This window comes from Candidatus Zixiibacteriota bacterium (assembly GCA_026397505.1).
In the GTDB taxonomy this organism is placed as follows: domain Bacteria; phylum Zixibacteria; class MSB-5A5; order GN15; family PGXB01; genus JAPLUR01.
This window is the reverse complement of sequence record JAPLUR010000050.1, coordinates 1-49,200: the sequence shown is the minus strand read 5'-3', so window position 1 is coordinate 49,200 and position 49,200 is coordinate 1. Positions and strand designations below refer to the sequence as shown.

Here is a 49,200-nt window from a genome sequence, read left to right as displayed (position 1 = left end):
CAGCAACAGCAGCCGGACCAGAAGCAGAATCAACAGAAACCGCAGCAGATGGACAAGAACGAAATGTCCAAAGAGGATGCCGAACGGATATTGAATGCTCTTAAGGATGACGAGAAGGATTTGCAGAAAGATGTCCGCCGGATGGAGGGCCCGGCCGTCTATGAGGGGAACGACTGGTGATGATGCTGAAGAAGATGTTGATATTATCCTTTCTATTGCTGCCGATGGCGGCCGCCGCGCAGGATGATATAACCATTCAGATTTCTCTTGATCGCGATACGATAAATATCGGGGAACAGGCCTCGTTGACCGTGACCGTTTCCGGTTCGCAAAGGAATCTGCCTGCGCCGGAATTGCCCAACCTTTCCATGTTCAATGTCTATTCGCAGGGAACCTCGACTAATATTTCCATTGTCAACGGCCGCATGGAGACATCTTACTCATATCGCTATCTTCTACAGCCCAAGCGGCAGGGGACTTTCCCCATTCGTCCGGTCTCGCTTGTCTTCAATCAGAAACGGTACACCTCCAACGAATTGGCCGTTACGATTATTGAGTCGGGTGTCAGTACGCCGCCGACATTAAAGCAGGAGGCAACCTCCCAGGAAGGGGAGGGACGGGATCTTTTTTTGACCGCCGAGGTGAACAAAAAGACGGCTTATGTCAATGAACAGATTACACTCACCCTAAAATTTTTTTATGGCGTGCAACTTTACTCCCAGCCGGAGTACAATGCCCCGCAAACAACCGATTTCTGGACCGATGTTCTGGATGCCCAGAAATCCTATTATCAAATTGTCAACGGCCGTCGTTACCAGGTTATTGAAATATCATCGGCTCTTTTCCCCACCCGCTCCGGAGAGTTGACGATCGGCCCGGCCATGGTGTCCGCGATGGTCGTGGTCAAAAAGGCGCCCCGGCGAAATGACCCGTTCTCAATGTTCGACGATTTCATTTCTCAGGGGGAATCACGCAGTGTCCGTTCACGCCCGCTGAAAATAAATGTCCTGCCGCTACCCGAGAATAACAAACCGTCAGATTTTACCGGCACGGTCGGCGATTTTACAATAACCGCTACACCCGATAAAACGGACGTGGATATGAATCAGCCGGTAACGGTAACCTACAAGATAAGCGGCACCGGAAATATAAAGACAATTGCGGAGCCGAATATCGGCGACCTTCAGGAATTCCGCACTTATCGGGCTTCTTCCGATGAAAAAATATCCAAGGCGGGCGGGCTGGTCGGCGGAACAAAAGCTTTTGAGGAGGTATATATTCCCAAGAGGGCCGGTAAGCTGACCATCCCTCCGGTCAAACTTGACTTTTTCAATCCTGCGACAAAGAAATATCAATCAATCGCTGCGGGTTCGATTGAACTCATTGTCAATCCGGCCGCCACCGGCGACTATACCGATGCTCCGCTTCGCGCCGTCGCAGGCCGAGTCGTTGAATCTTCGGCTAAAGACATCCGTTACATCAAGACGGATCCGGCCGTGCTGAGCCAGCGGCGTACGGTCATACTTTTTGCGCCGCTCTATATGATATTGAACGCCATCCCGGTTCTGCTTCTGGCCGCCGTCTGGATTGACAGCCTGCGCAAGGCAAAACTGAACTCTGATGTTAAATATGCCCGCTCCCGGGCGGCCAAAAAAGTGGCCCGGAAACATCTCTCGGCCGCGCGAAAGATGGTCGATGCCGGGATGACGGCTCCCTTCTATGCCGAGCTGAGGCGCGCCGTTTTTACCTATGTGGCCAACAAATTGAATGTCTCGCCGCACGGACTGACCGGTGACCGCCTGCTGGAAATCCTGGGTGAATCGGGCGTCGATGAAGAGTTGACCGCAAAAGCCAGAGAGCTTCTGAATCAGGCCGATTTTGCCCAATATTCATCGGCCGAAGTCTTCCCCGAGCAGATTGCGCAATCCCTGCAAGCCGCCGAAGATCTGCTGATTAAACTGGAGGAGGTGCGGTTTGGCTGATAAATTGTCTCCGATAATTCTGATACTGATGTTGGTACTTTTGGTCGCACCAAAAGTCAACAGTCTCAATACTGATTCTCTTTTTTCTGCGGCGAACCGGGCTTATGACAATAAGGATTTTGCCGCCGCCCTGGATGGATATCAGAAACTGGAGAAAGGCGATTGTGTTTCGGCGCCGCTTTATTACAATATCGGCAACTGCTATTTTCGGCAGGGCAAACTCGGGTATGCTATCCTCTATTATCTGCGAGCCAAACGGCTGAGCCCGCGTGATGACGACATTAACAGTAATCTGACCTACGCCCGCCAGTTCATGCCGACCAGTCTGGAAGGGGTCAGAATCAACCCTGTCACCTCTTTCTTCGATAGACTGGTGGACCCTTTTACACTTGACGGAATGGCCTGGTTTGCCTCATTCGCATTTATCGCCTTCATGCTCTTTTTGAGCGCCCTTCTATACCGGCAATGGCATGGATTCTTAATTAGAACTGCGGGTTACATTCTTCTGGCTCTGGTAATAATATCCTCGGGGCTAACCACTTATAAATACCGTACCGATTATATGATTCCCAAGGGGGTGATTGTGGCCGATGAAGCCCAGGTTTTCAGCGGCCCGGGGGAGGACAATCATCTGGAGTTTGTAGGCGCCTATGGCCTGACATTTAAAATTGAAAAATCGTTTGGTGATTATTACCGGGTTACTTTTGAGAATCAGCGACAGGGGTGGGTCAAGAAATCCAGCGTGGAAGTAATCTGAGGTTCCTGAACATGGTCAGTTTTTGATTGACAGCCCGACTCAATTATCTGTTATTATCCTGTCAGGCGGCCTCTGCCGCTTTAATTTTTGAGGTAAAAGTGGCGTCTATTTTCAAGAAAAAGCACTTCTGGGGTTCCCTTATCGCCATCATCCTGCTGGCCTACTGCCTCAAAGATATTCATCCTGATAGCGTCAGGCTTCTCTCTGAGCGGGTCAATTTTTATTATTTGATACCGGCTCTCCTGATGGAATTCGCCATTAATATATTCAAGGCATGGCGCTGGCGGACTATTGTCGAAAAAACCAGAAAAATCAGCCTCTCACGAATAATCCCGCTTTTTTCGGCCGGACAGGTCATCAATATTATCATGCCGGCGCTGACCGGGCAGGTGGGGCGGCTGCTTCTTTTTGCCAGGAAGGAGGGGATGTCCAAGTCTTATGTTTTTTCAACCATTGTCATCGAAGTTCTGTTTGATTCCATTAGCTTGCTGATTTTCATCTTTCTTCTTTCCCTGGCCTCTTTTGTTCTGCCGCCGCAATATCGTTCCATCGGCTACATAATCGCCATCGCAACTTTGGCCCTGATTGCCCTTTTATATCTAATACTGCATTTCCAGAAACCGATCGGCTATCTGGGTAAAAAAGTGATGCGCGGCCGCTGGCCCGGTTTGTATATAACGCTTAAGAAATTCGCCTATTCTTTCACGCGCGGCATTGAGATGCTCCGTTCCAGTCAATATTTCCTGCGCACCCTGCTTCTTTCCCTGTCCTCATGGGCCTCGCATGCCCTGGTCATTTATTTCCTGTTCAAGTCTTTCGGTTTCGAACTGCCGATCATTTCGGCTATCGTCGTTATGGTGATCAACACCGTCGCCCTAATGGTTCCCATCACGCCCGGGAATGCCGGGACTTTTGAATTGGCGGTGGTCGCCTCACTTCTGGCGTTCAAAATTGTCAAATCGGATGCCGTTCTTTTCGCCTTGGCTCTTCATATCCTGGATTTGATTCCAATTTTTGTCATGGGACTTCTCTTCCTTCGCAGCGAAAAGATGACTCTCAGGGAGATCGAGGCGGAGGGTGAGAAAGAGGAACTCCTGGGGCAGGTGGAAATGTCCGATATGCCGGCTGGGGAAGAAAAATAGAATTATGCCGTTCCTTTTCATGAATACTCCGTCATAATCATTGAACTATCTGTTAATCAAGGAAATGAGCCGCGCCGAACGAGGCTGTCCCGCGAATTTGAAATATCTGTCGGTCTTAAGAAAATCTTGAATCCCTGTTACAAAAGAGGAAACAAATTCTTGACTTCGACGTTAGATTAAATAATTTAGATACCTACCGGTAGGTATTTTGTTATGAGGAAAGAGATTTGAAACAGAGTCCCAAACTCCCCGCCGAAAAAAGACGGGCTCAGCTCATCAGAGCGGCCGGGAATGTCTTTGCTCACAAGGGGTACGCCGGCGCCACCACCGAGGATATTTCCCGGCTGGCGGGCGTGACCAAAGGGGCGCTTTATTTCCATTTCAAGAGCAAAGAGGATATTTTTCTGGAGGTTCTTAAAGAAAAGACGGATAGCTACTTGAAGAAAATCGTCCATTGTCTGGAGACGGAGACCAATATCGAAAAAATGATGGAATATATCATTCGAGTGAATTTTGAAATGACCGAGAAACAGCGATATTTCGCTATTGAGTTCTGGCAGCAGGCGATCAAAGTCCCGAAGGTGACCGATTATGTCGGCCGCATGCATCGTGAGATCATTGGACGCCTAGCCCGTTTTGTAGAAAAAAACAGCCGGTTAGAGCATGAGGACGCGCTGAATATGGTCTGGCTTTTACACGCCCTGGGAGATGGCGTCCTGATTCAAAAATATTGTTACTGTGGAAAAGTCAGTCCAAAAATTATGATCAATCAAATGGTAGAAATGAGTAAACTCTATCTTAGAGAAAAAAGACTTTAGCTTTCGGTAATATTATGACCAAAAAGATTCTGACTACAATCTCGCTGTTTATTGTTTGCTTCGCGATATCCGGGGCCGAGACCGTCTTGACGGTGGATAAGGTTCGAGAGATGGCGCTCGAATCAAACCGCCGGTATCTTTCGGCCAAACAGGAGATCGACCGCTCTGAAGGAAATTACATTTCCGCCCGCTCGGGGGCGATGCCGGAGATTTCGCTCTCAGGGCGATATACGCGCAATCTGACCACGCGGGACCTTTTCTTTGCCGGCGAAAAGATACCGATCAGCTTGAACAATGATTTCAGTCTTTCGCTGAGTCTGGCCCAACCGTTATATGTGGGAGGAAAGGTCGGTGCGGCGCTTCAGATTGCCAAATTTTATAGAGGGTACACTTCCGAAAAATTGGAGGAAGTAAAAGCAAACATTATTTTCGGGGCGGAATCGATGTTCTATTCGGCCGTTCTGGCCGAATCGAGCCGCGACGTCCTTCAGAAAGCCTTTGAGCAACTCAGCTATAATTTGGACGTGGTCGAGAAATACTATAAACAGGGAATGATCTCCGAATATGAGTTGCTTCGCGCCCGGGTGGAAAAATCAAATCTTGAGCCGCAGTTGATTGCTTCCCAATCCGAGGTGAACCTGTCGCAGAAACGGCTTAAATCGTTCCTCGGTCTGCCGCTGGAAGAGGAAATCCGTTTGACTGCCGACATGGGGGATACTTCCCTCACCAGCCTGCCGTCGCTGGACAGTCTGCTGACACAGGCGCTTCACAACCGCCCCGAGGTCAAACAGGCTGATTATCAGAAGCGGGCATACGACAAAGCGGTCAGAATCGCCAAAGGAAACTGGTTATATCCGACCATAGGTGTCGGTGTCAATTACGACCTTTCCGCTTCGTCTGATGATTTTCGTCTTAGTCGGCGGAATACCTCACAAAGTTGGAGCGCTTCATTGATGTTCAGTATCCCGCTCTTCGACGGCGGCCGTACCATCGGTGAGGTGCGCAAGGCCAGGGTAGACTACTATCAGGCGATGCTGACCGAACAGCAGACCTTTGATGATGTCCGGCTTGAGGTGGAGCAGGCTTATGATAACCTGATGACGGCCAAGAAAGCATTGGAGATGCAAAAAGAGACTATCGCTCAGGCGGAGGAGGGGATGCGAATTTCCAATCTGCGCTACCAGTCAGGTATTGGAACACAACTGGAGGTCTTATCCGCGCAAACCGCTCTTACCAATGCCCGCACCAACCTGGCCGGAGCCACTTATAATTTCCGTCTGGCAAAATCGGCACTGAAAAAAGCTGTCAGCTATGAGATAAATTAGAGAGGAATCCCATGAACTTCAATACCATGAAAAATATGACAATCTTGACCGGGCTGGCGCTGTCACTCGTGCTGGCCGCTTGTTCGGGCAATCAGAAAAGCGATTCGGCTTCAACAGAGCAGATCATCTCAGTCAAGGGCGAGCTGGTGACGGCGGTTTCCCGGCAACTCACCAAAACTTTCACCGGCAGTCTTGAAGGTGTAAAGCAGGCCGTCATCCGTGCCAAGATCGCAGAGGCGGTCGAGAAGATACATGCCCGCGAGGGAGAATATGTGAGAACGAATGATCCGGTTGTCAGTCTGGATCGCTCCGGCCCAACCTCGAGCTATATGCAGGCCTACTCGGTTTATCAGAATGCCGAGAAAAATTTCAACAAGATGAAATACTTGTATGATCAAGGTGCGGTGTCGGAGAGTCAGTTTGACGGCGCCCGTACCGAATATGAAGTGTCCAGGGCTAACTATGAAGCTGCGCTGCAGATGGTGGACCTCAAATCTCCCATCTCCGGAACGGTGACCTCGGTGGATGTCTCGGTTGGGGAATATGTCTCTCCTGGTATGCAGGTGGCCACGGTGGCCAGCATCGAACGGATGCGGATGAAGTTGGGCATTAGCAACGCCGATATCGGATTCTTTCGTGAAGGTCAGGATGTGAAAGTAACGGTGGAAGGGGATTCCACGCTCGTTGGCGAGGGCAAGGTTGTCAATGTTGCCCGTTCGGCCGACCCGGTCACTCGCGCCTTCCAGGCGGAAATAGAAATTGCCAATGAAAGACACCTCTTTAAACCGGGGATGTTTGCCAAAGCCGAACTTGTGACTGCAAAGTATGATAATATTGTGGCCGCACCTGGCCCGGCCATTCTGGGCCTCGAAGGCAAGAACTTCGTCTTTGTCTACAGTAATGGCAAAGCTGTTTATCGTGAAATATTGATGGGGGTAGAATTTGATGGTTATACCGAGATAAAATCGGGCCTCAATGTCGGCGATACCCTCATTACTATCGGGCAGAACTATGTCCGTGACGGCGACAAAGTGAAGCTGGCCCGGTTTGTCGGGGCTGACGGGAAGGAGGTCGAGCTTTGAAATTAGCCGAAGTTGCCATACGACGACCGGTCTTCACCGTCATGATGATCGTCGCCCTGGTTGTCCTGGGATACGCTTCATTCAATTTGATGAGTGTTGACCTGATGCCGAATATCAGTTTTCCGTTTGTAATTGTCTCCACGGTATATCCCGGCGCGGGAGCCGAGGCTGTCGAGACCGAGCTTACCAAGAAGATCGAAGACGCCATTAATCCCATCTCCGGTGTCAAGCATATCACTTCCTACTCGCAGGAGAGTTATTCCTTTGTTTTCGCCGAGTTTGTTCTTGAAAAGGACCCGCAGGTGGCGGCGCAGGAAGTGAGAGAAAAGGTTTCGGCCATACGGGGCGATCTCCCCAAGGAAATTGAGGCGCCAGTCATCGCCCGCTATGATCCCGAAAGTCAGCCGATCATGTCTCTGTCCGTGGCGGGAACACTCCCCCCCCGCGAAATCACGACAATCACAAAAGACGAAATTCAGAAAAGACTTGAATCGATTCCCGGGGTCGGCTCCGTTACTCTCGTGGGTGGATTTGAAAGAGAAATTGATGTCCTGATCGATATCAAGAAGATGGAATCCTATGAGATTTCCGTGGATCAAGTGAAGACGGCTCTTGCCGCAGCCAATTTGGAAATACCCGGCGGGCGTGTCAACGAAGATAATACCGAGTATCTCATTCGTACCATGGGTAAACTGACCCGGGTTTCTCAATTTAATAATATTGTCATCGATAACCCCGATGGCCAGCCGGTCTATCTAAAAGATATTGCCACGATAATTGATGGTGTGCAAGAGCAGCGATCACTGGCCCGGCTGAACGGCCAAACGGCTATTACACTCGATGTCTCCAAACAATCCGGAGCCAATACCGTAGATGTGGCCCGCAATGTCAAAGCAGCGGTCAGCCTCCTGCAAAGGGAATTGCCGCCGGGAATAAATCTGAATATCGTGGTTGACGATTCCAAATATATCGAGGATTCCATTGATGACGTGATGGTCAATATCCTTTATGGCGGCCTGCTGGCGGTGCTGGTCATCTTCCTGTTCCTGGCCGATATCCGTTCTACCATTATTTCCGCCGTCGCCATTCCGGCCTCAATTGTGGCCACTTTCACCTTGATGAACGCGCTCGGCTTCACGCTGAATATTCTCTCTCTTATGGGACTCTCCCTGGCGGTCGGGCTTCTTATCGATGATGCTATTGTTGTTATTGAGAATATTTTCCGGCATCTGGATGAAGGCGAAAAACCTTTTAAGGCGGCTTATAATGCTACCAAAGAAATCGGTCTGGCGGTTATGGCCACCACCTTCTCTATTATGGTCGTCTTCATACCGGTCGCTTTCATGCAGGGCATTGTCGGTCGATTTTTCTATCAGTTTGGCATGACCGTGGCCTTTGCCGTTGCCGTCTCGTTGTTCGTGGCTTTTACGCTGACACCGATGCTTTCCTCCCGTTTCCTCAGGAAGGAAGGAGCCGAAGTTCGGGGTCCAAAATTCATACTCTTCCGTCTCATCTGGAAAATCTATCGGTTAGTGTTAAGAATCATCGCTCCCTGGAATAGATTTTTTAATTATGTCAACGTGCTATATCGGGCAACCCTGCAATGGGCTTTAAAGCACCGTCTGGCCATCGTTGTCATTGCTATTCTGTCCTTTGTTTTTGCACTCTACCTGGGCAAATTCGTTGGCAGCGAATTTATGCCCCAGACCGACGAAGGCAGAGTTATGATTTCGGTCGAAACACCGCCGGGTACCGATCTGAAAGTGACCGCTGATAGAATCGCTCAGGCGGAGGCGTTGATCTCGAAATTTCAGGGAATCGATCTGATATTCACCACCCTCGGTTCCGGTCAGAATCAGGTTAGTGAAGGGCAGATATATATTAAACTGGTAGATAAAAATGAAAGGCCGCTTTCGGCGCGGCAAATGGTGGACAGCCTCCGCAAGGTTGTGACAGCCGCCATTCCCGGAGTGAAATTCGCCTTCGCTACCGAGGCCGATGAAGGTGGTTCTTCCCGTCAGGTGGAACTCTCCATTCGTGGCAACGATCTCAATATTCTCGCCGACCTCAGTAATAAAGTGGAAAATATCTTTCGCAAAACACCCGGTATCGTTGATATTAATAACAACCTGGAAAAGAGCAAACCGGAATTGAAGATTACGGTCGATCGTGATGCCGCCAATGACCTGGGCGTGAATATTTATCTGGTCGCCTCTACCATTCGAAGTCTCGTCGACGGCGAGGTGGTCACCCGCTATAAAGAAGGGGATAAAGAATACGATGTTAGAGTGCGGCTGAAAGAGTCCGATCGCGCCGGCAGCGCGGACATCGATAGAATCCTGATTGCCAGCAATAAGGATGTGGAGGGACGACGTTCCTTCATGGTCCCCCTGTCACATTTCGCCCGGGTCGAAAAAAGCGCTTCGGTCGGCAAATATAATCGATATGATCGGCTGCGTGAGATAAAAGTCGGAGGCAATGTGCTCGAAGGATATTTCCCCGGGACCATGCTTGATAATATCGTGACGGAGACTAAGAAAATAGACCTCCCTCCCGGATACTATATTGGAAAAACCGGTATGGGCGAAATCCAGGAGGAATCGTTCGGATATATTTTCTTTTCATTAATGCTGGCCGTAATTTTCGTTTACCTGTTGCTGGCGTCGCAGTTTGAGTCATTCTTTGATCCCTTTTCCATTATGTTCTCTCTGCCCATGTCCCTGGTCGGAGCCATCGTGGCACTTCTGATTTTCGGAAATTCAATTTCCATCATGTCGCTTATCGGCATTATCATGCTGATGGGTTTGGTGACCAAGAATGCCATTCTGCTCGTTGACTTCATCAAGCAGAATCGCTATCGCGGAATCTCCAGGACTGAGGCCATTTTGATTGCCGGCCCGATTCGTCTCAGGCCGATTTTAATGACGACTTTTGCCATGGTCTTTGGTATGTTTCCTCTGATATTCGCTTTTGGTCCTGGTGCCGAGTTGCGGGCACCTATGGCCCGAGCCGTGGTAGGCGGATTGATCAGTTCGACGTTGCTTACCCTTGTGGTCGTGCCGGTCGTATATACAATTATTGATGACATCGTCGTTTGGTTCACCGGGCGCGAAACCGTCCAGGTTAGAAAGGAAGATTTCACTGATGAAGGAACGGTCGATCAGGCCGGTTAAAGAATTTCGTTATACCGATCTCTTTATCGATTTCCTCGATAAAAAGCCGGCCATAAAGAAATATTTCTTTCGGGATACCGCGAACGAGACGGCTATCCGGATCGATAATCCCCGCGTTGACCGCGGTCTCATGTGTGATATTCTCAAAAGACAGAATATTGCTTTCAAGGCCAAACCGGAAACTTTCTGCACCATCGAGAAACTTCGGCATGAAGATGCTCTCTGTATTTTCGCGGGCCAGCAGGCCGGCCTCTTCGGCGGGCCGCTCCTTACTCTCTATAAAGCGATCGGCATAGTAAATCAGGCGAAACTGCTCGAGCAGGAACTGCATCGACCGGTCGTCCCGATTTTCTGGATTGCCGCCGATGATCATGATTTTGAAGAAATCGACATTGTTTTCTATCTCGATAAACAGGGTGAACTGACTAAGCTCAATTATGGTGTCGCGCCGGAAACGCGTATCCCTTCAGCCGAAATTCTTCTGGACAACGAAGAAGCCTACCATGCGCTCGCTGACAGCGCCCGTGCCGCCTATGGCAGCACCGGGTTCAGCGAGAATCTGCTCGGCCGCCTCTTTGATGCTTATTCGCTCAATTCTAACATGGTCGAGGCGTTTGGCAAATTTCTGCTCGATACCCTTCCCGATATGGGACTAATTGTTTTTTCTCCCGCCGATAAAGAAGTAAAAACGATCTCCAAAGGATTTTTCAAGCGGCTGGCTGAGGGTTTCTTCAATCTGAAAGAGCTTCTTGAAGAGACCGAGCGAAATCTCGCGGCTGATGGATATCATATTCAGGCCGAGAAAAGAGAATCGGCCGTGCATCTCTTTTTTCACGCCCCGGAGCGAATCGCGATTCATTTTAAGGATGACAGCTTTGTGGTCGGCGAAAAAACTCTGGGCATCAGCGGATTGCTCGATTTGATTGAGAAGAATCCGGAAAAGTTCTCGCCCGATGTCCTCACCCGTCCGCTCTGGCAGTCTTATCTTTTCCCGGTGGTGGCGCAGGCCGGCGGGCCATCTGAAATCGCTTACTTTGCACAAATAGGAAAACTCTTCGAACCGTTCAATCTGGTGCAGCCATACTATTATTTTCGCCCCGCGCTGACTATCGTAGAAAAGCGGCACGAGGATTTTCTTGAGAAATTCGACCTGAAGCTTGTTGACCTCACCGGCGACGTGGAGGAATTAATCAACCGCGTGACCGCACGTTCATTCCCGAAAGAGATGGAGGCGCAAATCGCCTCTTTTCGGGCGCGGTTCGAGGATGCCTATAATGAATTATTCAGCTCGGTGCGGCAATTTGATGAAACGCTGGAACCGCTGGGGAAACAGACCTACGGCAAGATCGATTTCGCGATTAATGCCTTTGAGAAAAAAATATATGACCATCACAAAAGGAAGATGGAATCGACCCGAAACCAGATTTATAGACTGTCAACCGCACTCTTCCCAAATCGAAATCTCCAGGAGCGCTCCTTGAATATAAATTATTATATTTCCAAGTATGGTTTCGGCATTGTTGATTTCATTGTCGGGAGCATTGAGACCGGAAACGACGAACATCAGATGATCTATATCTCGGAATTCGAGGCTTGATATGAATATCGGTATAACCTGTTATCCGGTGGCTGGCGGTTCCGGCATTGTGGCCACCGAGCTGGGGCAGCAGCTGGCCATGCGGGGACACCAGGTTCATTTTATCAGTTACGCTCTGCCGTTTCGTCTGGACAAGTACCAGCAGAATCTTTTTTTCCACGGCGTCGAGACGACCGCTTATCCGCTCTTTAAACATCCGCCGTACACCCTGTCGCTGGCAGCCAAAATGGCCGAGGTGGTCTGTCAGTTCAATCTGGAAATATTGCATGTGCACTACGCCGTTCCACATGCCACTTCCGCCTTTCTGGCCAAGCAACTCATCACCTGCAAAATTCCCAAAATCATAACCACTTTGCACGGCACCGATATAACTCTGGTGGGCGCCGATCCGTCCTACTACGATATCACCCGCTTCTCCATCAAGGCTTCCGATGGTATCACCGCCGTCTCCTCTTATCTGGCCGATGAGACCGAGCAGGTTTTCAAAATCGGGAAAGAGATAAAAGTCATCCATAATTTTTTCGATGTTGGCCGTTTCAACCCGGAGAGCCAGGAGTGCAAACGACGCTCTTTCGCCAACGAAGGGGAATTTGTTATCTCCCATATCTCCAATTTCCGCCCGGTCAAAAGGATTATTGATGTCATTGATATTTTTGATAAAATTTCCCGGCAGCTTCCGGCTAAATTGCTTCTTATCGGCGAGGGGCCCGATGCCATCCTGGCGCGAAGGCAGGTAAACAAGAAAAATCTCAATGACAAGGTGGTCTTTCTTGGCAATCAAGATAGAGTAGAGGCAATCCTGCCGCTGTCGGACCTGTTCCTTCTCCCTTCGGAAGAGGAATCTTTCGGTCTGGCCGCGCTCGAGGCGCTCGCCTGCGGCGTGCCGGTGATCGGCACTTCCGGGACAGGGCTGGTTGAGGTAGTCGATGAGGGTGTCAATGGCTACTTGTTCCCGGTCGGAGACACCACCGCCATGGCCAACGCCGCCGTAGAATTGCTCTCCAATGGAAATATGTTGACTCAATTCAAGCTCGATGCCCGCAAGCTGGCGCTCGAACGATTCAGTTCGGACAAAATTGTTCCACAGTACGAAGCTTATTACCAACAGGTGCTCGATGGCTGAAATTAAACTTGATCTGCTGGCAATAGCCGCGCATCGCGACGATATCGAAATTACCTGCGGCGGCACGATGATCAAGCTGGCCGATAAGGGGAAGAGAGTCGGCATCCTTGACCTGACCGAAGGGGAGATGGGCACCAAAGGAACCGCCGCCGACAGGGGCAGGGAAGCCGAAGAGGCCGCGCAAATAATGGGGCTGACATACCGTCACAATCTGCGCCTTCCCGATGCCGGAGTGGAGGTGAACCGCGAGAATAAATTGAAAGTGGCGCAGGTAATCAGAACCCTTCGCCCCGAACTGGTGATATTGCCGTACTGGGTACAGCGCCACCCCGACCATCTGGCCGCCTCGCTTCTGGGATACGATGCCTGCTTTCTGGCGGGATTGCGGAAACTCCCGCTTGAGGGTGAGCCGCACCGCCCGCGCAAAATCATTTATACATCCTCTTTCCGCGATGGGCAACATTCGTTCTTTGTCGATATCACCGGGCAGATGGAGCGGAAACTCAAGGCGGTGGCGGCGTATAAGTCACAATTTGATGGTACTCCTTCCTCGCGGGAAATCTACCGACCGGGGGTCGATATTTTTGAGTATATGACTGTCACGGCACAGCATTATGGTCATATGGTGGGGGTGAAATACGCCGAGGCGTTTGCTATCAAAGAGCAGATCCTCATCGATGACCCCGCCGAAATGCCCGTCCGCTCAATTTAACCGCAATTCCCCCATCTGACATTTCGTTGTTCCGCCGGGGTCTCAGTATTGTAGTATTATAGGTCGCGGTTCCGAGACTCCGCGCCAACGGAGGCGAGAAACCCGACAATTTTATCTTTTCCGCCAGCCCCGCAACTCGAAACCCCTGCGGTTTCGACACTTACAACAATGATATTCCATCCCCATTTCAAAATCCACATCGAATCGATGGTGATTTTGGCGCTCCCCCCTTATATAGAAGGAGTGATTATTTATATGTCTATTAGCCAAAAACAACTCTTGGCCAACCAGGCCAACGCCCAAAAATCAACCGGCCCCAAAACGCCGCTGGGCAAATTCCGCTCCAGCCGCAACGGTCTGAAACATGGCCTCTATTCCAAATTTGACCTCGTCCGGGCCATCCAATTATTACCGGAGAAACATCAACATAAAGTCCTATTATCACTTATTCGCAGCCTCAAGCGCGACATTTCGGGCAAAACCTCCCAGCGGTCGCCCCATTTCACCCCCTTAAAATGAGAACGAACCCAAAATGACGACCCTTCCCAAATCCATCCATTTCATTTACTGTCAATCTGTTACGAGGGGGAAATTGCGTCCGTCGGAAGGGCAAAAAATTCAAAAAGCAAACCCACCAATTGACAATCTATTGGTATATATGGGTTTAAATGAAATAATGATGGCTTCGCTTTTTTCGCTTATTTGCAATCGCTTATTATTCAACAACTTATATTGCCCTTGGCCGCGCCACCCCTGGATGCTGGCTTCCGCCAGCATGACTTCCAAAAGAACTCATTCCATTGAATCTACTCACCCATCAATTAAACCCAATCATTGTCATGCTGGACTTGATTCAGCATCCAGATTAATATTCTTCGTGCCGTGCGGGTCATCAGACCCGCCGGAACACTTCCATGTGAGCAGTCGGTCCTCACACCGACCGCGCGGCGGGTTTGAGAACCCGCCCGCCCACATTACTTTTGGCACAGCCTCTCTACATCTGCCCCGGTGCCCCGTCCGCCGCCGCACTCCACTGGCCGACAAAACTCTCTGGATTCTGGCTTTCGCCAGAATGACAGTGTTAGGAACATTTTTCGGCAAACATCCGCTTCCGCCTTGACTGCCCAGTTATTGTCATGCTGGACTTGATCCAGCATCCAGATTAATACTCTCCGTGCCGTGCGGGTCCCAAGACCCGCCGGAACACCTGAATGTGAGCCAGGTGCCGCCGAATGCCCCATAGCTTGCGGAGGGTTGGCCGGCGGGAGAGAACAAGTAATATTGATTTGAGGGGAGAGATTTATTATAATGGTTTGGAAGCGGATAGGGTCTGGTGGCCCTTGCGGTCTTCAAAACCGTGGGGAGGCGGTTATGCCGTCTCCGGTGGGTTCGATTCCTACCCCTTCCGTTTTTATTTGGGAGAGTGCGGGCCAACCGTGACCGGCGAGGCGCAAGTGTCGAAACCCCCGCTCATTCCGCTTTTCGCGGAATTCGGGGGGAATTTCGACCTTCAGGTAATTGGGCAAGTGGCAGCGGGTCAAAATTGTTGTTGCAAATTAAAGGGGAATTGCTATATAAAAGGGGACAGGGTTTGAGATTTCTTTGAGATTAATATAGTTCTTGGGAGATAGATATTTATGTCCAATGAAGATGAGCTTTTGAAACTGGCCAAAGAGAAGTTTAGCGATTTCTCGCCGGCTGATGAAACGTTCTTTACGGCGGTTGCCAACGGCGAACCGGCAGATTACAGTTCAGAGAAGGAAGAAGATAATGACCCCGCCGGCGGCGACAAATGGGGTGAAGAAAGGGTGCTAAAGGCGGACCGGATTAATTGGCTTTGCGCCGACAGGAAGGCCAAAGAGATGGTGAGCCATAAAGGGATAAGGGTAAATGGGGCACGTATTGAGGGGGAAGTTGATCTTGAAGAAAGTAGGGTGGATTTTAGCTTTCTTTTCTGGAAGTCGCTTTTTGCGGATGATATGAACTTGAGATGTGGGGAAATCCGTGGACTATATTTAGACGGCACGCAGGTTAAATCAATAAATGGTAATGGCCTACGAGTGAAGAGTAATGTTTTTCTGAGAAATGGATTCAAGGCCAATGGACAGATAGGTTTCGTAGGCGCGGAAATCGGCGGAATTCTTGATTGCAGTATGGGCGGATTCACTAATGTGGGCGGGCTTGCATTGACTGCAGATGGAATTATAGTAAAGGGCGACGTCCTTTTACGGGAGGGATTTAAGGCCGAAGGTGGGATTCGCATGTTGGGGGCGGATATAGGCGGTGACTTTGATTGCCGCAAGGGTGCGTTCACAAATGTGCACGGACATGCCTTGAGCGCTGATGGAATCAAGGTAAAGGGTGGGGTCTTTTTAGCGGAGGGTTTTAAGGCGCAGGGAGAGGTTCGCATGCCGATGGCAAATATAGGCAGTGTTCTAAGCTGTATTGAGGGTGAATTTATCAACGAGGGTGGTAAAGCATTAAATGCGGGTGGAATCAAAATCAAGGGTGCCGTCTTTTTTAGAGAGGGTTTTAGGGCAAAGGGTGAAGTTCGCTTTCAGGGGGCAGTTATAGGCGGCGACTTAGACTGCATTGCGGGTGAATTCACGAACGCGGGGCGTAAAGCCTTGAATGTTCAGAATGCGAAAATAGGCGGCAATGTTTTGATGCGTGAAGCCTTCAATCCACAGGGCACTGTTTCTCTTGTATTTGCTCATATTAGCGGCAGCCTTGAATATTTGGATGTGGAATCGCCCGACAAAGCCACGCTTGATTTGCGTTCGGCTAAAGTTGGAACTCTTTATGATAACGAAAACTCATGGCCGGCAAAAGGGAATCTATTAATGGATGGATTCGAGTATGATATTATAGCGGATAAAGCCGAAAAAGATGCCGAAATGCGCCTCAAATGGCTTAGATTACAGCCGGAAGATCAATTTCGCCCACAACCATACGAGCAGTTGGCCAAGGTTCTTGAAAAGATGGGCCATGAAAATGATGCTCGCAAAATACGTATCGCTAAAAATAATGATCGTCTGCGGATTGAGAAAAACAAAATACCGTGGTACGAAAGATATTGGCTAAGGCTTTTGGGGAAATCAATTTCCTATGGATATCGTCCGCTCAAGGCAATTCCCTGGATGACTGGCTTCATTATGCTTGGACTTATTCTGTTCGGTGCCGGTTACGAAGCTGGCGTTTTCAGCCCTTTGTCACCGACCGCCTATATAGCGGACAAGGTCACCGGCGATCAGGTAATTTCGCCTGATTATCCTACATTCAATGTTCTGGCGTACTCATTTAATGAGTTTGTGCCTCTGATCAATCTTCGGCAAGGGAGTTATTGGATGCCCAATGCCAATAAGTGCGGCGAAATTCATTTGTTTGGTAAACTCAAAATACCCATTAGCGGTTCGTTGTTGCGGTATTATCTCTGGGTTCATATTGTCGCTGGATGGGTGCTGACTTCACTGCTTGTGGCTGGACTTTCAGGATTGGTGAGAAAGTAAATGAAAGAAAGTACAAAGAATCGCTGTCCGTGGGGGGAGGGGGATCCGCTGTCGCTTGAGTATCACGACACCGAATGGGGGGTGCCGGTGCATGATGATCGTCTCCTGTTCGAATTCCTTATTCTTGAGGGGGCGCAGGCGGGGCTTTCCTGGCGTACCATTCTCCATCGCCGCGAAAACTATCGCAAAGCATTCGATAATTTCGATCCGAAAAGAGTTGCCCGATATACACCGGCCAGAGTGGAAAAGCTTCTGAAGGACAGCGGCATAATCCGCAATCGGCTGAAAATCAATGCGGCCATTACCAACGCGAAAGCATTTCTGACAGTGCAGAAGGAGTTTGGCAGTTTCGATAAGTTTATCTGGGGTTTTGTCGGCGGCAAGCCGAAAGACAATCGCCTGAAAACATTTAAGGGGCTTCCCGCCGAAACAGAGGAATCGCGGACCATGAGCAAAGAGCTTAAGAAGCGCGGTTTCCGGTTTGTCGGCCCGACCATATGTTATGCTTTCATGCAGGCAGTCGGCCTGGTGAACGATCATCTGGTAAGCTGTTTCCGATACAAAGAGGTGAAATTGTGAGCAAATGGGGCAGGCAGGATAAGGGCGTTCGGTAAGGCGGTCTTGGGCTGCATTATGGGGAGTGCTGAAGAAGTGTATATGCTGGCAATATGCCTCTATCATGACTAATGATGACGCCCGACCTGTCATTCTGGCGAAAGCCAGAATCCAGAAAGTAGTAACTGATTTGCACTTATGTTTCCGCTTTCTGGATCCTGAATCAAGTTCAGGATGACAATTCTTGTATACTCTTGCCTATTGGTATGCTTCTTCTCCCTTTTGCGCCTCTTTCGACACGCCCTATGCTGCGCCCCAATGAAGCCGATATCTTTAAGCCGTTGAAAGTGAATGATCGGTCAGATAGACCGGGCGGCGGTTCTGAGGAACCGCCGATCAGAAACCTGTGGGATAATCTCCAAATAAAAAAACCCCCTGCTTTTGGCAGAGGGCTTTCCCTGAGGAATGAAAGAACGTAAACCAATCAGTGCGACATCCTCAAAAGATGTTCGCCTTATCCGTTGTGGCCAACGGGAATCAAAACTTTTCAACTGATACAACACCTTATTTGTCTGGATTGTTCCGGCAGGACGAGTTTTCTTTTTCAAAATCATCCCCGCCGCCGGTCTCTCGGCAGTTTCCTTGACTTAAAATCCGACTTATGTTATTTTGCGCAATCAAATTAGATGGAGATTTATGAAGATCAATTTTCTTGACCTAAAAGCCCAGTATGATTCGATAAAGACCGAAATAGATGAAGCGATCGGGCAGGTGATCAATTCCTCCAGCTTTGTGCTCGGCCCGGCCGTGGCGCGGTTTGAGGAGGATTTTGCCCGTTTCTGCCGGTGTGGACAGACGGTAGCGGTCAATTCCGGGACTTCGGCGCTCTTTCTTACCATGAAGGGGCTTGATATCGGCCCGGGGGATGAGGTGATCACCGCCGCCAATACATTCATGGCCACAGCCGCGGCGATTATTTATACCGGCGCGACGCCGGTGTTGGTTGACGTCGATCCGGTTACCAGCAATATTGACCTTTCGAAGATTGAGGAAGCTATTACCTCGAAAACAAGGGTTATAATTCCGGTTCATCTTTATGGCTGTATGGTCGATATGGAAAAGCTTAATGTTATTGCCGGGAAACATAATCTGATTGTTATCGAGGATGCCTGCCAGGCGCATGGCGCCGGATTCAAGGGGAAGCCGGCCGGTTCATTCGGGCTGGCCGGATGTTTCTCATTTTATCCGGGGAAAAACCTCGGCGCTTACGGCGAGGGGGGAGCGGTGGTGACCTCGGATATCAAGCTGGCGGCAACCATCCGCAAGCTTCGCGACCACGGCTCCGACCGGAAATATCATCATGACCTGATTGGCTACAACGCCCGGATGGATGGAATTCAGGGGGCAGTCCTGGGGGTCAAACTCAAACACCTTGAAGAATGGAACAAGCAGCGAAACCGGGTGGCGGCCCGATATCGCCGGAACCTAAGAGACCTGCCGGTGGTTCTGCCGGGCGAGTTTCCGGATTGCTATCCGGTCTATCATCTCTTTGTGATCGAAGTTGACGACCGGGATGGACTTCAGAACTTTCTCTCCGAATCGGGCATCCCGACGCTCATACATTATCCGATTCCTATTCATCGTCAGAAAGGTTATCTTGAGGCCGGTTATGCCGCAGGCCATTATCCGATCACCGAGAGATTATCGGGGAGGATTTTATCGCTGCCGATATATCCTGAATTGGCCGACGAGCAGGTCGGTTTTATTTCATCCAAAATAAGGGAATTCCTTGGAAAATAAAGAAACCTATAAACTGCCGATTAAATTTGAGGCGATCGCCTTCATTATTCTGGCGGCGATGTCGCTCTTCCTGCGTCTAAATCAACTTTCGGCCGACCCGCCGGTCGACCTTTCAATCAGCCAGGATGTTTATACCGACCCGGCCCAGTATACATCATATGCCCGAAATATGATTCTTTACGGGAATTTCAATCCGCTTCATGATTTTCGTCTTGTCTTCTTTCTAAAATCGGCCACGACGCTTTTATCTCTGCTGGTTTTCAAGCTGGGGGGAGTAGGGTATCTTCAGGCGAAAATCGTGGGGCTGCTTTTTTCATTCCCAACGCTCATCCTGCTCTATTTTATCGTGCGTAAGGTGGCCGGAAATGTATCGGCGCTCTTTTATCTTATTTTGATATCGATCGATTTTAATCAAATCTTTTACGGCCGTCTTTCTTTTCTGGAAAACAGCATGAACTTCTTCGCCACTCTTGCCGCGGCGCTGCTGATTTTTGGCCGGAAGATATGGGTGGCAATTCTGGCGGGGATATTTTTGGCGGCGGGAATCTTTTTTGGGAAATTGATAGGGCTGGTCTATCTGTTTCCCTTCGGCTGTTACGCGATTTATGAATATTATCACGATTATCGGCCGCAATGGAGGGAATTCCTGAATCGCTATATTCTTTTTGCAGTAGGTTTTCTGGCGGTTGCGGTTTTCTGGTATCTTTTCAGTTATCGGCCGATGTCCCAATCGGTAACCGGATATGTCGAGGAGCAAGCTTTCAGTCTTTATGGGATTCCGGGAGCGTTGAAATCATTTCCCGATTTTATTTATAAATATGTCTCCCTGGGGGTGGTTAGCCGCTTTTTCGAGCGGATGGCCGTTCCGGCGCTTCTGGCCTGGGGATTTATACTGATATTTCTCTACCGGGCCGGGCGAAGCGATAATTGGAAACAGAGACTCTTTGGCATCAATCCCGGCATGCTTTTCATGATGACTCTGGTTCTGGCCGGTTATGGCGCCTTGATGATCTGGAATTATCGGCCGCTTCGCTATCAGACGCTTCTCATCTATCCGGTGTACGGACTGGCGGGAATTTTTCTGGCCAATCTGATTGGTGCGGCAAAATTAGAAGGGAAGACAAGAGGGTATTTCTGGTTTCCGGCAGTTTTTTTGGTTTTTTGTCTTATTCCTCTGTACCAGTTGACCGGGAGCTTCTTTCATTTTTCGGAATTGACCTTTATCATGGAAGATGAGTGGTCGATTCTGCTGATTCTTGGGGCGGTCTTGACCGTCGCCGTCATGCTGCTCAGGAAGTATTTCGCCACCTCGCTTTTCCTGCCTCCGCAACGATTTAAGAACGGGGTAGTGCTGATCGCTGTTATGGCCGCCATTGTGCCCAATGCCGTCAAATATGTAAAATGGTCGTCACTGGCGACTTTCACAACCGTAGCCAACTCGAAGGATCTGGCGCAGATTCTTTCTCCGGAGGCGGTGGTATCGGGTCCCTATGCTGCTGATCTGACTCAGGAGAATATTCTCTTCAATCTCATCCACATGTTCGGTGTCGCCAACGTCGATACCACCTTTTTCCGGCGCTATCCGATCACGCATCTTCTGGTCGATAAGGCAAATGAAGGATATGCCCGGGAGAACTACCCGGAGATATTCAAGAAAGCAGTCATGGTCGCGCACTATTATGTGGGGAGCAAGAATGTCAATGTCTATCGGGTGGCGGGACTCACCGGCAATATCACGGCCGATCAGTATCAGCTTTCGGATTTTGAGGCGGCCATGAGTTATTATCTTCAGGCGAAATCGGACTCCGGCCATATTCATATGAAGCGATTCCAATCCAGATTCCCGGATAATATTGCCGCGAACTTTTTCACCGGGGCGCTTTCTTATGAAATGAAGCTTTATGATGAAGCGGAACGTTTTTACAAACGCGCGATATCTTTTTGCCCGACCGATTTCCACTTGCGTTATAAGCTGGGGGATTTTTATATTAAGATGTATAAAATTACCAATAATGCGGATTATAAGGAGAAGGGAAGAATCGAACTGGAGATGGCCAGGAAACTAAATCCGGTTTCTATGCGCCTGTCGAATCAGATCGACGCCCTTCTGCGAGGGGAGGAAGTCTTAGAAGTTGAGTAATAATACCGTCTCCGTGGTTGTCCCCGCCTTCAATGAGGAAGGGAACATAGCCGAGTTTTGTCGGCTTTTTGACGAAATGACGGCGCAATCAAAGCATCAGTATGAATTGATTTTTATCGATGATGGTTCCGTGGATGGTACTTTTGACGAAATTTTGAAGGCCGCTCAAAAGTATGACTTCATAAAATATGGGCGGCATCCGCGGAATCGCGGTCTGACGGAAGCGCTGGAGACCGGATTTAATATCGCTACCGGAGGGATATATATCTTTTATCCGGCCGACCTGCAGTATCTTCCCGAGGATATTCCGACGCTGGTGGCGCCGATATTCAAAGGGGCGGATGTGGTCACCGGATGGAAACAGGGAAAATATAAAAAGAGAACGGTATCAAAAATATACAACTATTTATCGCGGAAAATATTCGGATTGAAAGTGCATGATCTCAATTCGATCAAGGCTTTCCGGTCCGAGGTGGTGAAGGATATTTTCCTTCGCCGTGACTGGCATCGCTATCTGGTCGTACTGGCGGCCGACAAGGGTCATCGGATCGAGGAAGTCAAAATTCCACTCTATGACAGGCGCTGGGGGAAATCGAAGTTCTCATTCTGGAGAATACCGATCGGTGTCCTGGATATGCTGGCCGTGAAGGCCCAAATTTCTTTTCTCAAGAAACCGCTTCTCTTTTTCGGATTGTTCGGTTCCATTTTCTTCTTTCTGGGCGTATTGATCGGATTAATCGCCATTTATTTTCGGTTTATCCTCAACGAGGGATTTCGTCCGCTATTGTACCTGGTGATACTCATGGTCGGGACCGGCATGGGGCTTTTCATTTTGGGATTTTTAGCCGAGGGATTGGCGGCCCTGAAGGAAGAACTGGGAGCGGTGAGAAGAAAATTGAACGATATCGAGAATGATATAAAGAAATAGCGCCGCCTAGACAGTTGCATGCAATACCAGTTAAAGCGGCTGTTTCAGAAATCGGAGAATTGAGTTGACCAGGAAAAAGGATACCGGAGGCAAACAGATTAGAAAGCCGGAACGGGGCAGTTGGGATCCTGAAACTTATAAGTACTACTTCCCGATTCTGGCTCTGGTGTTGTTTGCGGCCGTGGTTTTACTGTTCGGGGAATTCATCTTTTCGGATCAGATGCTTCACGGCTCGGATACGATCAACGCCGGCATTTTTTTTCGGCATTTCTATGTCGACTATGTCAATACTCACGGCGGGGTGCCGGTATGGAATCCGTATATTTTCGGAGGTCTGCCGTTCATCGATGCTTTCCACGGTGATATTTTCTATCCGTTTTCGATTCTGAAATTCTTCGGCAATTTTTATCGGATGCTGGGGATAAATCTGGTTTTGCATATCTTTCTGGCCGGAATTTTTATGTACTTTACGGCCCGGCAATTCCGGCTTTCACGGGTGGCTTCGACACTATCGGCCGTAGCTTATATGTTCTCGGGCCATCTGGTGTCACTGGTGGCGCCGGGTCATGACGGCAAAATCTTTGTGACGACGCTGTTTCCCCTGACCATTCTATTTCTGGACCGGGCATTCGAACGAAAACCGGTTCTGAATTTTTCTCTTCTGGGTCTGGTGATCGGGATTATCATTCTCAGCCCGCACCCCCAGCTGTCTTATTATGCGCTGTGGGCGATTGCATTTTACGGCGTTTTCAAACTCGTCAATCTTTACCGGCAGTGCCGTTCGGTTACGGCCCTTGTGAAGCCTTCCGGATTATTCGTCGGGGCGATAATAATCGGGCTTCTTATTTCGGCGGTGCAGTTCTATCCCGGATATATCTACACCACCAAGTATTCGCCGCGGGCCGACACGAAGCGGGGCTATGATTGGGCCACTTCATGGTCGATGCATGAGGAAGAGGCCTTTTCGCTGGTCGTGCCGGAATTTGCGGGAAACAACAGCGGGGAGCAGAATTTCTACTGGGGCAAGAATGCTTTCAAGGATAATTCTGAATATGCCGGAGTAATTCCGCTTTTTTTGGCCTTTATCGCCCTGTTTTTCTATCGGCGCAAGGAGGCGATATTTTTCGGCGGGCTGGCGCTCTTTGCTCTCATCTATGCGTTGGGCGGAACGACGCCGATTTTTCGGATATTCTTTTATTTGATTCCCAATGTAAAGTCTCTCCGGGCGCCCAGCACGATAATGTTTATTTTCCTTTTTTCAGTTTCGCTTCTTGCGGGGATGGCGGTACAATATCTTATTGAGCGGGGAAGACAGCTTTCCGCCGTCACCAAAAAAAGACTTACCATATACCTGGCGGCAATTCCGGCCGCTTTTCTGGTTTTCGCCCTGCTGTTTGCCGTGGCCGGGGAATCAATTCTCTCTTTGTACTCATCAATTTTCTATAGCGGGATCCAGACGCCGATACCCGGTCAGGGAGGAATGACGAAATGGCGGCTGGCGTTGATGAACCTTCCCGGTCTTCAGCATGGTATCTGGATTGTGTTTCTCTTTTCAGCGGCCGCCGCCGGCGCTGTCTTGATCTATCTTTACCGCCGAGCGGGAATCATGATGCTGATGGCATTGCCGCTTCTGACCATGGTTGACGGTATCCGATACGACGGCCGCTTTATCAGTACCTATGATTATCGTCAACAGGTAACGCCCGACGAGATGACCAAGTATCTGAAATCGTTGCCTGGAAAATTCCGGGTGTTCAATCTGAACGCCATGCGGCAAGATGATCTGCCGTTTCACGGCATAGAAGTGGTGACGGGCTATCACGGCAACCAGCTTCGCTGGTATGACGAGCTTCTGGGGGGACCGGGTATGACCAATCTGGCCAATCCGAACTTCATAAACATGGTCGGCGCGAAATTTATTCTAGCGCAGGCCGCGACCCAGATACCGCCGAATTATTTCGGTCCAAAACCGCTGACGAAAGAGAAAGATTTCGGCAATCTTGCACTTTATCGGAATGATAATGCTCTTCCCCGCGCATTCCTGGTCAATAGATATGAGGTCATTCCCGATCGTAAAGATATATTTCCGCGAATTCTCTCGGGCCAGAGTGATATGCGGCGGATGGTTTTCCTTGAGGAGAATCCCCCGCTTGCAATAAATTCGGGTGATTCGCTTCTCGCCTCTGCGGAAATGGCGGCTTACAGCGGAGATTCGATAGTGATAAGGGTCAATCCTGCGGCCAATTGTCTGCTGGTACTTGTCGACAATTATTACCCTGCCTGGGAGGTATGGGTTGATGGCGTCAAAACCACGGTACTCCGCGCCGATGGTACTTTCCGGGCGGTGCCGATCAAGGCCGGAGTGAGTCAGGTTATATTTAAGTACAACCGGTCGTTCAACAATCGCGCCCGGATGATTACCATAATAGGCCTCCTGATCGTTGCCGTGGTACTGGGGGGGAATCTGTATAACAATATGAAAGCGAAAAGAAAGACCACCATACCGGTATGAATGACAACAAGCGGACACTCATAATATTTCCGACTTTTAACGAGAAGGAGAATATCGAGGAAATCACTCGGGCCGTGCTCGCGAAAGACGGGAGTATCAATGTTCTCGTGGTTGATGACAGCTCACCGGACGGCACCGGCGAAATCGCCGACCGTATGGCGCGCGAGAATCCCCGGGTGAATGTTCTTCACCGGCGGAAAAAGGAAGGTCTGGGGCGGGCCTATATTGCCGGGTTCAAATGGGGGATAGAGAGGAAATATGACTATATATTCGAGATGGATGCCGATTTCTCGCACGACCCGCAGTATGTGCCCAATTTTCTGAAGGACATCAAAGAGTACGACCTGGTTTTGGGTTCACGTTATATTTCCGGAGTCAATGTTATCAACTGGCCGATGAGCCGATTGCTTCTGTCTTATTTCGCCAATTTTTACACCCGGATTATAACGGGCCTGCCGGTAAGAGATGGGACCGGCGGATTTAAATGTTTCCGCCGCGAAGTCCTGGAAAACATCAACCTCGATGCCATCAAATCCAACGGGTATATTTTTCAGATTGAAGTGTCGATGAGGGTCTGGAAAAAGGGGTTCCGCATCCACGAGATACCGATTGTTTTCTGCGATCGTCAGAAGGGAGCCTCCAAGATGTCCAAGAAAATCGTCCGCGAGGCGATCTGGAGAGTGTGGTATCTACGGCTGATGTCGATTCTGGGCAGATTGAAATAAGTGCCAGCCGTTAATTCCCATATCCTTCTTTCGGCGATTGTAGTGACGTGCAACTCCGCCGAGAATATTACGGCTTCCCTCACCGCCCTGGTGCCGGAAGTTGAGAGCGTCGGGGGCGAGGTTATTATTTATGATAATGGATCTCATGACACGACGGTCAATGGCATCAAGGGGGCCTTTCCCAAAGTGAGGATAATTGAGTCCGCCCGCAATCTCGGTTTCGGAGCGGCGGTCAACGAAGCGGCGGCGGCGGCGCAGGGGAAATATCTTCTTTTTGCCAATCCGGATATGATAATTGACAGGGGCAGTATAAAAATCTTGCTGGCGGCGCTTCGGAATTCTCCTTCAGCCGGTGCGGTGGTGGCACGTATGCGGCATCCCGATGATCACTTTCAACCGACCTGCCGTCAATTGCCCACGCCGCGAAACATTTTTTTTTCGCGCGGTTCCATCCTGACCGCCGGAGAAGAGACGGCGAGCATGAACAGGCATTACACCCTGGGTGATTTTGATAAGATATCACCGGTTCCCGCCGCCTCGGCCACCTGTATGTTGTTGGAAAGGGAGTTTTTCCTTCACCTGGGGGGATTCGACAGACGATTTTTCCTTTTTATGGAAGATACCGATTTGTGCCTCCGTATCGGGCAGTCGGGCAGGAAAGTGTACTTTGTTCCGCGGGCCGGTGCGGTTCACGACTGGGGGAAGGGAGCCGGCATTTCTTCATGGCGACGCAACTGTTACCAGCATATATCGGTTTGGAAATATTTCCTGAAACAATATCCCAATGGCTTTTCCCTCTTGCTGCTCCCCCTGCTGTTGCTGGTTAATTTCCTACTAAAGTCAATCGGCGGTTTTCGGAGGTCACGGAAAGCATGGTGAGGCAGTTAAAATGAATCCGGCAACGTACTTTTTTGTTTTTCTTTTTTCAACGCTGCTTTCACTGATCCTGGTCAGGGCGGCGATAATAGTATGTCAGAGGTACTCTTTGTATGATTACCCCGGACGGCATAAGAGGCATAAAGAGCCGACTCCGAATCTTGGAGGGACGGCGATATTCATAGTCATCTGGATTGTCATGGCCGGGCTTCTTCTTGTGGAAGTGACCGCCTTTTCCGATATAAAAGGATCGCTGGTGCATATATTCATCGGATCATTCATTGTGCTGCTAACAGGGATTATTGATGATCTGAAAGCTCTGCCGGCCTGGCCCAAACTGGTCGTCCAGGCCCTGGCCGGTGTGATTCTTTATCTGGGTGGGCTTTCCATCAATCTTCTTTCCGTTCCCGGCATCGGCACGATACAGATGGGCTGGCTCAATATCATTATCACCGTGATATGGGTGGTGAGCTTATCCAACGCCATCAATCTTATCGACGGGTTAGACGGGTTGGCGGCAGGCGTCTCGGCAATCGCCGCGGCGACCATGGCCATAATCGGCGTTCTGTTTCAGATCGACTCCGTGGTTCTGATTTCATTGATTCTGCTCGGGGCCTTAATTTCATTCTGGTTCTATAACCGTCATCCGGCCCGGATTTTTCTGGGGGATTGCGGCTCGCTTCTTATCGGATTTTTCTTTGCGGTGATTTCTCTGGTGGTGCCGATCAAGTCTTTTACTGCGGCCGCCTTATTCCTGCCATTACTGGTTCTGGGTGTGCCCCTGACCGAAACCCTGACTTCATTTTTGCGGCGGTTGGCGGCGGGGAAGAATGTGATGAAAGCCGATCGTCGGCATATTTTTCATTACCTCGGGCATGCCGGTTTGTCACAAAAACAGATCGTGGCACTCTTCTACCTGTCGGGGGTCGTCTTCAGTGCTATCTCGTTGACCATGTTCTTCTTCGAACGGACACTGGTTCTGGGGTTTTTGCTCCTTTTTATGGTTGTAATTTTTATATTATATCTTATCTTTATGTCCAAGATTATGAAGGGATAGTCGGGCGCGGGCCCGACGCGTGAGCCTATGCAGGATAAGCAGATCCTCGATTTTGAGAAGCCGATAGCGGAGCTGGAAAAGAAGATATCCGACATGAAGGATTTCGCCTCGGGTAATAATCTCAAACTCGATGGTGAAATCAATTCGCTGCAGGAGAAAATGGAGAAACTCCGGAGCGAAATTTACGCCAAGCTGACCCGCTGGCAGAAAGTACAGCTGGCCCGGCACCCGCGTCGCCCTTACACTCTGGATTATATTGAACTGATGACGACCGATTTCATTGAGATACATGGCGATCGTTATTTCGCCGACGACAAGGCGATGGTCGGCGGATTCGCGCGCATCGATGGCAAACCGGTTATGATTGTCGGGCAGCAGAAGGGGCGCGACACCAAGCAGAAGCTTTTTCGTAATTTCGGCATGGCCAATCCGGAGGGATATCGCAAAGCCCTGAGGTTGTTCAGGCTGGCCGAGAAATTCAATAAACCGATTGTCATTCTAATAGATACTCCCGGTGCCTTTCCCGGCATCGGGGCCGAAGAGCGCGGGCAGGCCGAGGCGATTGCCCGGAATCTGAGAGAAATGTCGATTTTGAAAGTGCCTATTGTTATTGTCATTATCGGCGAGGGAGCATCGGGCGGGGCGCTGGGTATCGGGATCGGCGACAAGATTTATATGCTGGAGTACTCCTGGTACTCGGTGATTTCGCCGGAGGGGTGTGCGGCCATTCTCTGGAGAGACGCCTCCAAAGCGCCCGAGGCGGCCGAAGCGCTCAAATTGGCATCCAATGATCTTCTGGATCTGGGAATAATCGATAAAATTATCCCTGAACCGCCGGGCGGGGCGCATAACAATTTTCAGGCCATGGCGGTTATTCTGAAGGATGAAATCCTGCGGGCTCTGGCAGAACTCGAGGCTCTCCCCATGGATGTCCTGCTTCAAAAAAGGCTGGGGAAATTCCGTCAGATGGGAGTCTATCGGGAGAAGGAGGCATAAGATGCGTTTGTCCGAAGAGGCGCTCAGGATTATAGCCTGTCCCAAATGCAAAGGGACGGTTGTCTATATAAAAGAAATGGAAAAACTCAAATGCGATTCCTGCCGCCTGATGTTCCGGGTGGAGGATGAAATCCCCATATTGCTCCTGGATGAAGCGGAAAATTATTAGGTTGAGGTATTCATATGAAGTTGTCGAAATTTTGCTCGGAAGATTTGATCAATTTTAATCTCAAAGCCCCTGATAAAGATGGGGTGTTAAAAGAACTGGTGGAACATGCGGCCAAATCCAATCTGGTGAAGGATGCGGGCGAACTTCTGCGGGACGTTCGGGAGCGCGAGAACCTGGTGACCACCGGCGTTGGATATGGGGTGGCATTCCCGCATGCCAAAACCAAAGCCACCAAGGGGATCGTGATTGCTTTCGGCCGTTCCGAAAGAGGCATTGAATTTGACGCCATGGATCACAAACCGGCCCATCTATTTTTTCTCATTGCAGCCCCGGAGGATGCCATTGGAGCCCATCTTAATGTTATGGCGCGGCTGTCATATATTATGAAATCCGAAGAAAACCGGGCCAAGATGATGAAAGTAACTTCACCGGGTGAACTTCTTCAAATGATTGACTCGGTGGAATAACGCTCGGTGACGCAGGGAGGCGCCTGATATATGACATGGTCTTCGACGGTTTTTCACAGAAATCGTCGTCTCCTCAATTACGGTCTGGCGATTATCCTGCTTCTGCTTGTAACTATCTCGGCTGAGGGGGTGCGCCTTTTTGCGGGCAATCTCTCGGCCACTCTTTTTTACTCTCCCTTTTTTAAATTGAGAAGCAATATTGAGAGCCTTCAGAATGTGGCTGAGGAAAACCGTCTCCTCAAAAACCAGCTGGCGCAGGCGTCGCTCATGATCAGCAACCTGACCGAGGCGAGACGCGAAAACCAGCGATTGCGCGACTTTATCGGTTTTGAGCCTCCCCCCAGTTTTCGTCTGATTCCGGCGAAAATATTCTCGCTGATGCAGCATTTCTATCCTATCGCCGCTGTCATTAATAAAGGGAGTGAGGATGGTATCACAGTCAATCTGCCGGTAGTCAATCGGTACGGACTGGTCGGCAAGATAAAGGAAGTCATGTCGCACACCGCGACGGTGCAACTGCTGACGGATCCGGGGAATGCGGTTTCCGGGCGGGTGGCCGAAAGCCGTCAAATCGGCGTGGTCAAATTCTCGCCGGAACAGGGGATGATGTTTGATAATCTCCCGGGCGACGCCGAGATAAAGAAAGGTGACCTGATTATATCCTCCGGTCTGGGGGGAATTTATCCGGTTGGGCTGGCCGTGGCCGTGGTTGATTCGGTCTATCCGAATGTGGGCGACATTCTCAAAGCCGTCCGACTTAAACCGACGGTCGATTTTTCCGAAATTGATGAACTGTATGTGCTTGTGAGATAGGCAAATATGAGAATCATACTGTACATATTTTATCTCTACCTTCTGGCTTTCTACAACACTATTCTCGGTGATATGATTTCCATTTATGGTATCACCATCGATCTCGCCGGGTTGTTGGTGATACTGATTGCCATCTATCGGGGAGAAACGACTGCTCTCTGGTTTGCGATCGGCACGGCGGTTATTGCTTCGACCCAGCGCCTTGACCTGATGCCATGGGAGATTTTCAGCCTGTGCGCCATAACCGTCATTGCCAAGCAGATCAGTACCCGCATAAACCTCGATTCCATTCCCTCCCGGCTGATTATCATTGTCTCCTTGTTGTTGGTGCACAATATTGTGATTACACTGGCCATTTCCAGCGATGAGTTTGTCTATGTACTCTACCGCTATATACTGCCCGGTGCGGGATATACTTTGCTTTTGGGCTGGCTGCTTCTGCTTTTCGGCGACGGTCTTATTTCGGTGCGCAAAGTAAAGGTTTTGTCTTGAAATGCAACGCCACTATATCGACAAGGAGTTGAGAGGGCATGTTGCCGGAGTGATCGGACTTCTGGCGATTCTGGTGATTTTCTGCGGCCTTTCTTATCACCAAGTCATAAGGCATCAGACTTTTCTGAAACAATCGGAAAATAATCGCATCCGTATCCGACCCATAATCCCCAAGCGGGGGGTGGTTTATGACCGCAAGCTTAATATGATCGCCGACAACCGGCTGTCCTTTACCGTTTCGCTGATACCCTGCGAGACTGTCAAGGGGGTAACTATTCCGCGTTTGAGCAATCTTCTCGGCGTCGATACCATGGAGATCAAGAATAAGGCGGCAGCCAACGCCATGGGTGTTTACATTCCGGCCCTCGTCCGTCGGGATCAGGGGATAGAAGTCATCTCGGCCCTGGAAGAAAACAGCGAATTTTATCCGGGGGTGACGTACAGTGTGGAATCGGTTCGCCGCTATATGGAGGGGATTTCTGCGGAGACTTTTATCGGCTATCTGGGTGAGGTGTCGCCCGATGAAGTCGATATGGAATCCCAGTACGGCTACCGCCCGGGGAGATTGATCGGTAAAAAGGGGATTGAAAAAGCTTATGATCGACAACTGCGTGGGCTGGAAGGCACCGATTACATTGAGATATCGGCACGGGGGCAGATTGTCGGCCAGTATGAAGGCAAGGCGAAAATTCCGGCCGTGCCCGGTTCGGATGTGGTCCTTTCCATCGACATGGATCTCCAGCGTTTTATTGTGACCAATTTCGACAGCCTCAATTATTCCGGCGCCGTGGCGGCAATTGACCCGCGCAACGGAGAGGTAATTGCGCTGGCCTCTTTTCCCGATCTCGACCCGAATCTCTTTTCGGGGATCATCCCGGCCGATATCTGGCAGGGGATTATAGCCGATTCGAATCACCCGCTTCTCAATCGCCCTCTGGCGGGAATCTATCCGCCCGGTTCGACGGCCAAACTATTTACCGCCGGCCCCGCCCTTGAGAATGGGCTTATGACCGACGAGACCCTGCTGCGCGGTTGCGGCGGCGGCATGCAATTCGGCAATCGCTATTTCAAATGCTGGTATCCCCAAGGTCATGGACGCCTTGATGTTTATCATGCGGTAGAACAATCGTGCGACGTTTATTTCTATCAGGTCGGCCTGCTTCTCGGAATCGATACCTGGAGCGAATATGCTTTCAAATGCGGGTTTGGCAAGAAGACCGGAATTGATATTGCCGGAGAGCTAAGCGGCATCATTCCCAGCACCGCTTATTATGACCGGGTTTTCGGAAAGCGCGGTTGGACGAAAATTCTGGTGGTCAATCTGGCCATCGGTCAGGGTGAATACACCATCACGCCTCTGCAGCTGGTTCAATACTACTGCGGCCTGGCCAATTTCGGAAAGGTGTACCGGCCCCATCTGGTCAAGGAGATTCGCCACCCCGATGCTACAATCGAAGAAATAGAGCCAACTCTTTCTTTCAGGTTGCCCTTTTCGGAAAAGACTATTACCCAACTCAGGGAAGCGCTAAAATTAGTGGTTCAGGGATCCCGTGGGACCGCCCGTTCTCTGAGAAATAAGAACTATGAGATATCGGGGAAGACGGGCACGGCGCAGAATCCTCACGGACGCGATCATTCCTGGTTTGTGGCTTTTGCTCCGTCGGCAGACCCCAAAATTGCGATTGTCGTCCTGGTCGAAAATGCCGGACACGGCTCCGAAGTGGCCGCTCCGCTGGCCGGCAAAATCATGGACCATTACCTGAATCCCAAGCCGGATTCGGTTTTTGCCAAAAACGGTGATAGTTTGAGGGTGCTGCGATGATGGGGATTGATTTAAGAGAGCTTGATTGGCACCTGCTGGCGCCAGCCATCATTCTTTCCATTATCGGCATTTTTCTTATTTACTCGGCCCAATATGATGCCACAACCGGTTCTTCGCTTGGTTTTTATATCAGACAGTTGATCTGGTTGGTTGTTGCCATTGTGGCCCTGTTTGTGGTTATCCGCATTCCCCTGCGGATTCTGGATGTCATTGCTTATCCATATTATCTATTTGCCCTGCTAATGCTTCTCCTGGTTCTTCTTGTCGGCAGCGCGCGCATGGGCGCATCGCGCTGGTTTGCTCTGGGACCGCTCAGCGTGAGCCCCTCCGATATCGGCAAACTGGCGATATTGATTGCTCTTTCGAGATATTTTGCCTACTCCAAACTGGCGCCGGAATCAAAAAGACGTCTTACGCTTTCCGCTCTAATGACCATAATTCCAGTCCTGCTGATCATGAAACAGCCTGATCTGGGAACTTCACTGGTCTTTGTGGCCCTTCTCCTAAGCCTCTGGTTCTGGTCGGGATTATCGCCTTATTATCTTATACTTATTGTTTCGCCGCTGATATCGTTACTGGCGGCGTTTCACTGGATACCCTGGATCATCTACCTGGCGATCCTTATTTTCTATATTCTTCTGCTGCGTCCCGGCTTGGTTTTTGGATTTTTCACCGTTGTCATAAATCTTGCTTTTGGTGTTTTTACCCCGTTTGTCTGGAATCGTCTGGCCGATTATCAGAAACTGCGCGTGCTCACTTTCCTTGATCCCGGACGCGATCCCCGCGGCGCGGGTTACCAGATTATTCAGTCTAAAATAGCTATCGGCTCCGGGGGATTCCTGGGAAAAGGGTATCTGGGCGGTTCACAAAGTCAGTTGAAATTTCTGCCGGAAAGGCACACCGATTTTATCTTTTCCGTCCTCGGCGAGGAATTTGGTCTTCTGGGAACTACTTTTATCGTTCTCCTTTTCGCGTATCTTTTCTATCACGGGATGAAGATTGCATCCCGGTGCCGCTCCAAGTTTGCTTCGAACCTGGCCTGGGGAGCGCTGACCATTCTATTCTTTCAGTTCTATGTCAATATCGGGATGACTTTCGGTCTTATGCCGGTGACCGGATTGCCCTTGCCCTTTGTCAGCTATGGCGGTTCGTCGCTGGTGCTGGCCTGGTCGCTAATAGGCCTGATTATTCTTGCCGATCGCAACCGAATGGAGTACTAGTTTTCCTGTAGAGTGAAGATGCGCTTGATGAAACTGACAATTTCGATAATGATTGTCCTGCTAATTTTGGAAGGCGAAGCCCGGACGCAGAGTCAATCGCTTACAGAAAAAGCGCCGAAGCATTTAATAGAGCAGGCGAAAAAAATCAATTCGTTGAAACAGACCGGCACCATGCAAATGGCCGGTATGTCGGGCAGCTGCGAAATCTATTTCAAGGCCCCCAACAAGGTTTATGTCGCCATTGATCTGGGAATCATTGAATCGTCTGAGGGGTATGACGGGGTTACAGCCTGGATGAAGGATCAGAACGGTCGGGTGGAGGAAATCACGGGTAATGAAAAGAAACGGATCATCAGCAATACCTACCTGACCGGTCAATCCTATTTCCTGACTGACCGGATGCCCGGCTGGAGCCGTCTCCTGAAGGATACTCTGATGGGTGAGCTGAAATATGGGATTTTTATCGCGCTTCCCGAGGGCGGGGATACTATCCGCCTCTTTCAAAATATGCAGACCCGGAGAATAGAAATCGTTCTTGAATATATTGATGAGATTCCCATTTATACTTATTTATCCGATTTTCGGGTAGTTGACGGAGTCCAAATTCCATTTGCCGGTCGCTCGGAATCCTCCCTGCCACAACTCAACTCGGTGATGCAGTTTTCCGAAATAAACGTCAATATTCCGCTGGATGACACCATATTTCAAATGCCGACGACTCAGCCGGTCGATTACTTCTTCCCGAAGAGTTCCGATTCGGTCATTATTCCAATGAAATATCTGAGAGGGCATATTTTTCTCGAGGCGGAAGTGAAAGGGAAGAAGAACGTCTTTTTCATTCTGGATTCGGGAGCGGGACTGAATGTCATAGAAAGGGGTTTCGCCGGGGAATTGGGGCTGACGATTTCGGGCAATATTTCGGCCAAGGGAGTGGCCGGTTATGAATCGACCGCGGTGGCAGTGCTGGACACTTTGACTCTGAGCGGCGTGCGGCTTTTCGATCAGCGGGTGGCAGTGATTGGTTTGAACGACCTCAGCCTGGAAACTCCCGGCCGGTTGGGCGGGCTTCTGGGATACGACCTTCTGTCGAGATTCCCCGTCCGGATCGATTATAGCCGGGGAGAACTGATTTTTTATAATCCGGAGCGCTTTGTGCCACCCGATTCCCAATATGCGGTGGACCTCGAGTTTATTATGAAAGCCCCTGTGGTGACGGCTGAAATTGATGGGCATTCCGGCAAATTTGTAGTGGATTTGGGGAACGCTCTGGAGTTAATTCTCCATAAGTCATGGGTGGACAAATATAATCTGGAAGCGGGATTTTCCGATATAAAGGAAATGGCCGGCGGTATTGGCGGAATTGGTGGTTCCGCCAGAGCGAGAGCTGCGGTCGGAAACCTTTTCCGTCTGGGCACGGTTGAAGTGAAAAGACCGCGGCTGCTTATCGCGGCGGGGAATTTAGGAGTGTTTCGGTCGACAGAATTGGATGGCAATATTGGAAACCAGATGTTACAGAAATTCTCGATATTGATGGATTATAGCCGGAAGAAACTCTATATATTGCCGGGCAAAGAGTAGAAAGTCGCCGGAATACAGCAGGTATTTGCAGCTTGACATAGAGTCCGGCACTGTTTATATAGAATTCTTATGATTTTTTCGGAAAGTAGGAGAAAATGCGAGTAGGAGTCTTGACTGGCGGTGGTGATTGCCCCGGCCTGAATGCTGTCATACGTGCCATTGTCCGGAAAGGCATTGTTAATTACAACTTTGAGATTATAGGTATTTACCAGGGTTGGAAGGGTCTGATCAAGGAAGGCCTCATTAAGCCTCTGGGGCTTAATGACGTCTCCGGGATTCTTCATCGCGGCGGTACGATTCTTCGCACCTCGCGCACCAATCCTTTCAAAGTGGAAAAGGGAGTGGAACTGATCAAGAAGAATCTTCGGGACAACAAAATTGACGCCCTGATCGCCATTGGCGGCGAGGATACCCTGGGTGTGGCGGGAAGACTTTACGAAGACGGGGTCAAAGTAGTCGGCGTTCCCAAGACCATTGACAATGATGTCATGGGGACAGATCGCACTTTTGGTTTTGACACCGCTGTGAATATTGCGACCGAAGCGATCGACCGGGTTCATACAACGGCCGAGGCTCACAATCGGGTTATGGTGGTGGAAGTTATGGGTCGCCATGCCGGCTGGATCGCGATTGAATCGGGCATTGCGGGCGGGGCCGATATTATACTCATTCCGGAAAAGACAGCCTATGTCTCAGAGGTTTGCGAGCTGATCAAAAAGCGTCACTCCCGGGGCAAGGATTTTTCGATAGTAGTCGTGGCCGAAGGCGCGAGGATTAAGAAGTCGCACCAGACCGATGAAGAAGTCGTTGTTCTTCAGGATATGAAACTTGACGCTTTCGGGCATGTTCGTCTGGGCGGTATCGGCTATCGTCTGGCCGAAATGATTGAGGAAGATACCGGTTATGAGGCAAGAGTGGTCGTCTTAGGATATATTCAAAGGGGCGGTACGCCGACCGCTTTCGACCGGGTTCTGGCTACGCGATTTGGGGTGCACGCAATCGACTATGTGCATCGCGGGGAATTCGGCAAAATGGTGGCTCTTCACGGGACCAAGATTGAGGCGGTCGCGCTCAAGGAAGTTGTCGGCAAGACAAAGACCATTGACCAGGAACTGATTGATACAGCAGAGGTCTTCTTTGGATAAGATTGTCATCCGCCTGACGATAGCCATTTTTATCTTCGGCGCGTTATTTGTCCCTTCGGCTCTTTATGGGGTGGAAGTGACGCCCGAAAGGGCGGCAGCCAAGGGTTTTGCCGGCGGCCGGTTTGGTGTCTGGACCGGGACGACAAATCAGAATGCTCTTGATGCGAATGGCCAGCCGCTGGAATTTGCCAAGAGCAGTCTCTATGCCGAATTCTTTTATTCGCAGCGGGTGGTTCCTTCTCTGGCGGTGGAATTTTCCATTGGAATTTTCAGCCGCGGTGATTTCAAATATCTCGCCAGCGAAGATGTTATGCTGGGTACGGTCAATCTTTATCCGGCTTTTCTTTCAGCCAAGTTCTTTCCTCTGGGGTCGCTTACCAGAACGCCTCTGCAGCCATTTTTTCAGGCGGGCGGGGGGCTGATTTATGCCAGTCAGAGCGCGATCGATTATTATTACGATGTCACCTTTACTCAGGAGAGTAAGACTAGGCTGAGTTATTTTCTCGGTGGGGGGCTGGATTGGCCGGTGGCGGATCAAATCGGTCTCTGTTTCAATTATAAATATATGCCGCTGGAATTCGGTTCCACTATGGCGGGAATCAAAAATTATTCCGGCTGGGAGATTTCTTTCGGGATGGGATACATTTTCAATACGAAAAAATGATGGTGCTATAATACAAGGAGGAGTATAAATGGGAATTAAAGTCGGCATCAATGGATTTGGAAGAATCGGGCGCCTGGTTATGAAAGCGGCCCGCAATTCCAGGTTGGAGATAGTCGGAATTAACGATATTACCGACGCTCCCACTCTGGCTCACCTTCTGAAATATGATTCCATCCACGGCAAATATCCCGGCGAGATCGGTTACGATAACGGGATTCTCATGGTTGACGGGCAGAGAATCAAAGTCACGGCCGAAAAAGACCCCACCAAACTCCCCTGGGGCGAACTGGGTGTCCAGCTGGTGGTCGAATCGACCGGTATCATGAAAGGGAAAGCCGATGCCGGCCGGCATATTACGGCAGGCGCCAAGAAGGTTCTCATATCGGCTCCGGCCAAGGAGCATGACGGGACTTTCGTGATTGGTGTCAATGATAAGGAGTATGACAAGAGCAAGCATGATGTCATATCTATCGGCAGCTGCACGACCAACTGCCTGGCCCCGGTGGTGAAAGTCCTTCTGGACAATTTCGGAATTGAGAAAGGATTTATGACCACCATTCATTCCTATACCAATGATCAGAAGATCCTTGACCTTCCTCATAAAGACTTGCGCCGTGCCCGCGCCGCGGCTCTTTCAATGATACCGACCTCGACCGGCGCCGCCAAGGCCATAGCGGAAGTGCTTCCGGCCATGAAAGGCAAGATGGATGGTATCGCCATTCGCGTCCCTACACCAGACGCATCACTGGTTGACCTGGCGGCGATATTGAGCCGCGAAACAACCAAAGAGGAAGTTAATAAGGTTATGAAAGCGGCTGCTGACGGCCCTATGAAAGGAATTCTCGAATATACCGCCGAACCAGTGGTCTCGGTTGATATTATCGGAAATCCGCACAGCTCCATATTCGATTCCGAATTGACCATGGTCAAGGGATCGTTCGTGAAAGTGTTCTCCTGGTATGACAATGAATGGGGATTCTCCTGCCGTATGGTAGATATGCTGGAGAAAATGCTATAATTTGGGTTGAAAGGCCCGCCGCCGGCGGGCTTTTTGATGGACAGGAGCAAGTATGAACAAATTATCAATAGCCGATATTGATTCACGGGGGAAGAGGGTTCTGGTCAGAGTTGATTTCAATGTTCCGCTCGATAAAAATCAGAATATCACCGATGATCGCCGCATAGTGGAGTCGCTGCCGACGATAAGGAAACTGATGGCCGACGGTGGCCGGGTGATTCTCTGCAGTCATCTGGGGCGTCCCAAAGGAAAGCCGGTTCCGGAAATGTCATTGAAGCCGGTCGCCAGAAAACTGGCCGAACTGATCCGCAAGGAAGTGAAATTTGCTCCCGACTGTATCGGCGAGGAAACGCTCAAAATGGCCAACTCTCTTAAGGATGGGGAAGTCCTGCTTCTGGAGAACCTTCGGTTCCATAATGAAGAGGAGAAGAACGACCCCGGTTTTGCCGGGCAGCTGGCCGCCCTGGGTGATATTTATGTGAACGATGCGTTCGGCTCGGCCCACCGCGCCCATGCCTCAACCGAAGGAGTCACCAAATATATCTCAACCAGTGCCGCCGGATTCCTTATGGAGAAAGAATTGAAGTACCTGGGCGACGCGCTTTCCAGTCCGAAACGTCCATTTGTGGCCATTCTGGGCGGAGCCAAAATTTCCGGGAAGATTGATGTAATCGAAAACCTTCTGGATAAGGTTGATGCTATCCTAATCGGCGGCGGGATGATGTTCACGTTTTACAAGGCGATGAGCAAAAATATCGGCACTTCCCTTCTAGAGGTAGATAAACTTGACCTGGCCCGAGAGCTTCTAACCAAGGCGAAGAATAAAGGGCTGAAAATGCTTCTTCCGGTCGATTGCATTGTGGCCGATGATGCAAATGAAAACGCCATGAGCGCCACTGTTTCGATTGACAGCATTCCGGTCAACATGAAAGGGCTCGATATCGGCCCGGAGACGATCAAGCTTTACCGAAACGAACTGGAGAAGGCCAAAACCGTGGTCTGGAACGGCCCGATGGGGGTGTTCGAGGTGGACAAGTTTGCCCATGGCACCTATGAGGTCGCCGACATTCTGGCCGAGATAACCTCGTAAGGGGCAGTGACCATAGTCGGGGGGGGAGACTCGGCGGCGGCGGTCAGTCGGCGCGGCCTTGATGATAAGCTGACTCATATTTCCACCGGCGGCGGAGCCTCGCTGGAATTTTTGGAAGGGAAGGTTCTCCCCGGCGTGGCGGCTCTCACCGATGCGAAGGTCAAAGTCTGAGTATGCGTTTAAAAATTATCGCCGGCAATTGGAAGATGAACAAGACCAACCCGGAGGCGGCTGAACTGACCCGGGCTCTGGTTAATAGTATCGGCAAGATTGACCGTCCGCGGGTGGTCTTATGTCCTCCCTTCACGGCCTTGAGCGAGATGGCCAAAGTGATAAAGGGGAGTTCTATTTTTCTGGGCGCGCAGAATATCTATTGCCAGGAGTCCGGGGCCTACACCGGAGAGATAGCTCCGGGGATGCTCTTGACAATCGGGGTCGCCTATGTTATTTTGGGACACTCGGAAAGAAGAGAATATTTTTCCGAGACAGATAACATTGTTAATGCCAAGGTGAAATTGGCGTTGAAAACCGGTCTGATACCGATTGTTTGTGTCGGTGAGAAACTGGCCGACCGGGAGAACGGTAAGACCGAGGAGGTTGTCGGCAGTCAGATGGACGGCTCGCTGGATAGCTTGAGCGGTGATGAAATAAAGAAGGTTGCTATTGCCTATGAGCCGGTCTGGGCAATCGGGACCGGCAAAACGGCCACGACGCAGATGGCGCAAGAAGTCCATGTTTTTATCAGGAATACACTGAAAAGGAAATATGGCGAGGCGGCTGAGACGGTTTCGATCTTGTATGGCGGCTCGGTCAATGCCGAAAATGCGGCGAGTCTTTTGAAAGAGGAAGATATGGACGGCGCTCTGGTAGGTGGAGCCAGTCTGAAAGCCGACCAGTTCACGAAAATTGTCAATTCGGTTTAAGGAGGAATAGAAATTGTTTGCAGTAATGGTGATCTTTCACACTCTAGTTTGTGTTCTGCTGGTGATTGTGGTTCTGATGCAATCTTCCAAGGGTGAGGGTTTGGCCGGCGCTTTTGGCGGCGGCGGTTCCGGATTGACCGGGGCGGTCTTCGGAGGGCGCGGCGCGGCCTCATTTCTTTCGAAATCGACAACTATCCTGGCCATTGTTTTCATGGTCAACTGTGGCACTCTGGCCTATGTTTCCAGCAATCGTGCCGGACGCCAGTCCGTGACTTCGTCCGAATCGGCCGTGACCAGAGAGGCGGCCAAGGAGATGGAGCGGCAAACCCAGCAGCAACAGCAGCAGGGATTGCCTGTCGCACCCGGTCAGACCGGTGATCAGACACAGCCGACCGGCACGCAGCCATCAGGCAGCGAAACCGGCCTTCCTCCGGCGACCGAGGGTGGCGGCAAATAGAGGTCTAACTTATAGAAGATTGTTGATCGGGTTCAGTGGGTTGCTGTTAGCTGATTGCTGAATCGGTTCAATTGAGATTGAGAAAAATATCGCGGAAGTGGTGGAATTGGCAGACACACCATCTTGAGGGGGTGGCGCTTAACCGCGTGGGGGTTCAAATCCCCCCTTCCGCATAAGATGACCCCTTAAGTCATTGAGATTTAAGGGGTATTTATTTCAGAAAGGCGGAATTGTCATCTCCAATTTGCTGAATTCATCGTCTTTTTTACAATAGTCCATTTAAGTCCTTGACATTAATGCTGGAAATTTCCAATAATTGCAAAGGAACGCCCAACTTGGTGATGGACAGAGTGGTACCGATAAACAACTATACATAGAATATGAGCAATGAGCCATAACTATATTTATGAATAGAGAACTTGACTTCAGTATTAGGACGGTGCACGAAGCAATTGAAGGCGAGATCAAAAAGGAAGGGCTTAAACCGAAGCCAGTGCAGCCAATAGAGGCACCTGTTTTAGCAGAGGCCCACACCGCGATTTATAAAATGCACCGATACTATGCAAGGCGGCCACACAATGTCTTTGCAAAACTCATTATGCACTACAGCAATCCCGGTGATTTAATTCTGGATCCATTTTGTGGTGGTGGGGTGACAGTAGTGGAGGGACTTAAACTCAGACGCAGAGTTATAGGTATTGATTTGAATCCGTTGGCTACCTGGGTGACAAAGATGGAGGTCGCACCCATTAACATAGACAAATTCGGCGCATTATACACGACTTGGATTGCAGAGGTAGCCGGACAAATTGAATCCTTATATAAAGCCAGATGTCTGGAATGCAATAGAGATGGTGTGGCAGAATGGTATGAGTGGTCAAACGTGGTAGTATGTCCAGGATGTCGTAAGGAAATCGTTCTTGGCACGGCCCGAAAGAAAGGAAAGGGTCTATTTCAATGTCCCAATCCACAGTGTGGGTCATTGGTCGAACCTAGCAAATGCAAAATAAGTCCGGATCGAATGTTGGCAGTGGTAGTTCGTTGTAAGCACTGTGGCACAATAGAAAAAAGAGATGCGAATACTACAGATATTCGCCGCTATGAAAAAATAAGAAAAACAGCAAAGGCAGCTTTAAAAGTACACAAATTGCATGTCCCTGGAGACCTATTCCCGGATATGGATCGCGCCAGGGATGACAATATCTTTGGGAAAGGGATTAAGTATTTTAAGGATCTCATGACAGTGCGACAGCAAATTTCATGCGCCTGGTTGAAAAAGAAGCTGCCTCGTGATACGGGAAATATACCCGAGCTAGAAACGTTGTGGCATTTATATTCCTCCACTCTTAGATATACTAACAAATTTGTTTTTCAGAGTGCCAATTGGCAGAGTGGGAAACCTGTTGAATGGGCAGGGCACAATTATTGGCTGCCCTTCCATTATATTGAATTGAATCCTCTGCCATATTTGGCGAAACGTTATGCTGCATTTCTATCTGGCAAAGAGGAGCAGGCATTAAATATAGGTTCTTTCTGTCGGTTCCCTGCGACAAAAACGCCCTGGAAGGAATTGCAGGACGGTGCAACCTGCTATATCATTAATCAATCAAGTCATAAAATCCCATTGCCTGATGGATCGGTCGACGCCATAATCACTGATCCGCCGTTTGGGGGCAATGTTCAGTATGGCGAGCTCTCGGATTTTTATCTTGCATGGGTCAAAGACTTTATGGGTTTGAAGGGGCTGTCAGACAAAAACTTCGAGGCGATAGAGACCAGACACAGTGGATTTGATGGGGCAAAAGACCGATCTCATTATGAACAAATGCTTTACAAGATTTTCATCGAGTGCAGGCGCGTCATCAAATCCGATGGCTGGTTGGTACTGACTTTTCATAATCGAGACATTGGAGTTTGGATGTCCCTGCATCGCGCAGCCTTGCGCGCGGGTTTTCGCTTACCACTGGAATCCGAAAGCCAAAATAGAGGAATGGTCTATCAGCCGCCGGTACAAAATTATACTCAGACCATCCATCAGCGGGCGGCCGGCTCAATGCTTGGTGATTTCATTCTGTCATTCAAACCTGTTCAGCCACCTGCCCGGCTAGAAGCGATAAAAGAGCAGCTCTCAACAGACGAAGAAAGGGATTTGCGCTTAAAAGCAGAGGAGATAATTAGATACCATGGCGGGGCAGACGAAACTACATTGATGACCGGATTAATCCCTTATTTGCACGAACGTGCATTACTCCATCGTATTGCCAAATATGATTTGAAGACTCTATTAGATAATGGGCCATTCATATATGTGTCTAAAGAGAAGAAATGGTATACAAAAGATATGGTAGAGGAATCTGGATCAGTAAAGATGCGCGATTTCATCCCTGCAGAAGCCTTCGTGCAAAATCTTGTTCATAGTTTTTTGTCCGAGAAGCATAGCGCATCGATGGACGAATTATTGATTCTCATTTATTCTAACCTTGTAAATTCGCACCGACCGCAGATTAGTACTATAGAGCGGATTGTTGCCCGCTTTTGCGTCAAGAAGAAAATGAAGGGCATGAAACGGGAAGTATATGTTTGGAATCCGCATGTAAAGACCCCGGACGAAATTAAGCGCGCCTTGACGCTGCAGACGGCAATTGACTTTGGATCCCCCGCCTCATTGGACCATAATGCTATAATCAAGATACTGGCGCAAATAGCACTAAAAAATGGCTTTTCAGTACATATAGGAGTGACCGAGCAGCATAAGTCGCCGGATTTAAGTGCACTGAGCGCGCACCTGACCGGCATGGAATTCGGATTGCCACCAGAGGCCTTTCGTATTATTAAAGAAATTGATCTAATCATTTTTCAAGGTAGCACAATTTTAGGTGCTGTAGAGGTTGCCACTTCTATAAGCACTTTCGGTAAGGCAGTTAACAATAGGTTCCGCAATTTGTTAACTGTTGCCCCCAATCTCACCATCACTTTAGCGGCGATTGTTAATGAAGTAGACTTGGACAAGGCGCATTCTGAACTATTTATGCCAGCGAATGTTAAATCCGGCCTTGCTGGTAGTGTATTATTGCTGTCTACGGCGCACGCAGTTGCAGAGGATATTTTTCTTAACAAGGTTCTCAAAGGGCGTTGATCGCCCGTATCCTGTGCTGTCATCTTCGTTACCAATTACAAATAATTGCCATAAATTCCGCTTGGATAGTTGGCGGAACCTACTCTTTCCTTTTCTTATTCAGTCTTTATTTTGGTTGACGACCGGCCTTCAATCATTTATCTGATATAATCATGAAAAAGACTTTCCCTGTCGCTCTGATTTTGATTCTGGCCGGACTATTCTTGGCATTGCCACTCCATCCCCAAGAAGGTGGAAAATCGACCGCAGGCAGCTTCAAGAAAATCTGTATTACTTTTGATAATCTTCCGGCAGAGCGGACATACAATAAATCCGAGAGAAAATGGATCAATGAGAAAATTCTGGCGGCGCTCAGGAAGCATAATGCGCCGGCCGCCGGATTTATTATCGGTGACAATCTTGAAGGTGATTCGGCTATTGTCAGAAAATGGGTGGAGGCTGGCCATACTATCGGCTTTCATCCCTATTCCGGGCAGGCGATAGGGGAGGTGCCGATCCGCCTATTCATTGATGATGTTGCCCGCGGAATGGAGACAGCCGATAGTCTTGTATCTCTGTCAAAACAGCAGGGCCGCTATTTCCGCTATCCCTATCTTCGGTATGGCGCCACTCCCGAACTTCGTAAACAGCTCGAGGAATTCTTTGATCATGAGCATGTTACGGTAGCTCATGTTTCGGTCGTGACCGAAGATTTTGTCTATAATCTATCCATGGAAAAGCTGGTCGGCGGTTCCGACAGCACCAGATTTGGGGAATTGCGCAAAGAGTATGTCAATCATGTCCTGGATTGTCTTGGCCGGGCCGAGGGCCTGGCCAAAGAGGTGGCCGGTCGCAGGGTAAGGCAAATCATTCAACTGCACGCCAACCGGATAAACGCTATGTTTCTGGATTTTGTTCTGGTCGCCATATTCGAAAAGGGGTACCGGTTTGTGTCGTTGGAGGAGGCTCTGCAAGATGAAATTTACCGTCAGCAGGATGCCTATTATCTGGATCAGAATATATCATATCTTGAAAGATTAAGATTGTCCAATCCTGATCTCCTGCCGGCTGTAAAGCAGTGATAATTGTCAAAACGTGAATCGATAGTGCGGGTGAATTCGATGCCAAATGGTAGATATTCACATCTGCCGGACAAACTTATCCATCTTATATCCCGAGCCAGGATTCCCCGGGTAAGTGATTTATTTCACAATAGGGCTTGACTTTGAGCCCATAATTATCGATATTGAATGACGATAAAACAGGACAAGATTTGTTGTGGTTGACAACGAAAAATATATGGCCGGGTAGAATGGACAGAACGGCCGTGACAACAAATGAAAGCTTAGGTATGGATGGAGCCGGGGCACAATTTCGATATCCTTCAATCCCGGCCGGCATCATTGCCCTGGTGGGTGGTTTTGGCAGCGGCAAGACGGAAGTAGCTGTCAATCTGACCCGCTATTTTGCATTAACCGAAAATATTCCAATAACCATAGCGGACCTTGATCTGGTCAATCCCTATTTTCGTTCTCGTGAAGCATTGGCGGAGATGGAGGAATTGGGCGTGCGGGTGATCACGCCCCGCGGCGGCGATTTTTTCGCCGACCTGCCCATACTCCTTCCGGAGATCAGAGGCGCAATTGAGAATAAGGGAGGGAAACTGGTGCTCGATGTGGGCGGCGATGCGCAGGGGTCGCGCGCCCTCGGGACTCTTTCGGATGCTTTTGTATCCGGTGAATATGAAATGATTATGGTTCTCAACAGCCGCCGTCCGTTTACCGCCGATGTCGAGGGATGTCTGAAGACCATATTCCGGATTGAAGCCTCGGCGCATCTGAAATTCACCGGACTTGTTTCGAACAGTCATTTGATTGACGAGACAACGCCGGAGGTTCTTCGCGAAGGATATACTCTTGCTATGGATGTATCCGCCGCCAGCGGTCTCCCTTTGTTATTTCTGAGCGCCAAGATTGAAGTTCTGGAGCAGACCGACCTTTCGCAATTCGGTTGTCCGGTACTGCCTCTGGTTCGCGCCATGCTTAAGCCATGGGAACGAAGATCCGCCAGGCCGCATGACCGGTTCAAAGTTTGAGAGGATGTAGCTATGCCCGGAATAAGAATAAATAAGATTTATTGTAAAGGTTGTGAACTCTGTGTCAAAGCCTGTCCGATGCAGATAATTTCGATGTCGAAAGAGTTGAATCAGAAGGGATATTACTGCGCGATGGTGCATGAACCGACCCGTTGTATCGGATGCCGCATTTGCGCCATAACCTGTCCAGATGCGGCTATTGAAGTTCACACTCACGGCACCCAGTTTGCCCTTTTCCAGTATTGACGGGGAACAAAGAAATGGCAAAGCAATTAATGAAAGGTAATGAGGCAATCGCCGAGGCGGCCATACGCGCCGGTGCGGTTCATTATTTCGCCTACCCGATAACTCCTCAGAGTGAAGTGGCGGAATATATGGCGCGGCGGATTCCGGAAGTGGGCGGGGTTTTCCTGCAGGCCGAAAGCGAAGTCGCCGTGGGAAATATGCTTTTTGGCGCGGCCTCGACCGGCAAAAGAGTTTTCACCACCTCCTCCAGTCCCGGTATCAGCTTGATGCAGGAAGCGATTTCCTATATGGCCGGGGCACACCTTCCGGTGGTCATCGTGAATATTATGCGGGGCGGCCCCGGGTTGGGAGGAATTCTTCCGGCGCAATCGGATTATTTTCAGGCCACCAAGGGAGGGGGACACGGCGATTATCATGTCATCGTTCTGGCGCCATCATCGGTACAGGAGGCGGTCGACCTGATGATGCTGTCGTTCCATCTGGCCGACAAGTACCGCACGCCGGTGATGATGATCGGCGACGGAATGATCGGGCAGATGATGGAAGCGGTGGAATTTCCGGAGAAATATGAAGAGCCGCCGCTGCCGCCTAAGGATTGGGCTCTGACCGGTGCCAAAGGAAGAAAACCGTTTATCATAAGATCGCTTTTTCTTGATCCGATGGTACTGGAAAAGAACAGTCTGGAACTGGCGCATAATTACGAAATAATAAAGCAGAACGAAATCCGCTATGAACTTTACAAAGTCAGTCCCAAGAACCGGGTCCTGATTTTTTCTTATGGCACCATGGCCCGTATCTGTCAGACCGCGATCGATGAATTGGAAGATGAAGGTCTGAGTGTCGGCCTTTTCCGTCCCATTTCGCTATATCCTTTTCCGGAGAAAGAGGTTTACCGGGAAGTGATCAATCCTAATGTGGAGGTGCTTCTTTCGGTGGAAATGAGTACCGGTCAGATGGTCGAGGATATCGAACGCTGTTCCAGAATGGCAAAGCCGCTCGGATTTTACGGCCGGACCGGCGGAATTGTCCCGTCGCCCGATGAGGTTAAGAGCGCCGTAAGAAAAGAGCTGGAGGCGGCCGGGAACTCTAAGCCGTCTTCAAGGAAGTAGGTGCATTATGGCAAATAATACAGAAATAATTTTCTCTCGACCGGAAGCCTTAAGCGGCAATATCACACACTACTGCCCCGGGTGCACGCACGGGATAATTCATCGCCTGGTGGCCGAAACGCTTGATGAACTGGGCGTTCGCGAACGTACCGTCGGGGTGGCGCCGGTGGGTTGCTCGGTTCTGGCTTATAACTACTTCAATGTTGATTTCATGGAGGCGGCTCATGGCCGGGCGCCGGCTCTGGCAACCGGATTCAAGAGACTGCGGCCGGATATGATTGTTTTCACCTATCAGGGGGACGGCGATCTTGCATCGATCGGCATGAGCGAGATAATTCATGCCGCCAACCGCGGCGAGAAGTTCACGACGATTTTTGTCAATAACGCCATTTACGGTATGACCGGCGGGCAAATGGCGCCCACGACCATGCCCGGGCAGAGAACGACCACCTCGCCCAAGGGAAGAGATATTTCGTTGACAGGTTATCCGATAAGGGTTGCGGAACTCATTTCCAGTCTGCGGACCCCGGCCTATATCGCCCGGGTGGCGGTACACACCCCGATACATGTGGTCGCGGCCAAGCAGAAAATCAAAAAGGCCTTCACCTATCAGGTGCAGGGCAAATGCTTTTCCCTGGTTGAGGTTTTATCCACCTGTCCCACCAACTGGGGATTGACCCCGACGGTTTCCACCAAGTGGCTTGAGGAAAACATGATGCCGTATTACCCCCTGGGGACTTTTAAGGACCCGGAGAAAGAGGGGGATTGATGAAGCAGCAGGAAGTAACACTGGCCGGTTTTGGCGGGCAGGGGATCATGACGGCAGGGCAGCTTCTGGCCTATGCGGGAATGGCCGAGGGGAAACAGGTAGTCTGGATACCATCGTACGGCCCGGAGATGCGTGGCGGAACGGCCAATTGTACGGTGGTTATCTCAGATATTCGAATCGGTTCGCCGATTATCACCAATCCGCAGACCGTTTGCGTTTTCAACAAACCATCTCTGGAAAAATTCGGCCCCATGGTCAAGCCGGGAGGCATGCTTTTCATCAACAACTCCCTGATTGATTCCATTTCGGGACGCAAGGGTATCTCCGAGTTTCTCGTGCCGGCCAACGATATGGCTCTTAAGATCGGCGACGCCAAAGCGGCCAACATCGTCATGCTGGCTGCCTATGTGCAAGTCAGCGGAGTGGTCAAATTTGAGACGCTGATGGAAATGCTTCTGGAAAAAATGGGAAAAAAGAAAGAACTGCTGGAGATTAACAGCCGGGCTATGGAGGAAGGACGGAAGCTGGGCGAGACATTCAGGGCCAAGAGGTGAAAATCATGACACAAGATCTAAGCAAATTATCCGAAATCATCGGCCATCATGCCCAGAACCCCGGTTCGTTAATTATGGTGCTTCAGGATATTCAAAAGGAATTTCATTATCTTCCCTGTGAGGCGCTGACGGAGACCGCGAAAGCGCTGGGCGTTCCCTTAAGCAAAGTATTCAGTGTTTCGACTTTCTATAATGCATTCAGCCTGGAACCGCGCGGGGAGGTGGTGATCCGGGTCTGCAAGGGAACGGCCTGTCATATCAAAGGAGCCGACCTGATTCTCAATCAGCTCGAAACAGGACTCAAAATGAAGACGGGCGAGACCTCGGGGGATATGAAATTCACGCTTGAAATTGTCAACTGTGTGGGGGTCTGCGCCATGGCGCCGGTGGTGGTCGTCAACGACAAAGTGCATGGTTTTGTCCGTCTGGATAAAGCCCTCAGATTGGCAAAGAAGGGTTAAGATGCATATCGATACTTTAGATAAGTTGGAGAAGTGGCGGGAGGAGTGTCGTCGCGATTTTGTTGCTCAAAAGCGTAAAGTTCTGATTTGTTTTGGAACCGCCTGCGAAGCCAACGGGGCGCCGGAGATATTCGAGGAGTTTCAAAAGCTGATCGCGCAGAAGAAAATAGCCGATGTCTCGGTC

At 49.9% G+C, this 49,200-nt stretch carries 44 protein-coding genes, 2 tRNA genes and 1 pseudogene; 46 read left to right on the top strand and 1 reads right to left on the bottom strand.

The genetic code is table 11. The features are described 5' to 3' along the window. The 12 genes from NT002_04430 to NT002_04375 all read left to right on the top strand — a co-directional run. The coding region (locus tag NT002_04430; GenBank protein ID MCX6828508.1) for a hypothetical protein at positions 1-180 on the top strand (180 nt) is incomplete at its 5' end. Then, positions 180-1,982, top strand: a complete 1,803-nt coding sequence (locus NT002_04425) for a BatD family protein (protein MCX6828507.1) — start codon at positions 180-182, stop codon at positions 1,980-1,982. The genes NT002_04430 and NT002_04425, both read left to right, overlap by 1 nt. Then, complete coding sequence (locus NT002_04420) at positions 1,975-2,739, top strand: tetratricopeptide repeat protein (GenBank protein ID MCX6828506.1); 765 nt, start codon at positions 1,975-1,977, stop codon at positions 2,737-2,739. Before NT002_04425 ends, NT002_04420 begins: the two co-directional genes overlap by 8 nt. Positions 2,740-2,837: 98 nt before the next feature. Further along, positions 2,838-3,881, top strand: coding sequence for a lysylphosphatidylglycerol synthase transmembrane domain-containing protein (locus NT002_04415; protein MCX6828505.1), 1,044 nt, complete (start codon positions 2,838-2,840; stop codon positions 3,879-3,881). Positions 3,882-4,108: 227 nt separating this feature from the next. Then, positions 4,109-4,699, top strand: a complete 591-nt coding sequence (locus NT002_04410) for a TetR/AcrR family transcriptional regulator (GenBank protein ID MCX6828504.1) — start codon at positions 4,109-4,111, stop codon at positions 4,697-4,699. 14 nt (positions 4,700-4,713) lie between these two features. After that, positions 4,714-6,024 (top strand): TolC family protein, encoded by a 1,311-nt coding sequence (locus tag NT002_04405; GenBank protein MCX6828503.1) that lies wholly within the window; start codon positions 4,714-4,716, stop codon positions 6,022-6,024. Between the two features lie 11 nt (positions 6,025-6,035). Then, positions 6,036-7,106: an efflux RND transporter periplasmic adaptor subunit gene (locus tag NT002_04400; GenBank protein ID MCX6828502.1), complete on the top strand. Its 1,071-nt coding sequence runs from the start codon at positions 6,036-6,038 to the stop codon at positions 7,104-7,106. Next, positions 7,103-10,279 (top strand): efflux RND transporter permease subunit, encoded by a 3,177-nt coding sequence (locus NT002_04395; GenBank protein ID MCX6828501.1) that lies wholly within the window; start codon positions 7,103-7,105, stop codon positions 10,277-10,279. Before NT002_04400 ends, NT002_04395 begins: the two co-directional genes overlap by 4 nt. Then, positions 10,251-11,876, top strand: a complete 1,626-nt coding sequence (bshC, locus tag NT002_04390; GenBank protein MCX6828500.1) for a bacillithiol biosynthesis cysteine-adding enzyme BshC — start codon at positions 10,251-10,253, stop codon at positions 11,874-11,876. The genes NT002_04395 and bshC overlap by 29 nt, the downstream gene beginning before the upstream one ends. Before the next feature lies 1 nt (position 11,877). Then, positions 11,878-12,999, top strand: a complete 1,122-nt coding sequence (gene bshA / locus NT002_04385; GenBank protein MCX6828499.1) for an N-acetyl-alpha-D-glucosaminyl L-malate synthase BshA — start codon at positions 11,878-11,880, stop codon at positions 12,997-12,999. Then, positions 12,992-13,711: a bacillithiol biosynthesis deacetylase BshB1 gene (bshB1, locus tag NT002_04380; GenBank protein ID MCX6828498.1), complete on the top strand. Its 720-nt coding sequence runs from the start codon at positions 12,992-12,994 to the stop codon at positions 13,709-13,711. The genes bshA and bshB1 overlap by 8 nt, the downstream gene beginning before the upstream one ends. Before the next feature lie 255 nt (positions 13,712-13,966). Continuing rightward, positions 13,967-14,230 (top strand): hypothetical protein, encoded by a 264-nt coding sequence (locus NT002_04375; protein ID MCX6828497.1) that lies wholly within the window; start codon positions 13,967-13,969, stop codon positions 14,228-14,230. 99 nt (positions 14,231-14,329) lie between these two features. Here NT002_04375 and NT002_04370 read toward each other — a convergent pair whose 3' ends face one another. Next, positions 14,330-14,497 (bottom strand): hypothetical protein, encoded by a 168-nt coding sequence (locus tag NT002_04370; GenBank protein ID MCX6828496.1) that lies wholly within the window; start codon positions 14,495-14,497, stop codon positions 14,330-14,332. A 529-nt stretch (positions 14,498-15,026) separates the two neighbouring features. Here NT002_04370 and NT002_04365 point away from each other — a divergent pair. From NT002_04365 to NT002_04200, 34 genes and pseudogenes are all read left to right on the top strand, one after another. Next, positions 15,027-15,119: transfer RNA gene (locus NT002_04365), tRNA-Sec, on the top strand. Between the two features lie 229 nt (positions 15,120-15,348). Further along, positions 15,349-17,220 carry a hypothetical protein gene (locus NT002_04360; GenBank protein MCX6828495.1) on the top strand — a complete coding sequence of 624 codons (1,872 nt, stop codon included), beginning with the start codon at positions 15,349-15,351 and terminating at the stop codon, positions 17,218-17,220. Then, positions 17,221-17,799 (top strand): DNA-3-methyladenine glycosylase I, encoded by a 579-nt coding sequence (locus NT002_04355; GenBank protein ID MCX6828494.1) that lies wholly within the window; start codon positions 17,221-17,223, stop codon positions 17,797-17,799. A 672-nt stretch (positions 17,800-18,471) separates the two neighbouring features. Beyond that, positions 18,472-19,575 (top strand): DegT/DnrJ/EryC1/StrS family aminotransferase, encoded by a 1,104-nt coding sequence (locus NT002_04350; protein ID MCX6828493.1) that lies wholly within the window; start codon positions 18,472-18,474, stop codon positions 19,573-19,575. Then, entirely contained in the window at positions 19,565-21,715 is a 2,151-nt protein-coding gene (locus NT002_04345; protein ID MCX6828492.1) for a hypothetical protein, read from the top strand. The genes NT002_04350 and NT002_04345 overlap by 11 nt, the downstream gene beginning before the upstream one ends. After that, positions 21,708-22,643 carry a glycosyltransferase family 2 protein gene (locus NT002_04340; protein MCX6828491.1) on the top strand — a complete coding sequence of 312 codons (936 nt, stop codon included), beginning with the start codon at positions 21,708-21,710 and terminating at the stop codon, positions 22,641-22,643. The genes NT002_04345 and NT002_04340 overlap by 8 nt, the downstream gene beginning before the upstream one ends. Positions 22,644-22,707: 64 nt before the next feature. Continuing rightward, on the top strand, positions 22,708-25,155 hold the full coding sequence (locus NT002_04335) for a hypothetical protein (GenBank protein MCX6828490.1): 2,448 nt from the start codon (positions 22,708-22,710) through the stop codon (positions 25,153-25,155). After that, positions 25,152-25,880: a polyprenol monophosphomannose synthase gene (locus tag NT002_04330; protein ID MCX6828489.1), complete on the top strand. Its 729-nt coding sequence runs from the start codon at positions 25,152-25,154 to the stop codon at positions 25,878-25,880. Before NT002_04335 ends, NT002_04330 begins: the two co-directional genes overlap by 4 nt. Further along, positions 25,881-26,759 (top strand): glycosyltransferase family 2 protein, encoded by an 879-nt coding sequence (locus NT002_04325; protein MCX6828488.1) that lies wholly within the window; start codon positions 25,881-25,883, stop codon positions 26,757-26,759. It abuts the gene before it with no gap. A 10-nt stretch (positions 26,760-26,769) separates the two neighbouring features. Beyond that, a complete protein-coding gene (locus tag NT002_04320) occupies positions 26,770-27,813 on the top strand; it encodes an MraY family glycosyltransferase (GenBank protein MCX6828487.1) in 1,044 nt (347 codons plus the stop codon). Between the two features lie 27 nt (positions 27,814-27,840). Then, the gene (locus tag NT002_04315) at positions 27,841-28,809 is read left to right on the top strand and encodes an acetyl-CoA carboxylase carboxyltransferase subunit alpha (protein ID MCX6828486.1); all 969 of its coding nucleotides are present in this window, start codon (positions 27,841-27,843) and stop codon (positions 28,807-28,809) included. Position 28,810: 1 nt separating this feature from the next. After that, positions 28,811-28,978 (top strand): Trm112 family protein, encoded by a 168-nt coding sequence (locus NT002_04310; protein MCX6828485.1) that lies wholly within the window; start codon positions 28,811-28,813, stop codon positions 28,976-28,978. A gap of 14 nt (positions 28,979-28,992) precedes the next feature. Next, positions 28,993-29,445 carry a PTS sugar transporter subunit IIA gene (locus tag NT002_04305; protein MCX6828484.1) on the top strand — a complete coding sequence of 151 codons (453 nt, stop codon included), beginning with the start codon at positions 28,993-28,995 and terminating at the stop codon, positions 29,443-29,445. Between the two features lie 30 nt (positions 29,446-29,475). Next, positions 29,476-30,258, top strand: coding sequence for a rod shape-determining protein MreC (gene mreC / locus NT002_04300; GenBank protein ID MCX6828483.1), 783 nt, complete (start codon positions 29,476-29,478; stop codon positions 30,256-30,258). A 6-nt stretch (positions 30,259-30,264) separates the two neighbouring features. After that, the gene (locus tag NT002_04295) at positions 30,265-30,750 is read left to right on the top strand and encodes a hypothetical protein (GenBank protein MCX6828482.1); all 486 of its coding nucleotides are present in this window, start codon (positions 30,265-30,267) and stop codon (positions 30,748-30,750) included. Between the two features lies 1 nt (position 30,751). Continuing rightward, on the top strand, positions 30,752-32,572 hold the full coding sequence (gene mrdA / locus NT002_04290; GenBank protein MCX6828481.1) for a penicillin-binding protein 2: 1,821 nt from the start codon (positions 30,752-30,754) through the stop codon (positions 32,570-32,572). After that, positions 32,569-33,792, top strand: a complete 1,224-nt coding sequence (gene rodA / locus NT002_04285) for a rod shape-determining protein RodA (GenBank protein ID MCX6828480.1) — start codon at positions 32,569-32,571, stop codon at positions 33,790-33,792. The genes mrdA and rodA overlap by 4 nt, the downstream gene beginning before the upstream one ends. Positions 33,793-33,819: 27 nt before the next feature. After that, positions 33,820-35,370 carry an aspartyl protease family protein gene (locus NT002_04280; protein MCX6828479.1) on the top strand — a complete coding sequence of 517 codons (1,551 nt, stop codon included), beginning with the start codon at positions 33,820-33,822 and terminating at the stop codon, positions 35,368-35,370. A 95-nt stretch (positions 35,371-35,465) separates the two neighbouring features. Next, entirely contained in the window at positions 35,466-36,515 is a 1,050-nt protein-coding gene (locus tag NT002_04275) for a 6-phosphofructokinase (GenBank protein ID MCX6828478.1), read from the top strand. Continuing rightward, a complete protein-coding gene (locus NT002_04270) occupies positions 36,508-37,179 on the top strand; it encodes a hypothetical protein (GenBank protein ID MCX6828477.1) in 672 nt (223 codons plus the stop codon). The genes NT002_04275 and NT002_04270 overlap by 8 nt, the downstream gene beginning before the upstream one ends. Before the next feature lie 28 nt (positions 37,180-37,207). Continuing rightward, positions 37,208-38,197 (top strand): type I glyceraldehyde-3-phosphate dehydrogenase, encoded by a 990-nt coding sequence (gene gap / locus NT002_04265; protein MCX6828476.1) that lies wholly within the window; start codon positions 37,208-37,210, stop codon positions 38,195-38,197. Between the two features lie 52 nt (positions 38,198-38,249). Beyond that, positions 38,250-39,458, top strand: a pseudogene (locus NT002_04260) (phosphoglycerate kinase). Positions 39,459-39,460: 2 nt separating this feature from the next. Continuing rightward, a complete protein-coding gene (gene tpiA / locus NT002_04255; GenBank protein ID MCX6828475.1) occupies positions 39,461-40,210 on the top strand; it encodes a triose-phosphate isomerase in 750 nt (249 codons plus the stop codon). Between the two features lie 13 nt (positions 40,211-40,223). Next, positions 40,224-40,667 (top strand): preprotein translocase subunit SecG, encoded by a 444-nt coding sequence (secG, locus tag NT002_04250; GenBank protein MCX6828474.1) that lies wholly within the window; start codon positions 40,224-40,226, stop codon positions 40,665-40,667. Positions 40,668-40,758: 91 nt separating this feature from the next. Beyond that, positions 40,759-40,840 (top strand) — tRNA-OTHER (locus NT002_04245). Between the two features lie 233 nt (positions 40,841-41,073). Then, positions 41,074-43,803, top strand: a complete 2,730-nt coding sequence (locus tag NT002_04240) for a DNA methyltransferase (protein ID MCX6828473.1) — start codon at positions 41,074-41,076, stop codon at positions 43,801-43,803. A gap of 152 nt (positions 43,804-43,955) precedes the next feature. Further along, positions 43,956-44,864, top strand: a complete 909-nt coding sequence (locus NT002_04235; protein MCX6828472.1) for a polysaccharide deacetylase family protein — start codon at positions 43,956-43,958, stop codon at positions 44,862-44,864. Between the two features lie 230 nt (positions 44,865-45,094). Next, a complete protein-coding gene (locus NT002_04230; GenBank protein MCX6828471.1) occupies positions 45,095-45,877 on the top strand; it encodes a cobalamin biosynthesis protein CbiA in 783 nt (260 codons plus the stop codon). A 12-nt stretch (positions 45,878-45,889) separates the two neighbouring features. Continuing rightward, positions 45,890-46,123 (top strand): 4Fe-4S dicluster domain-containing protein, encoded by a 234-nt coding sequence (locus tag NT002_04225; GenBank protein ID MCX6828470.1) that lies wholly within the window; start codon positions 45,890-45,892, stop codon positions 46,121-46,123. A gap of 14 nt (positions 46,124-46,137) precedes the next feature. Beyond that, complete coding sequence (vorB, locus tag NT002_04220; protein MCX6828469.1) at positions 46,138-47,232, top strand: 3-methyl-2-oxobutanoate dehydrogenase subunit VorB; 1,095 nt, start codon at positions 46,138-46,140, stop codon at positions 47,230-47,232. Positions 47,233-47,239: 7 nt separating this feature from the next. Continuing rightward, the gene (locus NT002_04215) at positions 47,240-48,001 is read left to right on the top strand and encodes a thiamine pyrophosphate-dependent enzyme (GenBank protein MCX6828468.1); all 762 of its coding nucleotides are present in this window, start codon (positions 47,240-47,242) and stop codon (positions 47,999-48,001) included. Continuing rightward, on the top strand, positions 48,001-48,555 hold the full coding sequence (locus tag NT002_04210) for a 2-oxoacid:acceptor oxidoreductase family protein (GenBank protein MCX6828467.1): 555 nt from the start codon (positions 48,001-48,003) through the stop codon (positions 48,553-48,555). The genes NT002_04215 and NT002_04210 overlap by 1 nt, the downstream gene beginning before the upstream one ends. Positions 48,556-48,560: 5 nt before the next feature. Next, a complete protein-coding gene (locus NT002_04205) occupies positions 48,561-49,016 on the top strand; it encodes an NAD(P)H-dependent oxidoreductase subunit E (GenBank protein ID MCX6828466.1) in 456 nt (151 codons plus the stop codon). A gap of 1 nt (position 49,017) precedes the next feature. Then, on the top strand, positions 49,018-49,200 hold a 183-nt coding region (locus NT002_04200), incomplete at its 3' end, for a (2Fe-2S) ferredoxin domain-containing protein (protein ID MCX6828465.1).

Excerpts from the sequence above, each read along its gene's own strand:
- NT002_04425 (MCX6828507.1), top strand. The coding sequence starts at position 180 with ATGATGCTGAAGAAGATGTTGATATTATCCTTTCTATTGCTGCCGATG.
- NT002_04405 (MCX6828503.1), top strand. The coding sequence starts at position 4,714 with ATGACCAAAAAGATTCTGACTACAATCTCGCTGTTTATTGTTTGCTTC.
- NT002_04400 (MCX6828502.1), top strand. The coding sequence starts at position 6,036 with ATGAACTTCAATACCATGAAAAATATGACAATCTTGACCGGGCTGGCG.
- bshC (MCX6828500.1), top strand. The coding sequence starts at position 10,251 with ATGAAGGAACGGTCGATCAGGCCGGTTAAAGAATTTCGTTATACCGAT.
- bshA (MCX6828499.1), top strand. The coding sequence starts at position 11,878 with ATGAATATCGGTATAACCTGTTATCCGGTGGCTGGCGGTTCCGGCATT.
- bshB1 (MCX6828498.1), top strand. The coding sequence starts at position 12,992 with ATGGCTGAAATTAAACTTGATCTGCTGGCAATAGCCGCGCATCGCGAC.
- NT002_04375 (MCX6828497.1), top strand. The coding sequence starts at position 13,967 with ATGTCTATTAGCCAAAAACAACTCTTGGCCAACCAGGCCAACGCCCAA.
- NT002_04360 (MCX6828495.1), top strand. The coding sequence starts at position 15,349 with ATGTCCAATGAAGATGAGCTTTTGAAACTGGCCAAAGAGAAGTTTAGC.
- NT002_04355 (MCX6828494.1), top strand. The coding sequence starts at position 17,221 with ATGAAAGAAAGTACAAAGAATCGCTGTCCGTGGGGGGAGGGGGATCCG.
- NT002_04350 (MCX6828493.1), top strand. The coding sequence starts at position 18,472 with ATGAAGATCAATTTTCTTGACCTAAAAGCCCAGTATGATTCGATAAAG.
- NT002_04330 (MCX6828489.1), top strand. The coding sequence starts at position 25,152 with ATGAATGACAACAAGCGGACACTCATAATATTTCCGACTTTTAACGAG.
- NT002_04320 (MCX6828487.1), top strand. The coding sequence starts at position 26,770 with ATGAATCCGGCAACGTACTTTTTTGTTTTTCTTTTTTCAACGCTGCTT.
- NT002_04315 (MCX6828486.1), top strand. The coding sequence starts at position 27,841 with ATGCAGGATAAGCAGATCCTCGATTTTGAGAAGCCGATAGCGGAGCTG.
- NT002_04310 (MCX6828485.1), top strand. The coding sequence starts at position 28,811 with ATGCGTTTGTCCGAAGAGGCGCTCAGGATTATAGCCTGTCCCAAATGC.
- NT002_04305 (MCX6828484.1), top strand. The coding sequence starts at position 28,993 with ATGAAGTTGTCGAAATTTTGCTCGGAAGATTTGATCAATTTTAATCTC.
- mreC (MCX6828483.1), top strand. The coding sequence starts at position 29,476 with ATGACATGGTCTTCGACGGTTTTTCACAGAAATCGTCGTCTCCTCAAT.
- NT002_04295 (MCX6828482.1), top strand. The coding sequence starts at position 30,265 with ATGAGAATCATACTGTACATATTTTATCTCTACCTTCTGGCTTTCTAC.
- mrdA (MCX6828481.1), top strand. The coding sequence starts at position 30,752 with ATGCAACGCCACTATATCGACAAGGAGTTGAGAGGGCATGTTGCCGGA.
- rodA (MCX6828480.1), top strand. The coding sequence starts at position 32,569 with ATGATGGGGATTGATTTAAGAGAGCTTGATTGGCACCTGCTGGCGCCA.
- NT002_04280 (MCX6828479.1), top strand. The coding sequence starts at position 33,820 with ATGAAACTGACAATTTCGATAATGATTGTCCTGCTAATTTTGGAAGGC.
- NT002_04275 (MCX6828478.1), top strand. The coding sequence starts at position 35,466 with ATGCGAGTAGGAGTCTTGACTGGCGGTGGTGATTGCCCCGGCCTGAAT.
- gap (MCX6828476.1), top strand. The coding sequence starts at position 37,208 with ATGGGAATTAAAGTCGGCATCAATGGATTTGGAAGAATCGGGCGCCTG.
- tpiA (MCX6828475.1), top strand. The coding sequence starts at position 39,461 with ATGCGTTTAAAAATTATCGCCGGCAATTGGAAGATGAACAAGACCAAC.
- NT002_04240 (MCX6828473.1), top strand. The coding sequence starts at position 41,074 with ATGAATAGAGAACTTGACTTCAGTATTAGGACGGTGCACGAAGCAATT.
- NT002_04235 (MCX6828472.1), top strand. The coding sequence starts at position 43,956 with ATGAAAAAGACTTTCCCTGTCGCTCTGATTTTGATTCTGGCCGGACTA.
- NT002_04230 (MCX6828471.1), top strand. The coding sequence starts at position 45,095 with ATGGACAGAACGGCCGTGACAACAAATGAAAGCTTAGGTATGGATGGA.
- NT002_04225 (MCX6828470.1), top strand. The coding sequence starts at position 45,890 with ATGCCCGGAATAAGAATAAATAAGATTTATTGTAAAGGTTGTGAACTC.
- vorB (MCX6828469.1), top strand. The coding sequence starts at position 46,138 with ATGGCAAAGCAATTAATGAAAGGTAATGAGGCAATCGCCGAGGCGGCC.
- NT002_04215 (MCX6828468.1), top strand. The coding sequence starts at position 47,240 with ATGGCAAATAATACAGAAATAATTTTCTCTCGACCGGAAGCCTTAAGC.
- NT002_04210 (MCX6828467.1), top strand. The coding sequence starts at position 48,001 with ATGAAGCAGCAGGAAGTAACACTGGCCGGTTTTGGCGGGCAGGGGATC.
- NT002_04205 (MCX6828466.1), top strand. The coding sequence starts at position 48,561 with ATGACACAAGATCTAAGCAAATTATCCGAAATCATCGGCCATCATGCC.